This is a genomic window from Spiroplasma endosymbiont of Dactylopius coccus, assembly GCF_977110965.1.
In genome coordinates, this window is record NZ_OZ373019.1 from 1,730,145 (window position 1) to 1,787,815 (window position 57,671).

General features: G+C 22.7%; 67 protein-coding genes and 1 pseudogene (2 of these 68 cut by a window edge). 30 read left to right on the top strand and 38 right to left on the bottom strand.

Annotated elements, in window-relative coordinates; genetic code table 4:
* The 7 genes from ACXUB0_RS10915 to ACXUB0_RS10945 form a co-directional block, all read right to left on the bottom strand.
* A protein-coding gene (locus ACXUB0_RS10915; protein WP_252319026.1) for a phosphoglycerate kinase crosses the window boundary here: on the bottom strand, positions 1–611 show its 5' portion. It extends 580 nt beyond the left edge of the window; 611 of the gene's 1,191 nt are visible here — the first part of the coding sequence; the start codon lies at positions 609–611; its stop codon lies off the left edge, out of view.
* 125 nt (positions 612–736) lie between these two features.
* Complete coding sequence (gap, locus tag ACXUB0_RS10920; protein WP_458258659.1) at positions 737–1,744, bottom strand: type I glyceraldehyde-3-phosphate dehydrogenase; 1,008 nt, start codon at positions 1,742–1,744, stop codon at positions 737–739.
* Between the two features lie 180 nt (positions 1,745–1,924).
* Entirely contained in the window at positions 1,925–2,854 is a 930-nt protein-coding gene (locus ACXUB0_RS10925) for an ATP-binding protein (RefSeq protein ID WP_458258660.1), read from the bottom strand.
* 45 nt (positions 2,855–2,899) lie between these two features.
* Positions 2,900–4,027, bottom strand: a complete 1,128-nt coding sequence (locus ACXUB0_RS10930; RefSeq protein WP_458258661.1) for a DnaD domain protein — start codon at positions 4,025–4,027, stop codon at positions 2,900–2,902.
* A 167-nt stretch (positions 4,028–4,194) separates the two neighbouring features.
* Entirely contained in the window at positions 4,195–5,025 is an 831-nt protein-coding gene (gene mutM, locus ACXUB0_RS10935; RefSeq protein WP_458258662.1) for a DNA-formamidopyrimidine glycosylase, read from the bottom strand.
* A gap of 67 nt (positions 5,026–5,092) precedes the next feature.
* Positions 5,093–7,717: a DNA polymerase I gene (polA, locus tag ACXUB0_RS10940; RefSeq protein ID WP_458258663.1), complete on the bottom strand. Its 2,625-nt coding sequence runs from the start codon at positions 7,715–7,717 to the stop codon at positions 5,093–5,095.
* Positions 7,718–8,709: 992 nt separating this feature from the next.
* Complete coding sequence (locus ACXUB0_RS10945) at positions 8,710–9,582, bottom strand: Mbov_0401 family ICE element transposase-like protein (RefSeq protein WP_458258821.1); 873 nt, start codon at positions 9,580–9,582, stop codon at positions 8,710–8,712.
* A gap of 894 nt (positions 9,583–10,476) precedes the next feature.
* Here ACXUB0_RS10945 and ACXUB0_RS10950 point away from each other — a divergent pair.
* The 20 genes from ACXUB0_RS10950 to ACXUB0_RS11045 all read left to right on the top strand — a co-directional run bounded on the left by ACXUB0_RS10950 (position 10,477) and on the right by ACXUB0_RS11045 (position 23,034).
* On the top strand, positions 10,477–10,638 hold the full coding sequence (locus ACXUB0_RS10950; RefSeq protein WP_458257487.1) for a hypothetical protein: 162 nt from the start codon (positions 10,477–10,479) through the stop codon (positions 10,636–10,638).
* A 2-nt stretch (positions 10,639–10,640) separates the two neighbouring features.
* The gene (locus ACXUB0_RS10955) at positions 10,641–11,105 is read left to right on the top strand and encodes a hypothetical protein (RefSeq protein WP_458257488.1); all 465 of its coding nucleotides are present in this window, start codon (positions 10,641–10,643) and stop codon (positions 11,103–11,105) included.
* Between the two features lie 2 nt (positions 11,106–11,107).
* A complete protein-coding gene (locus ACXUB0_RS10960; protein WP_458257489.1) occupies positions 11,108–11,401 on the top strand; it encodes a hypothetical protein in 294 nt (97 codons plus the stop codon).
* A 3-nt stretch (positions 11,402–11,404) separates the two neighbouring features.
* The gene (locus ACXUB0_RS10965) at positions 11,405–11,566 is read left to right on the top strand and encodes a hypothetical protein (RefSeq protein WP_342266587.1); all 162 of its coding nucleotides are present in this window, start codon (positions 11,405–11,407) and stop codon (positions 11,564–11,566) included.
* On the top strand, positions 11,566–11,850 hold the full coding sequence (locus tag ACXUB0_RS10970) for a hypothetical protein (RefSeq protein ID WP_458257490.1): 285 nt from the start codon (positions 11,566–11,568) through the stop codon (positions 11,848–11,850). Before ACXUB0_RS10965 ends, ACXUB0_RS10970 begins: the two co-directional genes overlap by 1 nt.
* A gap of 121 nt (positions 11,851–11,971) precedes the next feature.
* On the top strand, positions 11,972–12,127 hold the full coding sequence (locus ACXUB0_RS10975) for a hypothetical protein (protein WP_458257491.1): 156 nt from the start codon (positions 11,972–11,974) through the stop codon (positions 12,125–12,127).
* A complete protein-coding gene (locus tag ACXUB0_RS10980; RefSeq protein ID WP_458257492.1) occupies positions 12,127–12,300 on the top strand; it encodes a hypothetical protein in 174 nt (57 codons plus the stop codon). Before ACXUB0_RS10975 ends, ACXUB0_RS10980 begins: the two co-directional genes overlap by 1 nt.
* The gene (locus ACXUB0_RS10985; protein ID WP_174480108.1) at positions 12,300–12,536 is read left to right on the top strand and encodes a hypothetical protein; all 237 of its coding nucleotides are present in this window, start codon (positions 12,300–12,302) and stop codon (positions 12,534–12,536) included. The genes ACXUB0_RS10980 and ACXUB0_RS10985 overlap by 1 nt, the downstream gene beginning before the upstream one ends.
* Before the next feature lie 131 nt (positions 12,537–12,667).
* The gene (locus ACXUB0_RS10990) at positions 12,668–12,853 is read left to right on the top strand and encodes a hypothetical protein (RefSeq protein ID WP_458257493.1); all 186 of its coding nucleotides are present in this window, start codon (positions 12,668–12,670) and stop codon (positions 12,851–12,853) included.
* The gene (locus ACXUB0_RS10995) at positions 12,853–13,677 is read left to right on the top strand and encodes a hypothetical protein (protein WP_458257494.1); all 825 of its coding nucleotides are present in this window, start codon (positions 12,853–12,855) and stop codon (positions 13,675–13,677) included. Before ACXUB0_RS10990 ends, ACXUB0_RS10995 begins: the two co-directional genes overlap by 1 nt.
* 15 nt (positions 13,678–13,692) lie before the next feature.
* Positions 13,693–13,851 carry a hypothetical protein gene (locus ACXUB0_RS11000; protein ID WP_458257360.1) on the top strand — a complete coding sequence of 53 codons (159 nt, stop codon included), beginning with the start codon at positions 13,693–13,695 and terminating at the stop codon, positions 13,849–13,851.
* Between the two features lie 34 nt (positions 13,852–13,885).
* A complete protein-coding gene (locus ACXUB0_RS11005; protein WP_174481134.1) occupies positions 13,886–14,074 on the top strand; it encodes a hypothetical protein in 189 nt (62 codons plus the stop codon).
* 1 nt (position 14,075) lies between these two features.
* A complete protein-coding gene (locus ACXUB0_RS11010) occupies positions 14,076–14,261 on the top strand; it encodes a hypothetical protein (RefSeq protein ID WP_458257413.1) in 186 nt (61 codons plus the stop codon).
* Positions 14,262–14,278: 17 nt separating this feature from the next.
* Positions 14,279–14,656 (top strand): hypothetical protein, encoded by a 378-nt coding sequence (locus ACXUB0_RS11015; protein ID WP_458257496.1) that lies wholly within the window; start codon positions 14,279–14,281, stop codon positions 14,654–14,656.
* A 16-nt stretch (positions 14,657–14,672) separates the two neighbouring features.
* Positions 14,673–15,872, top strand: coding sequence for a hypothetical protein (locus ACXUB0_RS11020; protein WP_458257497.1), 1,200 nt, complete (start codon positions 14,673–14,675; stop codon positions 15,870–15,872).
* A 14-nt stretch (positions 15,873–15,886) separates the two neighbouring features.
* The gene (locus ACXUB0_RS11025; protein WP_458257527.1) at positions 15,887–17,584 is read left to right on the top strand and encodes a hypothetical protein; all 1,698 of its coding nucleotides are present in this window, start codon (positions 15,887–15,889) and stop codon (positions 17,582–17,584) included.
* A gap of 3 nt (positions 17,585–17,587) precedes the next feature.
* Positions 17,588–19,660 carry a hypothetical protein gene (locus tag ACXUB0_RS11030; RefSeq protein WP_458258623.1) on the top strand — a complete coding sequence of 691 codons (2,073 nt, stop codon included), beginning with the start codon at positions 17,588–17,590 and terminating at the stop codon, positions 19,658–19,660.
* Between the two features lie 4 nt (positions 19,661–19,664).
* On the top strand, positions 19,665–19,787 hold the full coding sequence (locus ACXUB0_RS11035; RefSeq protein WP_255495889.1) for a hypothetical protein: 123 nt from the start codon (positions 19,665–19,667) through the stop codon (positions 19,785–19,787).
* An 18-nt stretch (positions 19,788–19,805) separates the two neighbouring features.
* Positions 19,806–21,038, top strand: coding sequence for a hypothetical protein (locus ACXUB0_RS11040; protein ID WP_458257693.1), 1,233 nt, complete (start codon positions 19,806–19,808; stop codon positions 21,036–21,038).
* Complete coding sequence (locus ACXUB0_RS11045; RefSeq protein ID WP_458258431.1) at positions 20,989–23,034, top strand: hypothetical protein; 2,046 nt, start codon at positions 20,989–20,991, stop codon at positions 23,032–23,034. The genes ACXUB0_RS11040 and ACXUB0_RS11045 overlap by 50 nt, the downstream gene beginning before the upstream one ends.
* Here the strand turns inward: ACXUB0_RS11045 and ACXUB0_RS11050 are convergent, their stop codons facing one another.
* Positions 23,035–23,229, bottom strand: coding sequence for a hypothetical protein (locus tag ACXUB0_RS11050; RefSeq protein ID WP_458257696.1), 195 nt, complete (start codon positions 23,227–23,229; stop codon positions 23,035–23,037).
* Positions 23,230–23,473: 244 nt separating this feature from the next.
* Positions 23,474–25,180, bottom strand: coding sequence for a hypothetical protein (locus ACXUB0_RS11055; RefSeq protein WP_458258664.1), 1,707 nt, complete (start codon positions 25,178–25,180; stop codon positions 23,474–23,476).
* Positions 25,181–25,253: 73 nt separating this feature from the next.
* Here ACXUB0_RS11055 and ACXUB0_RS11060 point away from each other — a divergent pair, with 73 nt between their 5' ends.
* Complete coding sequence (locus tag ACXUB0_RS11060; protein WP_458257521.1) at positions 25,254–26,414, top strand: Mbov_0401 family ICE element transposase-like protein; 1,161 nt, start codon at positions 25,254–25,256, stop codon at positions 26,412–26,414.
* Between the two features lie 169 nt (positions 26,415–26,583).
* Here ACXUB0_RS11060 and ACXUB0_RS11065 read toward each other — a convergent pair whose 3' ends face one another.
* On the bottom strand, positions 26,584–26,955 hold the full coding sequence (locus ACXUB0_RS11065; protein WP_458258665.1) for a hypothetical protein: 372 nt from the start codon (positions 26,953–26,955) through the stop codon (positions 26,584–26,586).
* A 73-nt stretch (positions 26,956–27,028) separates the two neighbouring features.
* On the opposite strand from ACXUB0_RS11065, the gene ACXUB0_RS11070 reads away from it, so the two are divergent.
* Together ACXUB0_RS11070 and ACXUB0_RS11075 are read left to right on the top strand one after the other, a co-directional pair.
* Complete coding sequence (locus tag ACXUB0_RS11070) at positions 27,029–28,735, top strand: hypothetical protein (RefSeq protein WP_458258666.1); 1,707 nt, start codon at positions 27,029–27,031, stop codon at positions 28,733–28,735.
* A gap of 148 nt (positions 28,736–28,883) precedes the next feature.
* Positions 28,884–29,192 (top strand): hypothetical protein, encoded by a 309-nt coding sequence (locus ACXUB0_RS11075; protein ID WP_458258667.1) that lies wholly within the window; start codon positions 28,884–28,886, stop codon positions 29,190–29,192.
* A 37-nt stretch (positions 29,193–29,229) separates the two neighbouring features.
* On the opposite strand, the gene ACXUB0_RS11080 is transcribed toward ACXUB0_RS11075, so the two are convergent.
* From ACXUB0_RS11080 to ACXUB0_RS11170, 19 genes are all read right to left on the bottom strand, one after another.
* Positions 29,230–31,254 (bottom strand): hypothetical protein, encoded by a 2,025-nt coding sequence (locus tag ACXUB0_RS11080; protein ID WP_458258668.1) that lies wholly within the window; start codon positions 31,252–31,254, stop codon positions 29,230–29,232.
* Entirely contained in the window at positions 31,205–32,437 is a 1,233-nt protein-coding gene (locus tag ACXUB0_RS11085; RefSeq protein WP_458258669.1) for a hypothetical protein, read from the bottom strand. The genes ACXUB0_RS11080 and ACXUB0_RS11085 overlap by 50 nt, the downstream gene beginning before the upstream one ends.
* Before the next feature lie 598 nt (positions 32,438–33,035).
* Positions 33,036–34,838, bottom strand: coding sequence for a hypothetical protein (locus ACXUB0_RS11090; RefSeq protein ID WP_458258670.1), 1,803 nt, complete (start codon positions 34,836–34,838; stop codon positions 33,036–33,038).
* A 3-nt stretch (positions 34,839–34,841) separates the two neighbouring features.
* Positions 34,842–36,539, bottom strand: a complete 1,698-nt coding sequence (locus tag ACXUB0_RS11095) for a hypothetical protein (RefSeq protein WP_458258671.1) — start codon at positions 36,537–36,539, stop codon at positions 34,842–34,844.
* Positions 36,540–36,553: 14 nt separating this feature from the next.
* The gene (locus ACXUB0_RS11100; protein ID WP_458257497.1) at positions 36,554–37,753 is read right to left on the bottom strand and encodes a hypothetical protein; all 1,200 of its coding nucleotides are present in this window, start codon (positions 37,751–37,753) and stop codon (positions 36,554–36,556) included.
* Between the two features lie 16 nt (positions 37,754–37,769).
* Positions 37,770–38,147, bottom strand: coding sequence for a hypothetical protein (locus ACXUB0_RS11105; RefSeq protein ID WP_458257496.1), 378 nt, complete (start codon positions 38,145–38,147; stop codon positions 37,770–37,772).
* A 17-nt stretch (positions 38,148–38,164) separates the two neighbouring features.
* Positions 38,165–38,350: a hypothetical protein gene (locus ACXUB0_RS11110; protein WP_458257413.1), complete on the bottom strand. Its 186-nt coding sequence runs from the start codon at positions 38,348–38,350 to the stop codon at positions 38,165–38,167.
* Position 38,351: 1 nt separating this feature from the next.
* The gene (locus ACXUB0_RS11115) at positions 38,352–38,540 is read right to left on the bottom strand and encodes a hypothetical protein (protein WP_174481134.1); all 189 of its coding nucleotides are present in this window, start codon (positions 38,538–38,540) and stop codon (positions 38,352–38,354) included.
* A gap of 34 nt (positions 38,541–38,574) precedes the next feature.
* Complete coding sequence (locus ACXUB0_RS11120) at positions 38,575–38,733, bottom strand: hypothetical protein (protein WP_458257360.1); 159 nt, start codon at positions 38,731–38,733, stop codon at positions 38,575–38,577.
* Between the two features lie 15 nt (positions 38,734–38,748).
* The gene (locus tag ACXUB0_RS11125; protein ID WP_458257494.1) at positions 38,749–39,573 is read right to left on the bottom strand and encodes a hypothetical protein; all 825 of its coding nucleotides are present in this window, start codon (positions 39,571–39,573) and stop codon (positions 38,749–38,751) included.
* Positions 39,573–39,758 carry a hypothetical protein gene (locus tag ACXUB0_RS11130; protein WP_458257529.1) on the bottom strand — a complete coding sequence of 62 codons (186 nt, stop codon included), beginning with the start codon at positions 39,756–39,758 and terminating at the stop codon, positions 39,573–39,575. Before ACXUB0_RS11130 ends, ACXUB0_RS11125 begins: the two co-directional genes overlap by 1 nt.
* Positions 39,759–39,889: 131 nt before the next feature.
* Positions 39,890–40,126 carry a hypothetical protein gene (locus tag ACXUB0_RS11135; protein ID WP_174480108.1) on the bottom strand — a complete coding sequence of 79 codons (237 nt, stop codon included), beginning with the start codon at positions 40,124–40,126 and terminating at the stop codon, positions 39,890–39,892.
* Positions 40,126–40,299 carry a hypothetical protein gene (locus tag ACXUB0_RS11140; RefSeq protein WP_458257492.1) on the bottom strand — a complete coding sequence of 58 codons (174 nt, stop codon included), beginning with the start codon at positions 40,297–40,299 and terminating at the stop codon, positions 40,126–40,128. Before ACXUB0_RS11140 ends, ACXUB0_RS11135 begins: the two co-directional genes overlap by 1 nt.
* Positions 40,299–40,454 carry a hypothetical protein gene (locus ACXUB0_RS11145; protein WP_458257491.1) on the bottom strand — a complete coding sequence of 52 codons (156 nt, stop codon included), beginning with the start codon at positions 40,452–40,454 and terminating at the stop codon, positions 40,299–40,301. Before ACXUB0_RS11145 ends, ACXUB0_RS11140 begins: the two co-directional genes overlap by 1 nt.
* Positions 40,455–40,575: 121 nt before the next feature.
* A complete protein-coding gene (locus ACXUB0_RS11150; RefSeq protein ID WP_458257490.1) occupies positions 40,576–40,860 on the bottom strand; it encodes a hypothetical protein in 285 nt (94 codons plus the stop codon).
* Positions 40,860–41,021, bottom strand: a complete 162-nt coding sequence (locus tag ACXUB0_RS11155; RefSeq protein ID WP_342266587.1) for a hypothetical protein — start codon at positions 41,019–41,021, stop codon at positions 40,860–40,862. The genes ACXUB0_RS11150 and ACXUB0_RS11155 overlap by 1 nt, the downstream gene beginning before the upstream one ends.
* Positions 40,997–41,302: a hypothetical protein gene (locus ACXUB0_RS11160; protein WP_458258672.1), complete on the bottom strand. Its 306-nt coding sequence runs from the start codon at positions 41,300–41,302 to the stop codon at positions 40,997–40,999. The genes ACXUB0_RS11155 and ACXUB0_RS11160 overlap by 25 nt, the downstream gene beginning before the upstream one ends.
* Before the next feature lie 2 nt (positions 41,303–41,304).
* The gene (locus tag ACXUB0_RS11165; protein ID WP_458257488.1) at positions 41,305–41,769 is read right to left on the bottom strand and encodes a hypothetical protein; all 465 of its coding nucleotides are present in this window, start codon (positions 41,767–41,769) and stop codon (positions 41,305–41,307) included.
* A 2-nt stretch (positions 41,770–41,771) separates the two neighbouring features.
* Positions 41,772–41,933 carry a hypothetical protein gene (locus ACXUB0_RS11170; RefSeq protein WP_458257487.1) on the bottom strand — a complete coding sequence of 54 codons (162 nt, stop codon included), beginning with the start codon at positions 41,931–41,933 and terminating at the stop codon, positions 41,772–41,774.
* A 1,137-nt stretch (positions 41,934–43,070) separates the two neighbouring features.
* Here ACXUB0_RS11170 and ACXUB0_RS11175 point away from each other — a divergent pair.
* The 5 genes from ACXUB0_RS11175 (at position 43,071) to ACXUB0_RS11195 (ending at position 49,522) form a co-directional block, all read left to right on the top strand.
* Positions 43,071–44,213, top strand: coding sequence for a hypothetical protein (locus ACXUB0_RS11175; protein WP_458258673.1), 1,143 nt, complete (start codon positions 43,071–43,073; stop codon positions 44,211–44,213).
* 712 nt (positions 44,214–44,925) lie between these two features.
* Positions 44,926–45,951, top strand: a complete 1,026-nt coding sequence (locus ACXUB0_RS11180) for a hypothetical protein (protein WP_458258161.1) — start codon at positions 44,926–44,928, stop codon at positions 45,949–45,951.
* A gap of 367 nt (positions 45,952–46,318) precedes the next feature.
* Entirely contained in the window at positions 46,319–47,554 is a 1,236-nt protein-coding gene (locus tag ACXUB0_RS11185) for a hypothetical protein (protein WP_458258674.1), read from the top strand.
* Positions 47,502–48,548 carry a hypothetical protein gene (locus tag ACXUB0_RS11190; protein ID WP_458258675.1) on the top strand — a complete coding sequence of 349 codons (1,047 nt, stop codon included), beginning with the start codon at positions 47,502–47,504 and terminating at the stop codon, positions 48,546–48,548. The genes ACXUB0_RS11185 and ACXUB0_RS11190 overlap by 53 nt, the downstream gene beginning before the upstream one ends.
* A complete protein-coding gene (locus ACXUB0_RS11195) occupies positions 48,539–49,522 on the top strand; it encodes a hypothetical protein (protein ID WP_458258676.1) in 984 nt (327 codons plus the stop codon). The genes ACXUB0_RS11190 and ACXUB0_RS11195 overlap by 10 nt, the downstream gene beginning before the upstream one ends.
* On the opposite strand, the gene ACXUB0_RS11200 is transcribed toward ACXUB0_RS11195, so the two are convergent.
* Both ACXUB0_RS11200 and ACXUB0_RS11205 read right to left on the bottom strand, forming a co-directional pair.
* A complete protein-coding gene (locus tag ACXUB0_RS11200; RefSeq protein WP_458258677.1) occupies positions 49,519–49,710 on the bottom strand; it encodes a hypothetical protein in 192 nt (63 codons plus the stop codon). The genes ACXUB0_RS11195 and ACXUB0_RS11200 overlap by 4 nt on opposite strands.
* A gap of 136 nt (positions 49,711–49,846) precedes the next feature.
* Positions 49,847–50,728: an NUDIX domain-containing protein gene (locus tag ACXUB0_RS11205; protein WP_458258678.1), complete on the bottom strand. Its 882-nt coding sequence runs from the start codon at positions 50,726–50,728 to the stop codon at positions 49,847–49,849.
* Positions 50,729–51,125: 397 nt separating this feature from the next.
* Here ACXUB0_RS11205 and ACXUB0_RS11210 point away from each other — a divergent pair, with 397 nt between their 5' ends.
* On the top strand, positions 51,126–52,097 hold the full coding sequence (locus tag ACXUB0_RS11210) for an Mbov_0401 family ICE element transposase-like protein (RefSeq protein ID WP_458258822.1): 972 nt from the start codon (positions 51,126–51,128) through the stop codon (positions 52,095–52,097).
* Positions 52,098–52,169: 72 nt separating this feature from the next.
* Positions 52,170–53,409: pseudogene (locus ACXUB0_RS11215) on the top strand (IS256 family transposase).
* Between the two features lie 137 nt (positions 53,410–53,546).
* Here ACXUB0_RS11215 and ACXUB0_RS11220 read toward each other — a convergent pair.
* From ACXUB0_RS11220 to ACXUB0_RS11250, 7 genes are all read right to left on the bottom strand, one after another.
* Complete coding sequence (locus ACXUB0_RS11220; protein ID WP_458258679.1) at positions 53,547–53,981, bottom strand: hypothetical protein; 435 nt, start codon at positions 53,979–53,981, stop codon at positions 53,547–53,549.
* A 161-nt stretch (positions 53,982–54,142) separates the two neighbouring features.
* Positions 54,143–54,304 carry a hypothetical protein gene (locus tag ACXUB0_RS11225; RefSeq protein ID WP_458258680.1) on the bottom strand — a complete coding sequence of 54 codons (162 nt, stop codon included), beginning with the start codon at positions 54,302–54,304 and terminating at the stop codon, positions 54,143–54,145.
* Between the two features lie 4 nt (positions 54,305–54,308).
* The gene (locus ACXUB0_RS11230) at positions 54,309–54,602 is read right to left on the bottom strand and encodes a hypothetical protein (RefSeq protein WP_458257366.1); all 294 of its coding nucleotides are present in this window, start codon (positions 54,600–54,602) and stop codon (positions 54,309–54,311) included.
* Positions 54,603–54,604: 2 nt separating this feature from the next.
* A complete protein-coding gene (locus ACXUB0_RS11235) occupies positions 54,605–55,069 on the bottom strand; it encodes a hypothetical protein (protein ID WP_458258681.1) in 465 nt (154 codons plus the stop codon).
* 8 nt (positions 55,070–55,077) lie between these two features.
* Entirely contained in the window at positions 55,078–55,281 is a 204-nt protein-coding gene (locus tag ACXUB0_RS11240) for a hypothetical protein (RefSeq protein WP_281748672.1), read from the bottom strand.
* Positions 55,282–55,445: 164 nt separating this feature from the next.
* Entirely contained in the window at positions 55,446–55,640 is a 195-nt protein-coding gene (locus tag ACXUB0_RS11245; RefSeq protein WP_458257368.1) for a hypothetical protein, read from the bottom strand.
* A gap of 1,291 nt (positions 55,641–56,931) precedes the next feature.
* Positions 56,932–57,671, bottom strand: partial view of an MATE family efflux transporter gene (locus ACXUB0_RS11250; RefSeq protein WP_458258682.1) — the 3' portion only. It continues 682 nt past the right edge of the window; only the last 740 of its 1,422 coding nucleotides appear in the window; its start codon lies off the right edge, out of view; its stop codon occupies positions 56,932–56,934.

A 57,671-nucleotide genomic window follows, 5' to 3' on the forward strand; every position in this document is an offset into this window, starting at 1 on the left:
ACTTTAGCACCACCAAGTACTGCTATGAAAGGATGTTCTGGATTAACAGTGATTTTATTAAGCATTGTTAATTCTTTTTCGATTAATAAACCAACACAACTATTTTTGATATTAGTAGCAATACCAACGTTAGATGCATGAGCACGGTGTGCAGTACCAAAAGCATCATTAACAAATACATCACCTAAATGTGCTCAATATTTACCTAATTCGGGATTATTAGTAGATTCTTTATTACCATTTAAATCTTCAAAACGAGTATTTTCTATTAAAAGTAATTCTTTGTTTTTAAGATTATTAATAGCTGTTTCAAGATTTGTACCACGAGTTTCATTAATGAATATTACATTTTCTTTTAAGATTTCACTTAGTCTTTTTGCAACAGGTGCTAAAGTATTCTTCGCTTTATCAGCCTCAGATTTAATTCTTCCAAGATGTGATAACATGATTATTTTTGCATCTTGATTTTGTAAATACTTAATAGTTTCGATGCTTGCTTTTATTCTTGTATCATCGGTAATTTTACCATTTTCTAATGGTACATTGAAGTCAAAACGAACAATAACTTTTTTATTTTTAAAATCAAGATCCTTTAATGTTTTTTTATTCATATAATTTTCATCTCCTTTTTTCATATTATAATTTTAATATATTTTAAAGCTATTAATAAAAATGCATCTTGTAATTGGTAAGATGCATTTTTGTAGTTTAATATTTTAATTAAACTATTTAAAAATTATTTTAGCTTTGCTAAGTGTATTACTGTTCTTACTAATTGCGATACATATGACATTTCATTATCATATCAAGCAAAAACTTTAACAATTTGTTTGCCTTCAACTTCAATAACTTTTGTTAATGTTGCATCAAAACTTGAACCAAAACTTGAACCAATAATATCAGTTGAAACAATTGGATCTTCATTATAAGCAAATGATTCGCTACTATGTTTTTTCATTGCTGCATTAACTTGTTCAACAGTAACATTTTTCTTTAATTCAATTGTTAAATCAACAATTGAACCAGTAATAATTGGAACACGCATTGCTGAACCATCTAGTTTTCCTTTAACAGAAGGGATAACTAAACCAATAGCTGCAGCAGCACCTGTAGCTGCAGGAACAATATTAGACATAGCACTACGTCCTCTTCTAAAATCTGAATGTTCTAAGTCTAGTAAACGTTGGTCATTAGTTGCAGCATGAACTGTTGTCATTCATCCCTTAATAATTCCAAATTCTGATTCTAGAGCATGAACAACAGGAGCAAGACAATTAGTAGTACATGAAGCACCAGAAATAATATTATCAGTATTTTTTAAAATATCATGGTTAACATTATAAACAATAGTTTTTAAGTCTCCTTTAGCGGGTGCTGAAATCACGACTTTTTTAGCTCCAGCATCAATATGTGCTTGTGCTAATTCTTTTGTTGTAAAACGTCCAGTTGCTTCAATTACGATATCAACATCATTGGCTTTTCATGGTAATGCTTTTGGGTCTTTTTCTTGACAAACTTTAATTATTTTACCATCAACATTAATAGTATTTTTTGATTTGTCTGCTTTGATTTTTCCATGTTTTCAAGTTCTATGTGCTGAATCATATTGTAATAGATATGCTAGAGCTTCTACATTTCCTAAATCATTGATAGCAACAATATCAATTTCTTTTTTGTCAAATAATTGACGAAAGGCAAGGCGGCCAATGCGCCCAAATCCATTAATTGCAATTTTAATTGCCATTATTAAGTCACTCCTTTTATGTGTTTGTTTTTTATATTGATTAATGACTAGGTATATTATAAACAAATATTGTTAATATTTGTCATAAAATATGGATTTATTTATAAAACATTTATTTTATTAGTAAATTATTTCCTTTATTTTAATTATAGTTTTCATTATTTTATTTTTTTATGAAATTTATATTGGTATATATTCTATTTCATTATTAATATTGTCAATATTATTATTTTCAATGGTAGTTTGTGATTCTTCAATAGTTAATTCAATTGGTATAGTTAAAGTTTGAATACGCTCTAATAAACGTTTAACTTTAATTTCTTCTGATTTACTATTTTTTAAATAATAATGTTGATATAGTTCACTAATACTATAGTTAGAATTAATAAATGTAGTTTTTAATGGTAAAATTCGTGCATTAAGAATACTAAATAATAATTCATCACGCTCTCAAGCGCTAACAGTTTCACCGCCTAAATCATCAATAAATAATAAGTCACATGATTTTAATTGTTCAATTTGCTGATTAGTATCAGTATCATTTTTAAAACTTTTTTTAATGTCCATAACAAATTCAGGTCATACAATAAAACAAACAGTTTGATTTTTTTGAATTAATTTATTTGCAAATAAGATAAAAATAAAAGTTTTGCCACTACCTGTGTCACCATATAAGTATAAACCTTGATAACTTTTGTGTTTTAAAGATTGATGTAAATACTGGATGATTTCTTTTCTTGCATTAGTTGAGGCATTAAAATTTTTACTTCATGAAAGTGATAAAAGTTTATCATCATAGTATTTAATTAAAAAATTATTATGTACTTGTTGTTGGACAGATCTATTAATAGAATGAAGACAATCCGTTAGTACTAAACTTATTTTTTGATTAGGTAACATTACTAGTTTATAACGATATCCTTTAACATTTTGTAGACATTTGCTAAGATTCTCTCGTTTTTTACATAAATTGTAGCTATCAATATAAGTTTTTAATAAATCAACATATTGTTCTAGTTTGCTGTTAGTTAAGTTGCTTTTTTTAATAAAGTCATGAAGTTCAGCATTGTTAATGTTTTCTTTTAAGATAGTTGTCGCTTTAAGTTTCATGATAATCATTTCCTTACTTAATAATATTGTTTTTTAATAATTAAATTAATGAGCATCAAATTCCTTTAAAATATTATTTATTTCTTCTTGAGTTAATGTTATATCTTTTTTATTAATATTATCAACCTTATATTTTTTAATTAATTTTTTATTGAAATTATTTGTTGTTGATTGTTCTGTAGTAGATCATAATGATTCTTGTTGAAATTGTTGCTGTGGATTTTTTTTGCTACGAGCATAAGCAAGTTTTAAATGAGATAAAGCATCATCAATACTATTAATTTGATTTTCTTGAAATGTTTCAGCAATTTTAATAATATAGTTTGGTTCTAAACGTTTATTATTTTTAAATCAAACGTATTCAATTAAGCAGTTAATTACAGCATTATTTAATTGAAAGTTATTAGTTAATATTTCTAGTGTTGTTTTTAATTTATCAGTTGGTATTTTACCAGTTAAATTTTTTAAATATTCTTCAGGTAATTTTTGTTGCATTAAATTTAATGTGGTATTAATAACATCAGAATTATCTTTAGATATAATTGTATTACCATTAGAATTTAAATTAACTTTCATAGTGTTAATTTGGTTTTTATTTTGAAATGAATAAATTGCTCTAGAAATTGATGTTTGTTCTTGTTTAGCATAAATATTATTAAGTGCTGTTTTTAATTTTAAAGATTGAGGGATAGTATTTTCCTGTTGAGTAATATTAACATAATTTTCTGTAATTTCAATATCATTTTTCAAAAAATAAAATTTTTGTCTTTCGTAATTTAAAGTTCCTAATTGCTTAAGTAGTTCTGAGTTTAAATGGGTATTAGCAAAAAAATCATCAGCAGATAAGGGAGAACACAATTGATAAATGTAAGTAGATTTTAAAGAATAGTAGTAAGTATTAATAAGGTTAACAGATTCAAGTTGTTGGAAAGCAACAAGTAATTGAGTGGAAGTTATTTTTAATAAAGATTTAATTCGTCCATGATTGAAATCAAGATTAATACGTTTTGTTAATAACTTTTCTTGAACTAAAGTTAAATATAAATTTATTGCTTCAATACCAATTATTGGTTGATATAACATAAATAAAATTTGGTAATCTTCGTTACTAATATATTCTGATTGGTTCAACTTAAAAATATCAATATCATTTATTGTTCTGTTCATATTCATTCCCTAACTTTCTTTTTACTATCCATTTCTTTCATGGTATGATAATTATATGCACATAAAGAATATAAATAAAGTGAAATGATTAAAACACATACTTATCAACATTTATTCCACTTTTTTTTATTAAAAATATTCTTTATTAATATATACTTTTGAGTTTTCCACAGTTAATATTTAATTTGACAGTGATTACAAAAGTAAGTTCCGCGAAGGTTTATTTTTATTTTTTTGATAATAGTATGGCATTTAAAACAAGGCATTTTTGCTCTAGTATGAACTTGTAATTCTTGTTGATAGTAACCTGTTACACCAAGGCTTGAAGTATAACTACTAATTGTTGATCCACCAAGTTTTATTGATTTATCAAGCACAAATCTTGCTTTATTAATGATTTCTTGTAATTGTTTAAGTGTTAAATTTTTAGTAATACTTTGTGGATGAATACTAGCATAAAATAATACTTCATCTGCATAAATATTTCCTAAACCACTCATAACATTTTGTTCTAATAATGTTGCTTTAATACTTTGACTTTTATTTTTTCATTTATTTTTTAAATATTCAGCAGTAACATTTTTATTAAAAGGTTCTGGACCAATATTAATATAAGGTTTTATGTTTTGATATTCATTTTTAGTTTGCAAATGAAAGGTTCCAAACTGTCTTGTGTCATGATATCTTAATTCGTATTTATTGTCTAATTCTAATATTAATAAGACATGTTTTCAATTTATTGATTGATTATTTTGTTGAAAATAATATTTTCCTTCCATTCGTAAATGACTTAATAATACATAATCATCTAATATAAATATTAATAATTTACCAACTCTTTGAACATCATTTATTGTTTGTCCAATAATTTGTTTTTTGAATTGTTCAATACTTGGTGTTTTGATAATTTTATTTAAAAGAATTCTAACACCAATAATTTTATGATTAGTTAAAAGTGGTTGTAAAGTTTTGCGAACAGTTTCAACTTCGGGTAATTCTGGCATTTTTATTTTCCTTCCAATAAAATATAATAAACTAATTTATTTTAAATATTAATAAATTTTTAAAAATTTATTTTAATTCAAATCAGTTATCACCAATACTAGTATTAATTAATAAGGGAACTTTTAATTTAGTAAAATTAGACATAATTTTAGTAATTTTAGTAATAACATCATTAACTTTATTATCTTCAACTTCAAAAATTAATTCATCATGAATTTGTGCAATTAATATTGCATCAATATTTTGTTTTTTTATTTCTTCATAAATTTTATTCATTGCTAATTTTAAAATATCAGCAGCACTACCTTGAATTGGCATGTTCATTGCTATTCGTTTACCAAAATTTTGAATCACCTTATTTTTATTTGTAATTTCCATTACTTCTCTTCTACGATTAAAAATTGTTTGAACGTATCCATTTTTTTCACAAAAATCAATTATATTATTAATATAACTTTTAATTTTTGGAAAAACCGAAAAATATTTATTAATAAATATTTTAGCATCTTCAACTTTAATTCCTATTTGTTGTGATAAACCAAAACTAGAAATGCCATAAACAATGCCAAAATTAATAGCTTTTGCATTTTGTCTTTGTTCGTTAGTAACTTCTGCTAAAGGTATATTTAATATTTTACTTGCAGTTTCGCGATGAATATCATGCTTTTGTTGAAAAGCTTTAATTAAATTTTCATCTTCACTAATATGAGCTAATATTCTTAATTCAATTTGCGAATAATCACAGGATAGTATTTTAGTATGTGGTTTGCTTGGAATAAAGATTTTGCGAACTTCTCTTTGTTCTTTATCGCGAATACTAATATTTTGCATATTAGGATCTAATGAAGATAACCTGCCAGTACTGGTTTGTACTTGATTATAAATGCTATGAATTTTACCATCATCAAAAATATATTTTTGTAAACCAAGTAAGTAAGTGGAATATAATTTTTGTAATTTACGATATTCTAAAAGAATATCGATGATTGGATGTTGATTTTTTAAACTAATTAAAACTTCAAAAGCAGTACTACCTTTTTTATAATTAGGTAATTTTAATTCTTTAAATAAGTATTCACTAATTTGTTTTGGTGAATTTGGATTTAAATTACTATTACTTTCTTTTTTAATTTGTAATTCTAAATCTTGGATTTTTAGTAAAGTTTTATTAGTTAGTAGTTTTAATTTTTTTTGATCAATGTTAACACCATTACACTCCATATTTACTAATACAAAAGCAGCAGGTAGTTCAATCTCTTTATATAAATTTCAGTTATTAGTATCTTTTAATTTTTTTATAAGAATGAGATGAGAATCTGTTAAAAAATTTAATTTTTTTTCTAAAAAAATAGCTATTTCTTTTTCATCATTGGGAATATTTTTTTTAATACCTTTGCCATAGAAATCATCAGCGCTTAAATTATCTTTAACATTGACATTGAGCATAACAGCAATGTTTTCTGGTAATATTTTTTCATTAGCATAAAGAAGGTAAGCAGCTAACATATGGTCAAAAATAATATTATTTATTATTAATTTTAAACGTAGTCCTGCGATAATAACCTTTTTTAAATCTCAAGTTATTTTTTGTAGTTTTTTATTTTGTAAGAAATGTTGAAAATTAGAACAATTAATTGCATTAATTTTATTAATATAAAATGTTCCTTTTTCATTTTTAATACCAAAACCAATAATATTATCGCGATTATAATTATCACCAAAAATTTCTAATCATAAGTAATTTGAATCACAATTTCATTCTTGACTTCACTTATTTATAATTTGAACGTGAGATGTACTATTTTTATTAGTTTTAGGATTAGTGTCTTGTGTTAATAAAGAGTTCATATTATATTGTTTGTAAAAGTCTTGTAACTTTTCATTATTTAAATTTTCAACATTATAATTAAACGTTTCTAAATTACCAGTAATTGGTGTATTTAAATTAAGTTGTGCTAGTTGTTTACAAATAATACCATTATTAAAGTTAAGTTTAATTAGTTTACTAACATTTGGTTTTAATTGTTCTACATTTTCAATAATGTTTTCTAATGTGTCATATTCTTTTAATAAACTAATAGCAGTTTTTTGACCAATTCCTTTAATGCCAGGTAAATTATCAGAACTATCACCCATTAATCCCTTTAAATCGGTAACTTGATAAGGTAATAATTCATATTCTGATTGAAATGTAGAAATAGTAATAACCTTTAAATCACTCATCCCTTTTTGTGGATTAAGAATTTTAATATTGTTATCTAATAGTTGTAATAAATCTTTATCACTACTCATAATATCAATTTGATAATTACTAGCAATTTTATTTTTAACAATGCTGCCAATAATATCATCAGCTTCATAATTATTTATTTGTCCCCAAGGAATTTGTGCTAAGTCTAAAAAAATTTTAACTAAATTAAATTGTTCAATTAACTCAACCGGAGTTTCACTTCTTTTTCCTTTATATGTTGCTAAAGTTTCATGACGAAATGTTTTACGACCAGCATCAAATGCAACAAAAACACTAGCATAGTTGTTAGATTTTAAGTACTTAGTCAACATTCTAATAAAAGCATAGACGGCATTAGTTGGAATACCCTGTAGCGAATGTAGATTAACTCCTTGGTATGCAGTAGCATAATATGCTTTAAATAATAAATTGTTACCATCAATAATTAATGCTTTTTTCATTTATTCACCTAATTTCATAAAATTATTATAACAATAAGTAAGTATAACTTCATATAAAATTAAAAAATTAGCATATAAAAAAAACAAGATTTTTTTCTTGCTATCGAACAATAATTAAGTTACAGATTTAATTGTGTAGAAAACATTATAAATATAAGGTTTTAGGGTTAATTTTAAGAGAATTATTATATTTATAGTGATTAGAGTTCTGTAACTTAATTATTTAAATATTAAGGATATTTATAAATAAATCCTTAACTTTTATTATAACATTCAATTTTTAATTTTTAAATTCATTTTTTCTTTTTTATATATAAAAAACAAGAGCTTTTCAGCTCTTGTCTACACAAGAATTATTGCTAAGGTAATATGTCATTTATAAAAAAGGGGGGTTATTTATAAATAAAAATTAAGGTTATTGGGGTTATAGAGTTTAAATTAGGGGTTTTAGATTAATTTTAAATTTTTTATATTTAAAAATATTATAATTGAATAATGTTTTGACATATTACCTTAATTTTAAAGGACCTAGCCTATCTAAATCCTTATAAGAATAATAACAAATAATATTTAAATTGCAAGGAAATTTGTTATTATTTTTAGAAATAATTTATATTTTCATTTTTTTTGAAAAATATATTCATACTCTATATAAGTTTTTTATTTTTTTGATAAATATTTTTGGAAAAATTGCAATAATTTTACCCTACTTATCTTAGTTTTATAAAAAATATTGGTGCATTAATGGAGTGTTTATTGTTAGTAAAAATTTGGGAGCATACCGATGTTGTCAATAATATTCAAATTTGTCTTAAAATTATAAAGTTAGACGAGAATAATTTTGACTTCAATATGCAATTGTATGTTAATCTTAACACTTGTAAAATATTAGTCAATAATAATACTTACTTTTATAATTCAAAAATTCTTATTAATAGTTACTTTAATAAGTTTTATTTTATTTTTGGTTTTTTAAAATCTTTAATTTTAATTTATAATAACTGGATGGTAGTATTTATTTGATAGCATTTAAAATTAACCATTTTTGTATACATATCAATATTATAGGTTCTATCACCAATCATATGCTTTAAAATTTGTTTAATATTAGTTTCAGTAAAGCAACCAATATTTTCAACTAGTGCTTGGTTTAATACACCATCTTTTGCATTAATAAAATAACCAACTTTTAATTTTTTATATTGTAAAGCTAATGATTGTAAAAAATCAATTAATTCATAATATTGGCCTTTTTCAAATAAAGTTATTGCATTTTGATAGTGTAATTTAGCAATTTTATTTTTTCTTCTTCCAGCCATTATACCAAGAAATAAAACATGAAAAGCATGGAATTTATCTAAAATAAATTTAGCATTTAAAATTGTAGCAGTTTTTCTAATTCATTTTGCACTATCTCCACAAACTACTAAATTTGCTTGTTCAAAATTTTCAAAAAATAAATTACCATGTTTTTTAATTAATTGTGCTGTTTTTTCAGCACCAATTTCTGTTTTTGATACTCTTATTTTACAAACTGCTCTTTTATTAATTAATTTTCCATTTTTCTTTTTACCAGTACAAAATACTAATAATCTCATAGAACATTTTTTACAATTTTTAGTATTGTGTTTTTCATTAAACTTAAATTTTCTATGTCCATCATCAATATTTATATATAAAGTTTGATTTTTTTCTAATACTATTTTAGGAATATTAGCTTTTGGTAATTGAAATTTTTGATAGGTTCTACAAACTGTACTAGTACTTATTAAATCATCAATAAAAGTATCACAAACATCACGATACTTTTTTCCATCAGCAAAATACTTTAAAATTTGTTGGGAGCGTACCGAAGATGTCGGTAACTAAAAAGTTTTAAAAATAGCTCCTTTCTTTTTTTACCCTTGAATTAAAAATAAATGACAAAAGACGAGAATAAAAATCTTGTCTTTTTTTTGTAATTGTAAAATTTTAAAATTTTTATTATTAACACTCTTTAAATATCTACTACACGCAGTGACCAAGTAGGAGAAAGTTAATAATTAATAACCCTCTTTAACGCTATTATCAACACGTGTTAGGGAACTAAAAAAGTGAACTACAACACAGTTGTTAAAAATAGTAGCTAGAGCATGTGGACTTGCATGAATAAATAAAAAGTGGAGTGATACCTAATAAAATATATTAACCAGTAATGGTAATTCTTGGGGTGGGAGCGAATTGGAAACTAGTATATATAGACCTGTTGTAGGGACCTATTGTATTAATTCTATTCTTTATTTAACCAACCTTGCCACTCCCCAGTGAGCAAGTGTTGGTTTTATTTTTTATTTTTTTTGAAAAAATTTTTGGGCGAGAAAATAAATTTCAAACTTGTAAAAAAAATTGAGCGGTGCCGGTTCAATTAAAATATTAATTTGTTTAACACAAATTAAATAAATATTGAATCGAATGCCTCAATGTTTTTTAAAATTTCACAATTTATTTTTGAGCCCAGAATTTCTGGAATGAATAAAACTAATAGTATTAATAATATAAAAATCAAAATATATATTCTTTATGCTAGAAGCAACAGAATATATTAGAAAGAATTATTATGAAAAAGTATTTTTGTTGAACATGTAAACAACATAAATTAGATTATTTATTCTTTAATACTAATGATATAAAAACAAGAAAATATTTTTTAAGAGATAAAAATAGTAAAGCAATTTGTTATGACTGTATTTTAAATATTAGGTTAAGTAGGAGGTATAAATATGGATAAACAAAAATTAATTAGTTGATTAAATTTAATTTTAGATAGTGATATAGAACAATATAATAAAGAAAAAGACATATATTATTTAAATAAATTAAAAGGTTCAATTGATATTATTAAAATTTTAATTAATAAAATACAATGCAGAGAATTTGATTAATAATGAAATATGAATTAATTATTGGAATTGACCCTGCTGGTATTGGTAATAATGGAATTGTTATATATTCAAATGAAACTAATAATATTGTTTTTAATGAAACATTCAATACATTAACTGTTTTATGAACTAAAAATATTTATAAAGAAAAATTTCAATTAATTAAAGAAAAATTTATTGATAAAAAAATATTAGTTATTGTAGAAAATTTCTTTTTAAATTCAAAACAATTATTAACTAATCCATTAGCAACTCCTAAAATTATTGGTTCATTAATGGTATTAGTACAAGATGTTATGAATTGAGATTATCTAGAAAACCAACCAAAAAATAAAAATAAAATAACAAATTATAAAGGAAATATAAAATTAACAAAACATGAACAAGATGCATATAAGCATATTCAATATTATTTAAAAAATCATAAAAAAATATTAATTTTTGACAATTATTTAAGGAAATTATAAAAATGAAAGATAAAACAAATTATGTCAAATTAACAGTAAAACTTAGTAACACTATTGAAGCAAAATATTACGAAAAAGGTAATAAAGAATTATATTATAGTGTTCGTGGTCAATGAAATGGATTAAACTATGTTACTTTAATTTTTAATAAACCAAAACTTTATAGACGCTGTATTTTATTAAACAAAAACGATGAAATTATAGTAACTGGTGAAATCTTTAATACTTTAAATATTCCTAAAAATCGTGCATTTTGTTCAATTAATGTTAAATGATTTAAAAAATGAAAAGAGTAAAAAATGATATTATGAAAAATTTTATTAATAGTACCGATATTAATAACAAGTATAACACTAATAATATTTTTAATATTTATTATTAAAGAATTAAAAAATGAATATAAAGTATTGAAAATATTAAATGAAATTGCTAATCAAATTGAAAATAAGGAGAAAAAATAATGAATAGATGTACATTTAGTCAAACTACTAAATTTACTAGTTTAATACCACCACATGATGAAAATTTTGAACAAATACAATGTGAAAATATAACAGAAGAGCAATTTGATGAATATGGTAGAGCATACTGTAAAGAACATAGAATTAAAGTTGATGAAATTAATAAATCAAGACATAAAAATTGTATTAATAAAGAAAAATTACTTGAACATATTAAAAATATAAATTTTAAAGGAATTTTTGGTTTATTAATTAAAAAAATAGAAAACGGAGAAATTAACTAATGACTAATTGTAAACATGAAGATGTAAGCATTGAATTAATATTTCGTTGTAATGATTGTTTAGCTGTTCAATTTCAACATCCAAAAAATAATAAGGAGAAATAACTAAATGAAAATGTGTAATGATTGTAAAGAAAATTATAATTGACCAAATTGTCAAAATTGTTTTAAAAATAATGATAATAAAAACTAATAATTGAAATATAACAATATCAAATCATGATGAAGCAGATAGTTTATTAATTGGTTGATATTATTTAAATAAGGAGAATAAATAATGAATAAAGAACAATTAATTAAATATTTAAATCAATATTATAAAAATATGGAAACTGATAATGAATATCACTTTATGGAATTTAAAAATGAACAAGATAAATATACACATTACGGGATATTATTAGCAATTAATACTATAAAAGAAAAAATAGAAAATGGAGAATTTGACTAATGATAATATTACCTACTTTGTTTGAAAATAAAGATGAAATTGAAATATTATCACCATTTCCAAAAGCAATTCATACAAGTAATGATATTAGAGCAATTATTTTAAGACAATACCCAAATGTTAAATCAAAACACATAATTGTTTCTGACCCCGAAAGTAATGTTGCATTAATAGTTGGTGATAATGATGTATATCAAGGTTGAATTAAAGTAACAATTAAAAAATTAGAAAATTAAAGGAGAACAAATAAATGCAAAAAGAAAAAATTAAAATTAGAAATTATGAATTTGAATTAAATTCTTATGTAGTAGATTCCTTATTAGATGTTATAAGAGAACTGATAAAAACAAATAAAGGAGATTAAATTATGTTAGATGAAATTTTACAAGTCATTTTTGATAAAGCAGATAAAAAAGAGTTAATCGATACGATAGAAAAGTTAATTAATGTTACTAACAATCATTCAGAAACAAAAAAATGACTTATTATAAATTTTGATAAAACTAATTATGTTTTAGAAAAATTATTGAATATGAACGGAGAAATTAAATAATGCCAAATATAGAAAATCAATCAAATTATACATTAACTAAATTAATTAGAACTGGTATAAGTCCTATTTGTGCAATGATTGGTACAAGTGCTTATTATGGTCAAGTAATTGCAAATCCAGTATTAGGTTCAATTAATAGTTTATTATTTGGTAAAAAATTAGGTTTAGATATTTGAAATTTAAATCAAAGACCAAATACTAAAACAAAATTAATTAATAGTTCTAAAAAAATATTACTAGGTTTAGGAACAATCGGTTTAGCAAATTATAGTAAATGAACAGAAAATAATATTAATCCTATTATTCCAACAACACCAACTCCAATAACTACTACAACTACAACTGAGGGTCCACCATGATTATTGTTAGATAAACAAGATAATCAGTCATTAATGGATTGAGATACATATATTAGTTTAAATGCTTATGGTATTTCAAATCTTATTAGTGGATTAACTGAGTTAATACCTAATAAATTTGAAACAATAAGAAAAATTTGTAATATGGCAACTGGTGGATGTTTGATTAGTACTGGTGTTGCTATGGGTATAAATAATAATTTTAATAATGCTTATGCAGTACCTACCATTATTGCTGGGGCATCTGAAATTATTCATAATTTATTACCTATGGAAACAAATCATCATGTTGAAGAAATGCAAGAAACAACATTTAATAATGAAACTACAAGATTAATTAATGATAATAGATTTTCAATTAATAGTGAAACAACCAGTCAATACGGTAGTGATAATATGAGCGAAGTACCATTAAATACTGATAATGCTTCATTAAATTGAGATTACAATCACATGAGTTTATAAAGGGGGTGAAAAGCAATGAATAAAGAAAAAATAATTGAATATTATAATCAAGAAATACAATCATATAAAGAAAGAATGGAACAATTAAATAAAGAAATATCTGTATTAGTAAAAATTATAAGTAATTCACAATCAATGATTGAAAGAATTAATGGTGGTCAATTTGATGAATAATTAAAAAATAAATAATTGAAAGGAAAATATTGAGATGAAAGAATTTTTACATGAATTAATAATTATTGGAACAAGTGTTGGAACATTAATTTGCAGAGAAATTATTGTTTTATTAAAAAGATTTATTACAACTCCAAAACATGTTAGAGCAAATAACAAAATTATAAAACATCAAAAAAAATTAGCAAAATTAAATGAAAAAATTAATAAAGGAGAAAAATAATATGACAAAAATTGAATTTAATGAAAAATATAGAAAAAATAATATCAAAATTGATAGAGATTTTGATTTAGATATAGGAAATTGTTTTAAATTTTCTGATATTGATATATTAGAAAATGCTGTTAATGATTATAAAAAACTAATAAGTGAAATGCCACAATTAGTTAAAGATTGATTATTGGGATAAGATTAGGAGAATGTTAAATGTTAGAAAATGAAAATAATGTTCAACAAACAACTGAACCTTTAACTGAAAATAATGCTTCTTCACAAGAAATAGAAAATAAAGTTAATGAAGCAGAAAATAAGTTAAATAAACTTAATCAAGAAATTAAAGAAAAAGAAATTATTAATATATTTAAAAAATATCAAGTTAAAACTGAATTTTATGATTATTTAAAATTTAAAACAAGTAATATAGAAAATTCAAAAATTGAAGAAACTATTAAAAAAATGATTAAAGAACAACCAGTATTTAAAGAAACAATTAATACAGGTGGCAAACCACAAACAATAATAACAAATCAACCAAATTCAATAAAAAGTACATTATTGGATTATAAAAATAAAAATAAATTATAAGGAAGGAAAATAAAAAATGGCAGTACCATTCAAACAAAATTTAGATAATACCGAAAAATTAGTAGAAGCACCAGAATTTATAGAATTTTTTAAACAATCAAATAGTCCGTGGGCAAGTTTTTTTCCTATCGAAATGGTTAATTCAACAAGAATTGAATTTATAGTTAAAAAACCAAAAGACCCAAAAGTTAAAGTTCTTCAATGAAATGATAAAAGTAAAAGAATAGATGTTGGATATGCTGATACAGATAAAATTATTAAAGAAATTACAGAAGAAGCCGTTGCTGGCGAAACAATTGCAGCAAAAGATTTATTAGCAGAAAATGGTCAAAATTTATTACAAAGTATGCAATATGAAGTTGCTAATGATTTAGCAGATTATTTAGCTAATAACAATACTAATGTAATTGCAAAATATGCAATTAAATTTATGATTGAAAAATCAACAGAACCAAAAGCACAAGCAATTAAATATGTAGAAGCAATGTTGGGGGCATGAAATACATTATTTCAATATAGAAATATTGCAAATTGTAGATTCTTTATTACTAATTCTCTTTATGATAGTATAGTTTATTTGGCAGATAATAAAGGTTTAATTACTGATAATGAAATTGCACAACAATTAAGATTAAATGGTAATGATTTATATATTAAAGGTGTTTTATGTCAAATTGTAATGGATGACTATATGACTTTTAAAAATGATAAAAATGATGATGAAATTATGTCATTTGTTTTAGCAACACCAAGAGCAATGAAAAGATATATGTTGCAAGATACAATTATTTATGTTCAAGAAGTGGCAGATGGTAAAGTTGGAAGAATGTATTTAGTTGGTGGAGAAGTTACAGGTCAAGCCATACCTTATATTTCTAATAATGAAACAACATCACGTTGAATGGCATGTGGAATTATTAATACTGATAAAACTGATTTAAAAACTAAAATTACAAATTTAACAACTGATATTACTGCAAATGTTAATAACAATAATAGTGAATTAAATACACAAATAAAAAGTACTAATGAACTTAAATCATTAAATCCAAATTTAACAAATCCAACTATTAAATATTTTAGTGACGCACAAGGAAAAACTAATGTAAGTAATCAAAAACAAAAAGCAGGTGACTTATATATAACTATTACTGCAAATGTTAATGACTTAAATTATAAAGGAACAACAAATCCAATTAAAATAACTCTTAAATAAAGGAAATTAATACCATGCCAATCGGTACAACTAGTACAGCAATACTTTTAAACATAAATAAACCAAAACATACTAGAACAAGTAACCAACAAGAAAATAAAAGTTTTTGATGAGAAATTTTAGAAATGATTGGTGTACAAGTTATAGCAGTAGCACTTGCTCCTTTTACTGGTGGATTAAGTGAAAGCGTAGCACTTGGATTAGGTGCAAGTGATTTAATTGCTAGTATTAGTGCTGTTGGTGTAGAGTTTTTAACTGATTTTACTATTAATCAAGTTTATGATTATTTAAAAGGAAATGTAACAAAATTAAATACTTTCTTTAATATACTTCCTGCATTTGCTGGACTTAATAAAATTAGTCGTGGTTATCGTACTACTAAATTTATTAAATTAGCAGAAAAAACTAAAACATTAGAACAAGTTGGAATTAAAGAAGCAAAAAACTTACAAGAAATTATAAGTCAAGTAAGTGGAAAAGAAATTTTAACAGATAAAATTATTGGTAATAAACGTTATTTAATGAATTATAGTTTTACTCCTAATCGTGAAACAGTATTACGAGATTTAGGTTATGTTGCTGAAAGACAATATAAAAATAATTTTCAAAAATTAGAAGCACAAGAGTTAAAAGATTACTTATTATTACAAAATACATTAACAAAATTAAGTCCTCAATTAACTCCAAAGTTTAAAATTAAAGATATTGAAAAAGCAAATAATTTTTTAAAAAAATATAATACTGATTTAAAAAAAGTACTATCTATGAATCAACATGATTGATTAAATTTAGTTCATACAATACATACAGAAAATAGATATGGAAAAACTTTAATTTTAGATTTACAAAAAATTCGTGCTAATGCTATTAAATTTAATTTTAAAAAAAGTTCAATTCATAAGATTGTTTTAAATGCAAATAAAATTTTTAAATATTTGGATATTAGATTTTATTTAAAAAAAGGTTTAAATAAATTTTGAAAAAATACATCATATTTTGAAAAATTACGAGAAAGTATATATAAATTACAAGAAAAATTTGAAAAGTTAGAAAAGCAAGCATTTGAGAAAATTAAAAAATTAAAAGAAAAAGCAACTGATTTATTTACTAGTGCAGAAAAAAGAGCAATTAAACATGCACAATTAATTCCATTAAATTCACCAGTATTTATGGGTTGTAAAATTCAACCTTTATCATTAGATAAATGTGCAATTACTATTTATTATCGTAATCCTAAATATAAACCAATTACAGTTGTTGATAGTATTCTTAAAGCAGAAACTTTTGTTGCTCAAATACATCCATTCCATTGATATCGTTGATATAGTGGTTGATACATTGGTTATGGAGTTAATCAAAATAAATGATTAAAAGCAATAGCATTTGCTCCGCCGGTTGTTCAACAAATAATTAGAGATAGTTTTAAAGTATATAGAGAAATATTTAGAATCGTAAGAACTTATCATAAAGTAGCAAATGTTATTAATAATCCTATTGAAAATATTAATAAATCATTTAAAAGTGTTGGTTTAAAATTTTCAGTAAATACTGTATTTGGTACTGGATTATTACATCATTTAGAAAAATTTGCATATAGTCAAGTTGTAAAAAAAGGTAAAAAGAAATTACAAAAAGAAATTATACATATATCACATAGAAAAACTAAAACAAAAACTAAACATTATAAAAAAGCATTTTTTAAGGAATGATAAAATATGATTAATAAACTTTGAACTGGTGTCAGTCTAGAAAATTATAATAACTGATATCCATTAACTGGAAAAATTACAGAAACACCACAGCAATATATACAAACATGACCAAATGTTAATGATTGATTTAAAACTTTTGCTATTCGTGCTCAAAATGATATTAATGCTTATCTTGGTTTTATTTTATCTAAATTTCCTTTTGATAGTTTTAAAGATGAATTAATTAAAGAAACATTAAGAGATATGGTTTTTGTAACCGCTGAACATTGAGTATTTAATCGTACACCAATTGAATTTAATGTTGATGCTACTATTCAGTTTAATAATGGTAGTCAATTTAGTGCAAATAGTATTCCTACAATTAATGTTTGAGATTTAGCACCAAGTAGAATGAAAATATTGGCAAGACTAACAGAATTAAAACAAATATTATCAAATTATAATGATGATGAAATAGATGTTGAAAAAATTGATTTAAAATCATTTTATACTAGAAATCAAGTTGATGAATTAATTGAACAGCAAAAAGAATTTACATTATCAAAACAAATTAAATTATATGATGATTTAGTTGATGATAATGAAAATGAAATATATAGAGGTCCTGTTAGTAAATTTGTTAATAAAGGTTATGTTGCAACTGATTATGATAAAGAAACTGAAACAATGATTTTAGATTGACCTGATGAAATTGGTACATTACCACCCGAAGCATTACAAAATAATCCACAAATTGGTGATTTTACTCATGCACCAACTTGTGATTTTTCGGCTAAACAACAAAAACGAATTACTACTAATGAAAATGAAATTACCAAATTAAATACTGAATTAATTAAAGCAAATGAAAATATTAATGATGTTAAAAATAATTGATTTAATATTGAAACTAGTCCTTTATGAAAAAAAGTTGAAAATAATAATATAGAAATATTTAAATGATATTTTATTAAAATCAGTTATCAATATTCAACAGAAAATAACTTTATGAAATTTTATAAAGTAATTAAAATTTATTTAAATAATGTTTTTAATAAATTTGAATTGCTAAATGTTGATTCCATGACGTATAGTGAACAAATCCAAAATAAAACAATTTTAAATACCGGAACGATTTACTATAACAATAAAAAGAAAGAATTTAGTGGTGGCGGTAATTCTTATCCTGAACGTGGAAAAATTAATTTAATTGGTGATATAGAAGAAATATATCAATATCAAGGAATAGATACACCAACTGAATTTATAGCAGAAGAAAATACTGAACGTGATTATTATACAAAACTAGAAACTAATAATTTATTAGATAAAAAACAAGATAAATTAATTGCTGGTGAAAATATTAAAATTGATGAAAAAACTAATACTATTAGTGCTACTGGTGGAAGTGGTGAATCATTATGATTAATAGACCCTAATTCGCCTAATATTATTCAACCTAAAGAAAAAAGAATTATTACTTCAAATAATACTAGAATTGTTTATATAGCAGACCCTACACAACCACAAGATGCTGTTAATTTAAGAACATTAAATAAAAATATCCCAGATTTAACTGATTATTATAAAAAAGAAGAAGTAGATAAAGAATTAGAAGATAAAATAGATAAAACACAATTTCAATATGCTTTTGTTCTCAATACTTTTGGTACTGAAATTGCTAATTTAGAAACTAGTGATAAAACTATTGCTGGTGCTATTAATGAATTAATTAAAAAAATAAAAGATTTAAAAATTGGTAAATGAAAAGATGTAGCCTTTAATATTAGTACTACTGGTATAAAAAATCAAGAAATTAGATATGATTGTAAAGAAAATAAATTATATCGTATATGATTTAATTTAAATCCAAGACAACAAAAAATAATATTACCAGATATTTATACATTTACTGATTTTGTTTATTCGTTAGGTTCTGGTATTCCACAAACTGTAACAGTATATAGTACTTATATAAAAGAGGGTGGAAGATTACAATTATTATGTTCAAGAAATGAAAATATTGATGTTTTTAAATGAGAAGACATGAATATTAGTGGTGGTAATTTATGAAAATTACAAGAATTGCAGGAATAATATTATGTTTTTTAAAATAATAAAAATTATTTTAGGTTTAATAGGAGTTTTATTATCTTCTGCTGTTGCTGGTTTAATTATATTTATTATAGTAAAAATTGTATTAAAAATTAATCAAATATTTTAAAAAAAGGTGGTGAATATTATGTTAGGTAGATTTTTAAGAAGAGATAAAAGCACTAATAATGAAGAAAAAACTAAATTAACTTTTTTAAAAGGTAAAAGTACACATGCTTCTATTTTAAGTTATTTTGGTTTTAATGATTTTAATCATGAAACATATTTTACTGATTTTGTAGCAGAAAATAATGCTAATTTATATAATGCTCCACTAGATATTAACAACGAAACTATTAAGCAGTATTTAATTCAACAAGAATTTTATAGAAAAAATTGAAATTCTATTTTTAAATTAAGTAAATTAGGAATTAGTGGTTATTTAATTTTTATTGCTAATGATGATTTATATTTTCAAGTAGTTGATATACAACAAAGAGTTTATGATATTACTGGTAAATTAATTCAATGTACTATTTTTTATGATAGTTATGAACAAAATGCACAAATTGTAAGATTATTTGAAATTTATACATTAAATAATGAACAAGTAACTATTAATCGTGCAATTTATAGTATTAGTGATAATAAAAAACAATTTCCACTAGATTTTAAATCATTCATTAATAATCCAAATTTAGAACAAGAACAAACACTAAATATTAACTATATACCAATAGCAATTATGCGAAATAAAGCAAATGAACTAGCAGATTGTAATAAAGTAATGGATAAAATTAAAGCATTAGATGTTATTTATGAACAAATTGTTTTAGATACAATTTTAAACTCACCAAAGTTTATTTTTAATTCAACTTATGGTAATGTAAAAGATTTATTAGAAGATGCTGTAAGAATATTAGTTACTAAAAATTATATTTTTAAAAGTGGTGGAGATAATAATGAACAAAATGAAAATATCAATATGACAAGTAGTAATTTTAAAGGTAAAAATTTAACTGATATATATGACTGAAATGTTAATGAAATATTTAAACGTTGTGGTATTCATATTCCAAGTCAAAAAAAATCTGCACAACAATCAGTTCCCGAAAGTACAGCTGTAAATATTTCAACTATTAATTATATTGAACAAAAATTATGACAATTTAATATTGATATTCTTAAATTTATTCAAATATTAGTACATTTAGATAAAGATTTATTAAATAGTAAAACATTTAATATTAATGATGAACAAGAAATTAATAATTTAACAGTTAAATTAAAATTATTTAATCCCGAAAATAACCAATTAATAGGAGAGAACAATGGAAAACAACAACAAACCACAAACGAAGTTTCCACAGAAACAAACTAAACTTAATCAAGCAGAAGTAGAAAATGATTATTTAATTGATAATATTCCTTATGACTTTACTAATATGATGAGAGCAACTAGTGACCCAGATATTAATAGAGCATACGATGAATTTAAAAAAAGAACAATTTATATTTATGAAATTGAACGTTTATTTAAAAATAATGAAAATAATAGTTTAAGATTTTCAGCAAATACTATTAAAATTGGTTTTATTGATATTGAAAAAGTATTAAAAACTACTGCTGCTGAAACATCAGACTTTACTATGCAATTAAATCAAAGAGCAAGTACAAATATTAATGATAATACTATTGAATATAGTATGACTGATATTAAAAATTTAATATTTCAAGAAATAAATTTATTAAATCAATTTAAGTTATATGCAGTTAGTATAAATGAACCATTAACTGAAAATAATATTGATAATTTATATATCATTAATAATTATTCACAACCTTATCAAAATCCAAAAACTAGAAGTACTAAAAGTATTACTATTATTAAAATTAAAGATTTTAAAACAAGAGATGGTTATCCAATTATTATTAAATTACAAAAACCATTAGATAAAGATACCAAAGTAACTGGTTTAAAAATTAAAGCCCCTAGAAGCATGATTTTTGGCAATATAAAGGTACTTGGTGAAGTTGACAATATGGAAGTATACCCAAAATTATTTGTCAAGGATAAGATAGCATTTCCATTATTATCAATGCCTATTGAAACTCAACCAAAAGTTAGAATTTTACAACAATGATTTAGCGAACAAATATTACCTTGAAATTTAGCAAAGCAATTTATAGGACAAGAAAAATCAGTTTTAGATTTAATTGCTATTGGTGGCGGAACTGAAACAAGAAAAGAAATTATTAATAATGCAAAAATAACATATGCTAAAATTGGTAAATATGATGGACCAGCACCAGTACCTAAAAAATTAGCTGATTTTGAAATGAAAAAGAATGAACAATATATATTATATAGTCATAGAGAACCAACCCCACCATATCCTAGTAAATATATTGCTATTGAATTATCACAGAACTTTAATTCAATTGAAATTGAAATAAATGATAAACCACCAATTGATAGTTTACAACAACTATTATTAGATATGCTAAGTTACACATATAACTATAATAGAAATTTTGAAGGTGCTACATATGATGATAAAACTGGTAAACCCAATAATGATATTGCAAAACTAAGAGCAAAATTTGAAGGACAAAAACCAGAAGATGTAATTACTAATTTATTTAAACAATGAGAATTAGATTATCCAAATTATATAAATTTAGAACAAGTAAAAATATTTAAACAAATATTTGTGATGTTATCAAAATATATTTATTCAAGTATGTCTATTAATAAAGGTTTAAATGATGATAATAAAATTTTATTGCCTTATTATTTTGAATTAAAATCAAAGCCAATACATCCAAATGAAAATAAAATTTGAGAATATAAAGATATAAAAGTTATATTAAAGTCTTCATATTTTGATTTTACAGATATAAATAATATTAAATTAAAAAACAATGATATTAGTCAAAATGAATTATTTAAGTTAGATGATAATCAATTCAACTGATTATCTATTACAAACGAATTAGAAAGTAATAACATACCATCATTAATTCCAGCAGATTGAACATTAGGTAATGGTGAATATGGTAAGTATTTTACAAGAGCAATTATTAGTAATAATAAAATTGAAAATATTTTAAATTTATATGGTTCTAATAAATCACAACTATTTTCTAAATTAGAATTTTATAAACAAATTTCACAAATTGATAATAATGGTAATTTGGAATTACAAATTGAAAACCCGATTAATAACTTAAATCGGATAGAAATTAGTGGCATATTTGGTTCTGGAAATTATGATTTAACTTTAATAACAGATAAACAAGAAATAAATTTAACTAATATTAATTTATTTGATAAATATAATGAAAATATTTCTTATATAAATATTGAAATTTAATTATTGAAAATAATTATCTGTATAAGTACCATCTCATTTTATATCTTCATCATGATGTTTAATTTTAGAAAAATATAATTCAGTTTTATTTGGACTATCTCATTTATTTCATCAAATAGTTGTTGTTCCTAATACTACTTCTCCATTGGGTTCTAAATAATGTTTAACATTAGTACCTATATTATGGGTAAGCACCCCCCATGATTAATCCTATTGTTCCAGTTGTTGCACCAGTTAGTGCTAATGCTAATGTTATTTTACTTAAATTTGTTTTTATTCATGTTTTCATAATAAATTTCTCCTTTTTTCCTTGATTTTACTTATAAATTGTACTGTTTTTGATTATTTTTACAAGTATGCTTTTAAATGCAAAATAACGCCTAAATTAAAGGCGTTTATTTTGTGATACCTATACTATTAATTATATGTAAATTGTTTACTATATAGCAAATGTGAAGATACTTTTTTTCACACTAGCATTATTTTTACCCCTAATTACATTTTTATATGGATACAAGGCATAAAATAATGCATCGTAAGGGTCTTGGTACATATTTTTATCAGGAATGTTAGTTTTGGTTTGGTCATAACGTAATTCTTCTAAACATTGAGTAGTTTTTGGTAAATCATTTTTATTAGCATAAAAGTTTCCATAACTCATAATATTTCTCATTCATACTACTCTATTAGTTAATCCGGCTTCTTGATTTAAATTTGAAGTATGTTTAATAGCAGTTTGTGTTATTAAAATAGTATTATGTTCATCTATTAATTTTTGATTTAATCAATCTATTGCTGTTCTTGCTTTATCATCATAAAAATAAATTGCTTGTTCAAAATTTTCAAAATTATCCATTAATCCTAAAATTTCATTAACATAACCATTAATTTTTTCATTTTCATTAACAAAATCATTTGGAGTAACTACTAATTCACAAATAATATAAGCATCATAATACCCAGTATTATTATATTCTTTAAATCCGACCACCATAAATACAGTATGGTCTTTGTGACCAGTTGCTCAATCAACACCAACTGAATAAAAATCAAATTTATACATATCTTTTTCTTGATTATAAAACTGTTTTAAATCATATGATTGTCAATATTTTACTGTTTTTTGAAAAGGAAAAATTGTTGCATCACTATCTAAAAATTCAAAACCATAATAAACAGTATTGAATTCATCAGGATTACTTTTTTTCATTTCTAATAATGTTCTTTTTTGAATGTCAGGTAATTTATTTCAAAAAGGTTGAATAGTAAATCTTAAAACAAATAAACCTAAACCACTAAATATGTCTTTATTTTCATAGTAAACTTTACCAACTTTTTTAAGATTTTCAATTATTTCATCATTTAATGGTAAAAATGGCGTACAGTATTTTAAATAAAATGGGTGATATTTATCATAAGGATTACATGTAAAAGTAATAAAGAAACTTTTATAAAAATAACGAGTAATTAATTTTCCAAAAGTAGGACTATATATATTTTTATCAATAAAAGTTCAACTTCATTCTTTAATTGGTTCATTTGAAACTTTAATACGATTACTTCTAAACATAGAATTTTGTAAACGCTCATATCTATATGTTAATTGCTTTTCTGTTAGTGTTTCTTTTTCTTCTGCCATTATTATTTCATCAGTACGTGAACCCAAAAAACTTGACCCACCCGCTTCTTTTCCAAAAATTTTATTACCATTAGCATAACCAATAAAATCAATTTGTTGATTATTAGGAAAAATAATACATCCACCATCTTTGGTTATTTTTCATTTAATACCATGTGGATTATTAGGTAATAAATTAATATTATATGTATCTAATAAAACTTGACAAACATTCATTAATGCACCAATTGTCGTTTCACTATGAGTATTTTCATATCTTCTTACTTCTTGAACACTACTATCACTAAAATTACAACATATAAATAAATCAAATGCTAAACAGTTTCAAGTTTTTCTTGTTCCACGTGCAGTTGGTACAAAACGATAAAAACAATTAGTTGTAAAAAATTCTGCTCATTCATCACTAACAAATTGTTTAAAAATATCTCAACTAAAACCATAATTATTATCACTAAAATTAAGATTATATTTTTTATTCAGTTGTGCATAACTACTAATAAAAGGCATATTTTACTCCCTAATTTTTATAAGCAATACAATTAAATTATAACAAACAAAATTTAGAAAGGAACATTAAAAAATGTTTATATTACCATTCTCTAATCATTTTGATTGAGATAAACATGATTTTAATCAAGATGAATTAAGTTTAAAACAAACAGAAGAATTATTTACAAAAATAGATGATTATTTATGAAGTACCTGTGATAAATCTGAATATAAATCATATAGATTTAGAAAACGAAAATTAAAAGCAAAAAAAGGTTTATTAAATTATAAACGACGTATTTGTACAAAATATAACCAAAAAACACAAAAAAATGAATTTGTTTCATTGCTAGATAATTATCTTGGTGTTAAAAAATATAGTAAACTTGCACCTAATGTTATTAAACAAATTTTAAAGTATTTTGCTGATGGAAAAAAGTATCGTGATGTTTGTGATACTTTTATTGATGATTTAATAAGTACTAGTACAGTTTGTAGAACCTATCAAAAATTTCAATTACCAAAAGCTAATATTCCTAAAATAGTATTAGAAAAAAATCAAACTTTATATATAAATATTGATGATGGACATAGAAAATTTAAGTTTAATGAAAAACACAATACTAAAAATTGTAAAAAATGTTCTATGAGATTATTAGTATTTTGTACTGGTAAAAAGAAAAATGGAAAATTAATTAATAAAAAAGCAGTTTGTAAAATAAGAGTATCAAAAACAGAAATTGGTGCTGAAAAAACAGCACAATTAATTAAAAAACATGGTAATTTATTTTTTGAAAATTTTGAACAAGCAAATTTAGTAGTTTGTGGAGATAGTGCAAAATGAATTAGAAAAACTGCTACAATTTTAAATGCTAAATTTATTTTAGATAAATTCCATGCTTTTCATGTTTTATTTCTTGGTATAATGGCTGGAAGAAGAAAAAATAAAATTGCTAAATTACACTATCAAAATGCAATAACTTTATTTGAAAAAGGCCAATATTATGAATTAATTGATTTTTTACAATCATTAGCTTTACAATATAAAAAATTAAAAGTTGGTTATTTTATTAATGCAAAAGATGGTGTATTAAACCAAGCACTAGTTGAAAATATTGGTTGCTTTACTGAAACTAATATTAAACAAATTTTAAAGCATATGATTGGTGATAGAACCTATAATATTGATATGTATACAAAAATGGTTAATTTTAAATGCTATCAAATAAATACTACCATCCAGTTATTATAAATTAAAATTAAAGATTTTAAAAAACCAAAAATAAAATAAAACTTATTAAAGTAACTATTAATAAGAATTTTTGAATTATAAAAGTAAGTATTATTATTGACTAATATTTTACAAGTGTTAAGATTAACATACAATTGCATATTGAAGTCAAAATTATTCTCGTCTAACTTTATAATTTTAAGACAAATTTGAATATTATTGACAACATCGGTATGCTCCCAATTTGTTTAATAACATTAGGTGCAAGTTTACTATATTTTTTAACACCAAGATAATTATCTAGCAATGAAACAAATTCATTTTTTTGTGTTTTTTGGTTATATTTTGTACAAATACGTCGTTTATAATTTAATAAACCTTTTTTTGCTTTTAATTTTCGTTTTCTAAATCTATATGATTTATATTCAGATTTATCACAGGTACTTCATAAATAATCATCTATTTTTGTAAATAATTCTTCTGTTTGTTTTAAACTTAATTCATCTTGATTAAAATCATGTTTATCTCAATCAAAATGATTAGAGAATGGTAATATAAACATTTTTTAATGTTCCTTTCTAAATTTTGTTTGTTATAATTTAATTGTATTGCTTATAAAAATTAGGGAGTAAAATATGCCTTTTATTAGTAGTTATGCACAACTGAATAAAAAATATAATCTTAATTTTAGTGATAATAATTATGGTTTTAGTTGAGATATTTTTAAACAATTTGTTAGTGATGAATGAGCAGAATTTTTTACAACTAATTGTTTTTATCGTTTTGTACCAACTGCACGTGGAACAAGAAAAACTTGAAACTGTTTAGCATTTGATTTATTTATATGTTGTAATTTTAGTGATAGTAGTGTTCAAGAAGTAAGAAGATATGAAAATACTCATAGTGAAACGACAATTGGTGCATTAATGAATGTTTGTCAAGTTTTATTAGATACATATAATATTAATTTATTACCTAATAATCCACATGGTATTAAATGAAAAATAACCAAAGATGGTGGATGTATTATTTTTCCTAATAATCAACAAATTGATTTTATTGGTTATGCTAATGGTAATAAAATTTTTGGAAAAGAAGCGGGTGGGTCAAGTTTTTTGGGTTCACGTACTGATGAAATAATAATGGCAGAAGAAAAAGAAACACTAACAGAAAAGCAATTAACATATAGATATGAGCGTTTACAAAATTCTATGTTTAGAAGTAATCGTATTAAAGTTTCAAATGAACCAATTAAAGAATGAAGTTGAACTTTTATTGATAAAAATATATATAGTCCTACTTTTGGAAAATTAATTACTCGTTATTTTTATAAAAGTTTCTTTATTACTTTTACATGTAATCCTTATGATAAATATCACCCATTTTATTTAAAATACTGTACGCCATTTTTACCATTAAATGATGAAATAATTGAAAATCTTAAAAAAGTTGGTAAAGTTTACTATGAAAATAAAGACATATTTAGTGGTTTAGGTTTATTTGTTTTAAGATTTACTATTCAACCTTTTTGAAATAAATTACCTGACATTCAAAAAAGAACATTATTAGAAATGAAAAAAAGTAATCCTGATGAATTCAATACTGTTTATTATGGTTTTGAATTTTTAGATAGTGATGCAACAATTTTTCCTTTTCAAAAAACAGTAAAATATTGACAATCATATGATTTAAAACAGTTTTATAATCAAGAAAAAGATATGTATAAATTTGATTTTTATTCAGTTGGTGTTGATTGAGCAACTGGTCACAAAGACCATACTGTATTTATGGTGGTCGGATTTAAAGAATATAATAATACTGGGTATTATGATGCTTATATTATTTGTGAATTAGTAGTTACTCCAAATGATTTTGTTAATGAAAATGAAAAAATTAATGGTTATGTTAATGAAATTTTAGGATTAATGGATAATTTTGATAATTTTGAACAAGCAATTTATTTTTATGATGATAAAGCAAAAACAGCAATTGATTGATTAAATCAAAAATTAATTGATGAACATAATACTATTTTAATAACACAAACTGCAATTAAACATGCTTCAAATCTAAATCAAGAAGCAGGATTAACTAATAGAGTAGTTTGAATGAGAAATATTATGAGTTATGGAAACTTTTATGCTAATAAATATGATTTACCAAAAACTACTCAATGTTTAGAAGAATTACGTTATGATGAAACAAAAACTAACATTCCTGACAGAAATATGTATCAAGACCCTTATGATGCATTATTTTATGCCTTGTATCCATATAAAAATGTAATTAGGGGTAAAAATAATGCTAGTGTGAAAAAAAGTATCTTCACATTTGCTATATAATAAACAAGTTGAATATCATTAATAGTATAGGTATCACAAAATAAACTCCTTGCATTTAGGTGTTATTTTGCATTTAAAAGCATACTTGTAAAAATAATGAAAAATAGTACAATTTATAAGTAAAATTAAGGAAAAAAGGAGAATTAAAATGCAAGATAGCAAAGAAATAATAAAAAATGTAGAAAATAAAAAAGAAGAAAAAAGAAAAGAAATAAAAAATTTTAAAAAATGAATTAAAACAAATTATAAAAAAATAATATTATGAAGTGCTGTTATAACCGCATTATTATTAAGTATAATGTCATATTATAAAACTTATAATTATAAGTCATATTTAGGACATGACTATACAGTCTACTGGGGGGGGCTGGAACAACAATATGGTCACATGAAACAAATGATGAACATAAAATACGTTTATATTTTAGTGTTAAACAAATTCTTGATTATGACATAAAATGAGATGGCATTTATCCAGATGGATATTTTGATAATTAAATTTCTAAATTTATATAAGAAATATTTTCATTATATTTATCAAATAAATTAATATTATTTAAACTTATTTCTTGTTTATCAGTTATTAAAATTAATTCATAATTACCAGCACCAAATATTCCACTAATTTCAATCCGATTTAAATTATTAATCGGATTTTCTATTTGTAATTCAAAGTCACTATTATTATCAACTTTTAAAATTTCTTTATAAAATTCCAGTTTTGAAAATAATTGCGATTTATTAGAACCATATAAATTTAAAGCATTTTTAATTTTAATTTTATCTATAATTACTCTTGTAAAATATTTTCCATACTCACCATTACCTAATGTTCAATCAGCAGGAATTAATGATGGAATGTTATTACTTTCTAATTCATTTGTAATAGATAATCAGTTAAATTGATTATCATCTAACTTAAATAATTCATTTTGACTAATATCATTGTTTTTCAATTTAATGTTATTAATATCGGTAAAATCAAAATATTCAGATTTTAATATTACTTTTACATCTGTAAATCTTCAAATATCATCTTTAGTAGGTTTTATTGGGCTTGATTTTAATTCAAAATAATAAGGTAATAATATTTTATTATCATCATTTAAACCTTTATTAATTGATAATGATGAATAGATATATTTTGATAACATAATAAATACTTGTTTAAATATTTGTATTTGTGGTAAATTTATATAATTTGGATATTCAAACTCTCATTGTTTAAATAAGTTAGTAATTATTTCATCGGGTTTTTGTCCTGAAAATGTATCACGTAATTCTGCCATCTTATTTATTGCTTTTCCTTTGTCATTGTATAAAGCACCATTAAAATTTCTATTATAGTTATATGTATAACTTAGCATATCTAATAAAAGTTGTTGTAAACTATCAATAGTTGGTGCGTCTTGTATTTCAATTGCTATACTTTTAAATCTATTATTAGTTGCAAGATAAACATATCATCCTTCATTACTATAAGATAAAACTTTTTTATCTTCTAAATGTATTTCGTGTTTTAATGGTCAATTACCATCTCAAACAGCACCCATTTCTCAACCTAGTCAAGTATCAGTTACTCTTGCATTATTAATAACTTCTTTTCTTGTTACAGTACCAGTACTAATTTTAATCAAATCTAATACTGATTTTTCTTGTCCTATAAATTGTTTTGCTAAATTTCAAGGTAATATTTGTTCACTAAATCATTGTTGTAATATTCTAACTTTTGGTTGAGTTTCAATAGGCATTGATAATAGCGGAAATGCTATCTTATCTTTAACAAATAACTTTGGGTATACTTCCATATTGTCAACTTCACCAAGTACTTTTATATTGCCGAAAATCATGCTTCTAGGTGCTTTAATTTTTAAACCAATAACTTTTGTATCTTTATCTAATGGTTTTTGTAATTTAATAATGATTGGATAACCATCTCTTGTTTTAAAATCTTTAATTTTAATAATAGTAATACTTTTAGTGCTTCTTGTTTTTGGATTTTGATAAGGTTGTGAATAATTATTAATGATATATAAATTATCAATATTATTTTCACTTAAAGGTTCATTAATTGAAACTGCATATAATTTAAATTGATTTAATAAATTTATTTCTTGAAATATTAAATTTTTAATATCAGTCATACTATATTCAATAGTATTATCATTAATATTTGTACTTGCTCTTTGATTTAATTGCATAGTAAAGTCTGATGTTTCAACAGCAGTAGTTTTTAATACTTTTTTAATATCAATAAAACCAATTTTAATAGTATTTGCTGAAAATTTTAAACTATTATTTTCATTATTTTTAAATAAACGTTCAATTTCATAAATATAAATTGTTCTTTTTTTAAATTCATCGTATGCTCTATTAATATCGGGGTCACTAGTAGCACCCATCATATTTGTAAAATCATAAGGAATATTATCAATTAAATAATCATTTTCTATTTCTGCTTGATTAAGTTTAGTTTGTTTCTGTGGAAACTTCGTTTGTGGTTTGTTGTTGTTTTCCATTGTTTTCTCCTATTAATTGGTTATTTTCGGGATTAAATAATTTTAATTTAACTGTTAAATTATTAATTTCTTGTTCATCATTAATGTTAAATGTTTTACTATTTAATAAATCTTTATCTAAACGTACTAATATTTGAATAAATTTAAGAATATCAATATTAAATTGTCATAACTTTTGTTCAATATAATTAATAGTTGAAATATTTACAGCTGTACTTTCGGGAACTGATTGTTGTGCTGACTTCTTTTGACTTGGAATATGAATGCCACAACGTTTAAATATTTCATTAACATTTCAATCGTATATATCAGTCAAATTTTTACCTTTAAAATTACTACTTGTCATATTGATATTTTCGTTTTGTTCGTTATTATCTCCGCCACTTTTAAAAATATAATTTTTAGTAACTAATATTCTTACAGCATCTTCTAATAAATCTTTTACATTACCATAAGTTGAATTAAAAATAAACTTTGGTGAGTTTAAAATTGTATCTAAAACAATTTGTTCATAAATAACATCTAATGCTTTAATTTTATCCATTACTTTATTACAATCTGCTAATTCATTTGCTTTATTTCGCATAATTGCTATTGGTATATAGTTAATATTTAGTATTTGTTCTTGTGCTAAATTAGGGTTATTAATGAACGATTTAAAATCTAGTGGAAATTGTTTTTTGCTATCATTAACACTATAAATTGCACGATTAATAGTTACTTGTTCATTATTTAATGTATAAACTTCAAATAATCTTACAGTTTGTGCATTTTGTTGATAACTATCATAAAAAATAGTACATTGAATTAATTTACCAGTAATATCATAAACTCTTTGTTGTATATCAACTACTTGAAAATATAAGTCATCATTTGCAATAAAAATTAAATAACCACTAATTCCCAATTTACTTAATTTAAAAATAGAATTTCAATTTTTTCTATAAAATTCTTGTTGAATTAAATACTGCTTAATAGTTTCATTGTTAATATCTAGTGGAGCATTATATAAATTAGCATTATTTTCTGCTACAAAATCAGTAAAATATGTTTCATGATTAAAATCATTAAAACCAAAATAACTTAAAATAGAAGCATGTGTACTTTTACCTTTTAAAAAAGTTAATTTAGTTTTTTCTTCATTATTAGTGCTTTTATCTCTTCTTAAAAATCTACCTAACATAATATTCACCACCTTTTTTTAAAATATTTGATTAATTTTTAATACAATTTTTACTATAATAAATATAATTAAACCAGCAACAGCAGAAGATAATAAAACTCCTATTAAACCTAAGAACCTGTTTGGAATCTTTTAAACATAATTAAACTAAAAAAGGGAATAATTATTTCTAACCTGACAGTTAATTAACATTTTATTTTCTTTGTCATTTTTTTGTTAAAAAGATTTTATCATTTGACAACTTATCGATTAAAAATTTATTTTTCAACTATAAAATAACATTTATGATATTAATTTAATCAAAAATAAGTTAAAAAAGATCCTAAACAGGTTCTAAAATAATTTTTATTATTTTAAAAAACATAATATTATTCCTGCAATTCTTGTAATTTTCATAAATTACCACCACTAATATTCATGTCTTCTCATTTAAAAACATCAATATTTTCATTTCTTGAACATAATAATTGTAATCTTCCACCCTCTTTTATATAAGTACTATATACTGTTACAGTTTGTGGAATACCAGAACCTAACGAATAAACAAAATCAGTAAATGTATAAATATCTGGTAATATTATTTTTTGTTGTCTTGGATTTAAATTATACGATATAATTTATTTTCTTTACAATCATATCTAATTTCTTGATTTTTTATACCAGTAGTACTAATATTAAAGGCTACATCTTTTCATTTACCAATTTTTAAATCTTTTATTTTTTTAATTAATTCATTAATAGCACCAGCAATAGTTTTATCACTAGTTTCTAAATTAGCAATTTCAGTACCAAAAGTATTGAGAACAAAAGCATATTGAAATTGTGTTTTATCTATTTTATCTTCTAATTCTTTATCTACTTCTTCTTTTTTATAATAATCAGTTAAATCTGGGATATTTTTATTTAATGTTCTTAAATTAACAGCATCTTGTGGTTGTGTAGGGTCTGCTATATAAACAATTCTAGTATTATTTGAAGTAATAATTCTTTTTTCTTTAGGTTGAATAATATTAGATGAATTAGGGTTTACTTCTCATAATGATTCACCACTACCACCCGTAGCACTAATAGTATTAGTTTTTTCATCAATTTTAATATTTTCACCAGCAATTAATTTATTTTGTTTTTTATTTAATAAATTATTAGTTTCTAGTTTTGTATAATAATCACGTTCAGTACTTTCTTCTGCTATAAATTCAGTTGGTGTACCAGTTCCTTGATATTGATATATATTATGAATTATTGGTGTATACTTTTTTTTACTATTAGTAGCAATAAACTTTATTAAATCAACATCATATAATAATGTTACTTTGTCAATATTTACATCAATATTTTCAATTATTATTTGTTTTTGTTCTATTTGAATATTAGTAATTCTTATATTAGATTTAGTTAATTTATTATTACTTATAATAAGTTGATTACTATCGACAAAATAATATGTTCAATCAATAATATATCATGTATCTATTTTAATATTTTCATTTTTAACTTTTTTTCATAAAGGACTAGTTTCAATATTAAATCAATTATTTTTAACATCATTAATATTTTCATTTGCTTTAATTAATTCAGTATTTAATTTGGTAATTTCATTTTCATTAGTAGTAATTCGTTTTTGTTGTTTAGCAGAAAAATCACAAGTTGGTGCATGCGTATAATCACCAATTTGTGGATTATTTTGTAATGCTTCGGGTGGTAATGTACCAATTTCATCAGGTCAATCTAAAATCATTGTTTCAGTTTCTTTATCATAATCAGTTGCAACATAACCTTTATTAACAAATTTACTAACAGGACCTCTATATATTTCATTTTCATTATCATCAACTAAATCATCATATAATTTAATTTGTTTTGATAATGTAAATTCTTTTTGTTCATTAATTAATTCATCAACTTGATTTCTAGTATAAAATGCTTTTAAATCAATTTTTTCAACATCTATTTCATCATCATTATAATTTGATAATATTTGTTTTAATTCTGTTAGTCTTGCCAATATTTTCATTCTACTTGGTGCTAAATCTCAAACATTAATTGTAGGAATACTATTTGCACTAAATTGACTACCATTATTAAATTGAATAGTAGTATCAACATTAAATTCAATTGGTGTACGATTAAATACTCAATGTTCAGCGGTTACATAAACCATATCTCTTAATGTTTCTTTAATTAATTCATCTTTAAAACTATCAAAAGGAAATTTAGATAAAATAAAACCAAGATAAGCATTAATATCATTTTGAGCACGAATAGCAAATGTTTTAAATCAATCATTAACATTTGGTCATGTTTGTATATATTGCTGTGGTGTTTCTGTAATTTTTCCAGTTAATGGATATCAGTTATTATAATTTTCTAGACTGACACCAGTTCAAAGTTTATTAATCATATTTTATCATTCCTTAAAAAATGCTTTTTTATAATGTTTAGTTTTTGTTTTAGTTTTTCTATGTGATATATGTATAATTTCTTTTTGTAATTTCTTTTTACCTTTTTTTACAACTTGACTATATGCAAATTTTTCTAAATGATGTAATAATCCAGTACCAAATACAGTATTTACTGAAAATTTTAAACCAACACTTTTAAATGATTTATTAATATTTTCAATAGGATTATTAATAACATTTGCTACTTTATGATAAGTTCTTACGATTCTAAATATTTCTCTATATACTTTAAAACTATCTCTAATTATTTGTTGAACAACCGGTGGAGCAAATGCTATTGCTTTTAATCATTTATTTTGATTAACTCCATAACCAATGTATCAACCACTATATCAACGATATCAATGGAATGGATGTATTTGAGTAACAAAAGTTTCTGCTTTAAGAATACTATCAACAACTGTAATTGGTTTATATTTAGGATTACGATGATAAATAGTAATTGCACATTTATCTAATGATAAAGGTTGAATTTTACAACCCATAAATACTGGGGAATTTAATGGAATTAATTGTGCATGTTTAATTGCTTTTTTCTCTGCACTAGTAAATAAATCAGTTACTTTTTCTTTTAATTTATTAATTTTCTCAAATGCTTGTTTTTCTAATTTTTCAAATTTTTCTTGTAATTTATATATACTTTCTCGTAATTTTTCAAAATATGATGTATTTTTTCAAAATTTATTTAAACCTTTTTTTAAATAAAATCTAATATCCAAATATTTAAAAATTTTATTTGCATTTAAAACAATCTTATGAATTGAACTTTTTTTAAAATTAAATTTAATAGCATTAGCACGAATTTTTTGTAAATCTAAAATTAAAGTTTTTCCATATCTATTTTCTGAATGTATTGTATGAACTAAATTTAATCAATCATGTTGGTTCATAGATAGTACTTTTTTTAAATCAGTATTATATTTTTTTAAAAAATTATTTGCTTTTTCAATATCTTTAATTTTAAACTTTGGAGTTAATTGAGGACTTAATTTTGTTAATGTATTTTGTAATAATAAGTAATCTTTTAACTCTTGTGCTTCTAATTTTTGAAAATTATTTTTATATTGTCTTTCAGCAACATAACCTAAATCTCGTAATACTGTTTCACGATTAGGAGTAAAACTATAATTCATTAAATAACGTTTATTACCAATAATTTTATCTGTTAAAATTTCTTTTCCACTTACTTGACTTATAATTTCTTGTAAGTTTTTTGCTTCTTTAATTCCAACTTGTTCTAATGTTTTAGTTTTTTCTGCTAATTTAATAAATTTAGTAGTACGATAACCACGACTAATTTTATTAAGTCCAGCAAATGCAGGAAGTATATTAAAGAAAGTATTTAATTTTGTTACATTTCCTTTTAAATAATCATAAACTTGATTAATAGTAAAATCAGTTAAAAACTCTACACCAACAGCACTAATACTAGCAATTAAATCACTTGCACCTAATCCAAGTGCTACGCTTTCACTTAATCCACCAGTAAAAGGAGCAAGTGCTACTACTATAACTTGTACACCAATCATTTCTAAAATTTCTCATCAAAAACTTTTATTTTCTTGTTGGTTACTTGTTCTAGTATGTTTTGGTTTATTTATGTTTAAAAGTATTGCTGTACTAGTTGTACCGATTGGCATGGTATTAATTTCCTTTATTTAAGAGTTATTTTAATTGGATTTGTTGTTCCTTTATAATTTAAGTCATTAACATTTGCAGTAATAGTTATATATAAGTCACCTGCTTTTTGTTTTTGATTACTTACATTAGTTTTTCCTTGTGCGTCACTAAAATATTTAATAGTTGGATTTGTTAAATTTGGATTTAATGATTTAAGTTCATTAGTACTTTTTATTTGTGTATTTAATTCACTATTATTGTTATTAACATTTGCAGTAATATCAGTTGTTAAATTTGTAATTTTAGTTTTTAAATCAGTTTTATCAGTATTAATAATTCCACATGCCATTCAACGTGATGTTGTTTCATTATTAGAAATATAAGGTATGGCTTGACCTGTAACTTCTCCACCAACTAAATACATTCTTCCAACTTTACCATCTGCCACTTCTTGAACATAAATAATTGTATCTTGCAACATATATCTTTTCATTGCTCTTGGTGTTGCTAAAACAAATGACATAATTTCATCATCATTTTTATCATTTTTAAAAGTCATATAGTCATCCATTACAATTTGACATAAAACACCTTTAATATATAAATCATTACCATTTAATCTTAATTGTTGTGCAATTTCATTATCAGTAATTAAACCTTTATTATCTGCCAAATAAACTATACTATCATAAAGAGAATTAGTAATAAAGAATCTACAATTTGCAATATTTCTATATTGAAATAATGTATTTCATGCCCCCAACATTGCTTCTACATATTTAATTGCTTGTGCTTTTGGTTCTGTTGATTTTTCAATCATAAATTTAATTGCATATTTTGCAATTACATTAGTATTGTTATTAGCTAAATAATCTGCTAAATCATTAGCAACTTCATATTGCATACTTTGTAATAAATTTTGACCATTTTCTGCTAATAAATCTTTTGCTGCAATTGTTTCGCCAGCAACGGCTTCTTCTGTAATTTCTTTAATAATTTTATCTGTATCAGCATATCCAACATCTATTCTTTTACTTTTATCATTTCATTGAAGAACTTTAACTTTTGGGTCTTTTGGTTTTTTAACTATAAATTCAATTCTTGTTGAATTAACCATTTCGATAGGAAAAAAACTTGCCCACGGACTATTTGATTGTTTAAAAAATTCTATAAATTCTGGTGCTTCTACTAATTTTTCGGTATTATCTAAATTTTGTTTGAATGGTACTGCCATTTTTTATTTTCCTTCCTTATAATTTATTTTTATTTTTATAATCCAATAATGTACTTTTTATTGAATTTGGTTGATTTGTTATTATTGTTTGTGGTTTGCCACCTGTATTAATTGTTTCTTTAAATACTGGTTGTTCTTTAATCATTTTTTTAATAGTTTCTTCAATTTTTGAATTTTCTATATTACTTGTTTTAAATTTTAAATAATCATAAAATTCAGTTTTAACTTGATATTTTTTAAATATATTAATAATTTCTTTTTCTTTAATTTCTTGATTAAGTTTATTTAACTTATTTTCTGCTTCATTAACTTTATTTTCTATTTCTTGTGAAGAAGCATTATTTTCAGTTAAAGGTTCAGTTGTTTGTTGAACATTATTTTCATTTTCTAACATTTAACATTCTCCTAATCTTATCCCAATAATCAATCTTTAACTAATTGTGGCATTTCACTTATTAGTTTTTTATAATCATTAACAGCATTTTCTAATATATCAATATCAGAAAATTTAAAACAATTTCCTATATCTAAATCAAAATCTCTATCAATTTTGATATTATTTTTTCTATATTTTTCATTAAATTCAATTTTTGTCATATTATTTTTCTCCTTTATTAATTTTTTCATTTAATTTTGCTAATTTTTTTTGATGTTTTATAATTTTGTTATTTGCTCTAACATGTTTTGGAGTTGTAATAAATCTTTTTAATAAAACAATAATTTCTCTGCAAATTAATGTTCCAACACTTGTTCCAATAATTATTAATTCATGTAAAAATTCTTTCATCTCAATATTTTCCTTTCAATTATTTATTTTTTAATTATTCATCAAATTGACCACCATTAATTCTTTCAATCATTGATTGTGAATTACTTATAATTTTTACTAATACAGATATTTCTTTATTTAATTGTTCCATTCTTTCTTTATATGATTGTATTTCTTGATTATAATATTCAATTATTTTTTCTTTATTCATTGCTTTTCACCCCCTTTATAAACTCATGTGATTGTAATCTCAATTTAATGAAGCATTATCAGTATTTAATGGTACTTCGCTCATATTATCACTACCGTATTGACTGGTTGTTTCACTATTAATTGAAAATCTATTATCATTAATTAATCTTGTAGTTTCATTATTAAATGTTGTTTCTTGCATTTCTTCAACATGATGATTTGTTTCCATAGGTAATAAATTATGAATAATTTCAGATGCCCCAGCAATAATGGTAGGTACTGCATAAGCATTATTAAAATTATTATTTATACCCATAGCAACACCAGTACTAATCAAACATCCACCAGTTGCCATATTACAAATTTTTCTTATTGTTTCAAATTTATTAGGTATTAACTCAGTTAATCCACTAATAAGATTTGAAATACCATAAGCATTTAAACTAATATATGTATCTCAATCCATTAATGACTGATTATCTTGTTTATCTAACAATAATCATGGTGGACCCTCAGTTGTAGTTGTAGTAGTTATTGGAGTTGGTGTTGTTGGAATAATAGGATTAATATTATTTTCTGTTCATTTACTATAATTTGCTAAACCGATTGTTCCTAAACCTAGTAATATTTTTTTAGAACTATTAATTAATTTTGTTTTAGTATTTGGTCTTTGATTTAAATTTCAAATATCTAAACCTAATTTTTTACCAAATAATAAACTATTAATTGAACCTAATACTGGATTTGCAATTACTTGACCATAATAAGCACTTGTACCAATCATTGCACAAATAGGACTTATACCAGTTCTAATTAATTTAGTTAATGTATAATTTGATTGATTTTCTATATTTGGCATTATTTAATTTCTCCGTTCATATTCAATAATTTTTCTAAAACATAATTAGTTTTATCAAAATTTATAATAAGTCATTTTTTTGTTTCTGAACGATTGTTAGTAACATTAATTAACTTTTCTATCGTATCGATTAACTCTTTTTTATCTGCTTTATCAAAAATGACTTGTAAAATTTCATCTAACATAATTTAATCTCCTTTATTTGTTTTTATCAGTTCTCTTATAACATCTAATAAGGAATCTACTACATAAGAATTTAATTCAAATTCATAATTTCTAATTTTAATTTTTTCTTTTTGCATTTATTTGTTCTCCTTTAATTTTCTAATTTTTTAATTGTTACTTTAATTCAACCTTGATATACATCATTATCACCAACTATTAATGCAACATTACTTTCGGGGTCAGAAACAATTATGTGTTTTGATTTAACATTTGGGTATTGTCTTAAAATAATTGCTCTAATATCATTACTTGTATGAATTGCTTTTGGAAATGGTGATAATATTTCAATTTCATCTTTATTTTCAAACAAAGTAGGTAATATTATCATTAGTCAAATTCTCCATTTTCTATTTTTTCTTTTATAGTATTAATTGCTAATAATATCCCGTAATGTGTATATTTATCTTGTTCATTTTTAAATTCCATAAAGTGATATTCATTATCAGTTTCCATATTTTTATAATATTGATTTAAATATTTAATTAATTGTTCTTTATTCATTATTTATTCTCCTTATTTAAATAATATCAACCAATTAATAAACTATCTGCTTCATCATGATTTGATATTGTTATATTTCAATTATTAGTTTTTATTATCATTATTTTTAAAACAATTTTGACAATTTGGTCAATTATAATTTTCTTTACAATCATTACACATTTTCATTTAGTTATTTCTCCTTATTATTTTTTGGATGTTGAAATTGAACAGCTAAACAATCATTACAACGAAATATTAATTCAATGCTTACATCTTCATGTTTACAATTAGTCATTAGTTAATTTCTCCGTTTTCTATTTTTTTAATTAATAAACCAAAAATTCCTTTAAAATTTATATTTTTAATATGTTCAAGTAATTTTTCTTTATTAATACAATTTTTATGTCTTGATTTATTAATTTCATCAACTTTAATTCTATGTTCTTTACAGTATGCTCTACCATATTCATCAAATTGCTCTTCTGTTATATTTTCACATTGTATTTGTTCAAAATTTTCATCATGTGGTGGTATTAAACTAGTAAATTTAGTAGTTTGACTAAATGTACATCTATTCATTATTTTTTCTCCTTATTTTCAATTTGATTAGCAATTTCATTTAATATTTTCAATACTTTATATTCATTTTTTAATTCTTTAATAATAAATATTAAAAATATTATTAGTGTTATACTTGTTATTAATATCGGTACTATTAATAAAATTTTTCATAATATCATTTTTTAAATCATTTAACATTAATTGAACAAAATGCACGATTTTTAGGAATATTTAAAGTATTAAAGATTTCACCAGTTACTATAATTTCATCGTTTTTGTTTAATAAAATACAGCGTCTATAAAGTTTTGGTTTATTAAAAATTAAAGTAACATAGTTTAATCCATTTCATTGACCACGAACACTATAATATAATTCTTTATTACCTTTTTCGTAATATTTTGCTTCAATAGTGTTACTAAGTTTTACTGTTAATTTGACATAATTTGTTTTATCTTTCATTTTTATAATTTCCTTAAATAATTGTCAAAAATTAATATTTTTTTATGATTTTTTAAATAATATTGAATATGCTTATATGCATCTTGTTCATGTTTTGTTAATTTTATATTTCCTTTATAATTTGTTATTTTATTTTTATTTTTTGGTTGGTTTTCTAGATAATCTCAATTCATAACATCTTGTACTAATACCATTAATGAACCAATAATTTTAGGAGTTGCTAATGGATTAGTTAATAATTGTTTTGAATTTAAAAAGAAATTTTCTACAATAACTAATATTTTTTTATCAATAAATTTTTCTTTAATTAATTGAAATTTTTCTTTATAAATATTTTTAGTTCATAAAACAGTTAATGTATTGAATGTTTCATTAAAAACAATATTATTAGTTTCATTTGAATATATAACAATTCCATTATTACCAATACCAGCAGGGTCAATTCCAATAATTAATTCATATTTCATTATTAATCAAATTCTCTGCATTGTATTTTATTAATTAAAATTTTAATAATATCAATTGAACCTTTTAATTTATTTAAATAATATATGTCTTTTTCTTTATTATATTGTTCTATATCACTATCTAAAATTAAATTTAATCAACTAATTAATTTTTGTTTATCCATATTTATACCTCCTACTTAACCTAATATTTAAAATACAGTCATAACAAATTGCTTTACTATTTTTATCTCTTAAAAAATATTTTCTTGTTTTTATATCATTAGTATTAAAGAATAAATAATCTAATTTATGTTGTTTACATGTTCAACAAAAATACTTTTTCATAATAATTCTTTCTAATATATTCTGTTGCTTCTAGCATAAAGAATATATATTTTGATTTTTATATTATTAATACTATTAGTTTTATTCATTCCAGAAATTCTGGGCTCAAAAATAAATTGTGAAATTTTAAAAAACATTGAGGCATTCGATTCAATATTTATTTAATTTGTGTTAAACAAATTAATATTTTAATTGAACCGGCACCGCTCAATTTTTTTTACAAGTTTGAAATTTATTTTCTCGCCCAAAAATTTTTTCAAAAAAAATAAAAAATAAAACCAACACTTGCTCACTGGGGAGTGGCAAGGTTGGTTAAATAAAGAATAGAATTAATACAATAGGTCCCTACAACAGGTCTATATATACTAGTTTCCAATTCGCTCCCACCCCAAGAATTACCATTACTGGTTAATATATTTTATTAGGTATCACTCCACTTTTTATTTATTCATGCAAGTCCACATGCTCTAGCTACTATTTTTAACAACTGTGTTGTAGTTCACTTTTTTAGTTCCCTAACACGTGTTGATAATAGCGTTAAAGAGGGTTATTAATTATTAACTTTCTCCTACTTGGTCACTGCGTGTAGTAGATATTTAAAGAGTGTTAATAATAAAAATTTTAAAATTTTACAATTACAAAAAAAAGACAAGATTTTTATTCTCGTCTTTTGTCATTTATTTTTAATTCAAGGGTAAAAAAAGAAAGGAGCTATTTTTAAAACTTTTTAGTTACCGACATCTTCGGTACGCTCCCAAAATATTAATAAATCATTTAAAAGTGTTTGTTTAAAATTTTCAGTAAATACTGTATTTGGTACTGGATTATTACATCATTTAGAAAAATTTGCATATAGTCAAGTTGTAAAAAAAGGTAAAAAGAAATTACAAAAAGAAATTATACATATATCACATAGAAAAACTAAAACAAAAACTAAACATTATAAAAAAGCATTTTTTAAGGAATGATAAAATATGATTAATAAACTTTGAACTGGTGTCAGTCTAGAAAATTATAATAACTGATATCCATTAACTGGAAAAATTACAGAAACACCACAGCAATATATACAAACATGACCAAATGTTAATGATTGATTTAAAACTTTTGCTATTCGTGCTCAAAATGATATTAATGCTTATCTTGGTTTTATTTTATCTAAATTTCCTTTTGATAGTTTTAAAGATGAATTAATTAAAGAAACATTAAGAGATATGGTTTTTGTAACCGCTGAACATTGAGTATTTAATCGTACACCAATTGAATTTAATGTTGATGCTACTATTCAGTTTAATAATGGTAGTCAATTTAGTGCAAATAGTATTCCTACAATTAATGTTTGAGATTTAGCACCAAGTAGAATGAAAATATTGGCAAGACTAACAGAATTAAAACAAATATTATCAAATTATAATGATGATGAAATAGATGTTGAAAAAATTGATTTAAAAGCATTTTATACTAGAAATCAAGTTGATGAATTAATTGAACAGCAAAAAGAATTTACATTATCAAAACAAATTAAATTATATGATGATTTAGTTGATGATAATGAAAATGAAATATATAGAGGTCCTGTTAGTAAATTTGTTAATAAAGGTTATGTTGCAACTGATTATGATAAAGAAACTGAAACAATGATTTTAGATTGACCTGATGAAATTGGTACATTACCACCCGAAGCATTACAAAATAATCCACAAATTGGTGATTATACGCATGCACCAACTTGTGATTTTTCTGCTAAACAACAAAAACGAATTACTACTAATGAAAATGAAATTACCAAATTAAATACTGAATTAATTAAAGCAAATGAAAATATTAATGATGTTAAAAATAATTGATTTAATATTGAAACTAGTCCTTTATGAAAAAAAGTTGAAAATAATAATATAGAAATATTTAAATGATATTTTATTAAAATCAGTTATCAATATTCAACAGAAAATAACTTTATGAAATTTTATAAAGTAATTAAAATTTATTTAAATAATGTTTTTAATGAATTTGAATTGCTAAATGTTGATTCCATGACGTATAGTGAACAAATCCAAAATAAAAAAATTTTAAATACCGGAACGATTTACTATAAGAACCTGTTTGGAATCTTTTAAACATAATTAAACTAAAAAAGGGAATAATTATTTCTAACCTGACAGTTAATTAACATTTTATTTTCTTTGTCATTTTTTTGTTAAAAAGATTTTATCATTTGACAACTTATCGATTAAAAATTTATTTTTCAACTATAAAATAACATTTATGATATTAATTTAATCAAAAATAAGTTAAAAAAGATCCTAAACAGGTTCTAACAATAAAAAGAAAGAATTTAGTGGTGGCGGTAATTCTTATCCTGAACCTGGAAAAATTAATTTAATTGGTGATATAGAAGAAATATATCAATATCAAGGAATAGATACACCAACTGAATTTATAGCAGAAGAAAGTACTGAGCATGATTATTATACAAAACAAGAAACTAATGAATTATTAGATAAAAAACAAAATATAGATGACAATAATTTACAAACAATAGAAAAACAAATAGTTCCGGCAATTAATGAAAATAAATTAAATATTGACAAAAAACAAGATAAATTAATTGCTGGTGAAAATATTAAGATTGATGAAAAAACTAATACTATTAGTGCTACTGGTGGTAGTTCAGTTGATGAAAATAGAATATTTAATAATAAAGATGATAAAGATAGTACTACAAGATTAGTTAATGAAATTATTAAAACTAATGTTGGTGGTAAAACTTTAATTTATAGAAATGAACCAGTTATAACTGATGATTTAGATATTCCAAATAAGAAATATATGGATGACGCTATTAAATATGCTTTTCAATTAAATGCTATTGGTACTGAAATTTCTGGTTTAGAAACTAAAAATAAAACTATTGTTGGTGGTATTAATGAAAATAAAGAAAAGATTGATAAAAAACAAGATAAATTAATTTATGTTCAAGAAAATAAATGGGGTGCATTTGAATATATTAATTTAGGTAGTATACCTTTTACAGCAGATAATGATATTCCACCTGTTAAATTTGTTAAAAAATTAATTGATGATAAAATAAAAGATTTAAAGATTGGTAAATGAAAAGAAGTAGGAACAGTTAGTAGTGATAAAACAAATATTACTTATAATTTTATAAGAGATAAAAGATATAAAGTTTATTATAATTGGGGTCAATCTAGTAGCCCAAACGTTATTAAAGAATTTATATTTGACGCTTCAAATAATAATTATTTAGAAAGTTTTATTGAAGAAAATAATATAATAAGTATTCTTTGATTGCAAGATAATAAAATTTTTATTAAACAAAAAAGTCGTATTAATTACGGTTTTGTTAGTAAATTAGAAGAATATCAAGAAGAAAATACTTATCAAATTAATAGTAAAACATTAGATATTATTGCTCCTGAAAAAATTGATATAGAAAAACCTTTAAAAATTAATTCATATAGTTTAGAAACTAATGAAATTAGAGAAAATGAATGAGATATTGAATTAAAAAATAATCCAACACCAAGTATTCCACAATGAAAAGAAGTAGGAACAAGAGAAAAAAATAAATGAGATAATTGACAAATTACTTATGATTTTCAAGAAAATAAACATTATAGAGTTTATTATTCTTGAAGTATATATAATCCAGTTTATACTATTCAAGAATTTATTATAACTGATAAAAAAATTGCTGGTGTACAAATACAAACCTTTAATGATAGTGCTAATATAGTAATTTTATCAGTTCAACATGCAAAATTGATTACTATTTATACTGGAAAAGGTAATTTAAAAGGTAATGTATGAAAATTAGAAGAATTACAGGAATAATATTATGTTTTTTAAAATAATAAAAATTATTTTAGAACCTGTTTAGGATCTTTTTTAACTTATTTTTGATTAAATTAATATCATAAATGTTATTTTATAGTTGAAAAATAAATTTTTAATCGATAAGTTGTCAAATGATAAAATCTTTTTAACAAAAAAATGACAAAGAAAATAAAATGTTAATTAACTGTCAGGTTAGAAATAATTATTCCCTTTTTTAGTTTAATTATGTTTAAAAGATTCCAAACAGGTTCTTAGGTTTAATAGGAGTAATTCTATCATCAGCAACAGCGGGTTTAATTATATTTATCATTGTAAAAATAATATTAAAAATTAATCAAATATTTTAAAAAAGGTGGTGAATATTATGTTAGGTAAATTTTTAAGAAGAGATAAAAGTACTAATAATGAAGAAAAAACTAAATTAACTTTTTTAAAAGGTAAAAGTACACATGCTTCTATTTTAAGTTATTTTGGTTTTAATGATTTTAATCATGAAACATATTTTACTGATTTTGTAGCAGAAAATAATGCTAATTTATATAATGCTCCACTAGATATTAACAATGAAACTATTAAGCAGTATTTAATTCAACAAGAATTTTATAGAAAAAATTGAAATTCTATTTTTAAATTAAGTAAATTGGGAATTAGTGGTTATTTAATTTTTATTGCAAATGATGACTTATATTTTCAAGTAGTTGATATACAACAAAGAGTTTATGATATTACTGGTAAATTAATTCAATGTACTATTTTTTATGATAGTTATGAACAAAATGCACAAATTGTAAGATTATTTGAAGTTTATACATTAAATAATGAACAAGTAACTATTAATCGTGCAATTTATAGTGTTAATGATAGCAAAAAACAATTTCCACTAGATTTTAAATCGTTCATTAATAACCCTAATTTAGCACAAGAACAAATACTAAATATTAACTATATACCAATAGCAATTATGCGAAATAAAGCAAATGAATTAGCAGATTGTAATAAAGTAATGGATAAAATTAAAGCATTAGATGTTATTTATGAACAAATTGTTTTAGATACAATTTTAAACTCACCAAAGTTTATTTTTAATTCAACTTATGGTAATGTAAAAGATTTATTAGAAGATGCTGTAAGAATATTAGTTACTAAAAATTATATTTTTAAAAGTGGCGGAGATAATAATGAACAAAATGAAAATATCAATATGACAAGTAGTAATTTTAAAGGTAAGAATTTAACAGATATATATGATTGAAATGTTAATGAAATATTTAAACGTTGTGGCATTCATATTCCAAGTCAAAAGAAATCTGCACAACAATCAGTACCAGAAAGTACAGCTGTAAATATTTCAACTATTAATTATATTGAACAAAAGTTATGACAATTTAATATTGATATTCTTAAATTTATTCAAATATTAGTACGTTTAGATAAAGATTTATTAAATAGTAAAACATTTAACATTAATGATGAACAAGAAATTAATAATTTAACAGTGAGATTAAAATTATTTAATCCCGAAAATAACCAATTAATAGGAGAAAACAATGGACAATCAAAACAACAAACCACAAACGAAGTTTCCACAGAAACAAACTAAACTTAATCAAGCAGAAGTAGAAAATGATTATTTAATTGACAATATTCCTTATGACTTTACTAATCTTATGAGTAGCAAAGGTGACCCTGAGCTTAAAAGAGCATATGATGAATTTAAACTAAGAACTTTATATATTTATGAAATTGAACGTTTATTTAAAAATAATGAAAATAATAATTTAAGATTTTCAGCAAATACTATTAAAATTGGTTTTATTGATATTGATAAAGTATTAAAAACTACTGCTGCTGAAACATCAGACTTTACTATGCAATTAAATCAAAGAGCAAGTACTAATATTAATGATAATACTATTGAATATAGTATGACTGATATTAAAAATTTAATATTTCAAGAAATAAATTTATTAAATCAATTTAAATTATATGCAGTATCTATTAATGAACCATTAACTGAAAATAATATTGATAATTTATATATCATTAATAACTATTCTCAACCTTATCAAAATCCAAAAACAAGAAGTACTAAAAGTATAACTATTATCAAAATTAAAGATTTTAAAACAAGAGATGGTTATCCAATCATTATTAAATTACAAAAACCATTAAATAAAGATACCAAAGTAATTGGTTTAAAAATTAAAGCCCCTAGAAGCATGATTTTCGGCAATATAAAAGTACTTGGTGAAGTTGACAATATGGAAGTATACCCAAAATTATTTGTCAAGGATAAGATAGCATTTCCATTATTATCAATGCCTATTGAAACCCAACCAAAAGTTAGAATATTACAACAATGATTTAGTGAACAAATATTACCATGAAATCTTGCAAAACAATTTATTGGACAAGAAAAATCAGTTTTAGATTTAATTGCTATTGGTGGTGGAACTGAAACAAGAAAAGAAATTATTAATAATGCAAGAGTAACAAATGCTAAAATTGGTTATGATGTTACTAAAAATTCAAAAGTATGACCATTATCTGATGAACTAGAATTAAAAGATAAAAAATTAGAGTCATGATTTTAGTAGGTAACAATAATTTATTTATTTCTACAACGGATAAATTTCATGATGTTGAACTAGAAATAAAAGATAGACCACCAATTGATAGTTTGCAAAAAGTATTATTAGATATGTTAACCTATACATATAGTTATAATAGAAATTTTGATGGTGCAAGTTTAAACCCAAATCAATTAAATGATTTAGATAGATTACGCAGTAAATTTGAAGGACAAAAACCGAGTGAAGTTATTACTAATTTATTTAAACAATGAGAATTAGATTATCCTAATTATACAAATTTATCACAAGTTAAAATATTAAAACAAATAGTTACAATGCTATCAAAAAATATTTACTCAACAATGTCTATTAATAATGGTTTAAACGATGACTATAAATTATTATTACCCTATTATTTTGAATTAAAATCAAATCCTATACATTCTACGCCCGATAAAGTTTGAGAATTTAAAGATACAAAAGTATTATTAAAATCTGTATATTTTGATTTTACAGATATAAATAATATTAAACTAAAAAACAATGACATTAGTCAAAATGAATTATTCAAATTAGATGATAACCAATTTAACTGACTATCTATAACTAATGAACTAGAAAGTAATAATATTCCGTCATTAATTACTGCTGATTGAACACTGGGAAATGGTGAATATGGAAAATACTTTACAAGAGCAATTATTAGTGCTAATAAAATTGAAAATATTTTAAATTTATATGGTTCTAATAAATCACAATTATTTTCCAAATTAGAATTTTATAAAGAAATATCAAAAATCGATAATAATAGTGAGTTTGAATTACAAATTGAAAATCCGATTAATAACTTAAATCGGATTGAAATTAGTGGAATATTTGGTGCTGGTAATTATGATTTAATTTTAATAACTGATAAACAAGAGATAAATTTTGGTAATATTAATTTATTTGATAAATACAATGAAAATATTTCTTATATAAATTTAGAAATCTAATTTTTAAAATATCCATCGGGATAAGTACCACCTCATTTGAAATCACTACTTCCAATATCTGGTTTATTAGCAAAATATAAATATATATCATAACTATTTTTATGTTCTCAAATTGTAGTATCTCCAAAAACCACTTCATGATTGGGTTTTAAATAATAATTAAATTTTTTACTTTCATGGGTAAGCACCCCCCATGATTAATCCTATTGTTCCAGTTGTTGCACCAGTTAGTGCTAATGCTAATGTTATTTTATTTAAATTTGTTTTTATTCATGTTTTCATATTAAATTACTCCTTTTTAATAATCATTTTATTAAATTTTAATTATAAATGATATTTTTTTGTACTTGTTGATGGTTGATTTATTAAGTTTGTATTTATTGATTGATTATTAATTTGCTCTATGTTATCTTGAACTGATAGTTTATTTTGATTTTCAATATGTTTAAATATTTTTTGACAAATAGCTAAACAAAATAAATCACGAGACTCAGAGTTCATTTCTTCATGATTAAAAAATTTAGCAAAAGTATTTTTTTCTGCTTCTGTACCATCACCAGTACCTTTATAAGTTTTATTTAAATCTAAATTTAATTCTGTTAAATCTATATAAAAAAGATGTCATAATTTGGTACTTGATTTATTGGCATAATATGTAGAATTATAATTAATTTTGTGTATTCAGTTTGTAATATCAATACTAGTTTCTTCTCACATTTCATTAATAACAGTTTGGATAAGTTCATATTTTTCTAAACCACCTGTAATAGTAGCCCAAGTAGGCTCTTCACTATATAATGTATTTAATTCTTTAACCAATAAAAAATAATATTCATTGTCTTTAATAACATAAGGTAAAATAGCAACACCTTGGTTATTACATCAAGGCTCTTCAACACCGTGCATAAATTCAACTTTAATAAATTTTAAGAATACTCGTTCTATATTACTTTCAGACATTTCAAGAATCTTTTTTTCATGTTGTTCAGCAATAAAATTTGCAATTTTGTTATATTCTTTTCTTGATGAAAATATAAGCTCTTCATATTTATTAAATAAATCATTGATTTTTGTGTCTATTTTTTTTTCATGATTAAAAATATTTTTACCATATTCTTTGATATCTAATTTGACTTTATTTTTTATTAGATTTTTCAAATCACAAAAATATTCTTCTAAAATTTTATTTATTTCATCTTCTAACATTTAACATTTTCCTTTTTATTTAATTTTACTTCTAAATTGTACTATTTTTCATTATTTTTACAAGTATGCTTTTAAATTTAAAATAACGCCTAAATACAAGGCGTTTATTTTGTGATACCTATACTATTAACTACATGTTACTTGTTGATTATTTACTAAATATGAAAGTTGTTTTTTAAATATTTTTGATTTAATTTTAAATTACACTTATAAATGTATATAATAAACAAGTAAATTAATATTTTAAAAATATTTACAATAAATTTAAAATTTAAAAAAAGTTAGGAGAAGTAAATGTGAATTTTAATTATAAATTAAATTTTAGAGAACAAAATGCAAAAATTGATAAATTAGTTTTAGAACATATAACAAAAAATGAGAAAAATGAGATTGAAGAATAAAAAATACAAGAGATAAAAAGAAATATAAAATTGTTGATTATCAATATCGAACAAGAAAAACATTATATGGAATGGTAACTTATAAAAGAAGAATTTATGAATATTTTGATGAAAAATTACAAAAATGAGTTCGTGTTTGTTTAGTTGATGAATGACTAAAATTACCTAAATATAAAAGAATTGGTGAAGATGTTGAACAAACTATTATTGAATATTTTGCTGATGGAAAAAGATATCATGATATTTGTGCTATTTGTAAAAAATCAGGTATTAGTGTTAATACTGTTCATAGAGTTTTTAAAAATTTAGAAATAATTGAAGCAAATCCAGTAAAAGTAAAATTAGAAAAAAATCAACCTATTTTTGTAGCGATTGATGATGGACATCGAAAATTTTGAAATTTTAAACGTAAAGGTATAAAACACTCTATGCGATTAATAGTAACATATACAGATAATATTAATCACAAAGTACAAAATAAAAGAGTAAAGGCAATTATAAGACCAACAAGAACAGTAATTGGAGTTAAAAAGACTGCTGAATTTGTTAAAGAGCATTGTCAAAAATTTTATGAAAATATTGAACAAGCAAAAATTATTATTTGTGGTGATAGTGCAGGATGAATTAAAGAAGTTGCTGATTATTTAGGTGCACAGTTTGTTTTAGATAAATTTCATTTAATTAGAACATTATATCTTGGAATAATGGTGGGAAATAAAGGAAAATATTTAAAAGAATATAATCATTGTAAAAATTTAATTAATAATGGTAATTATAAACAATTAATTGATTATTTATATAAAGAATTAGATAATCATAAAAAATTAAAGAAAAAATATTTTAAAAATAATAAACAAGGTATTGAAAATCAAAGTGCAAAGTGAAATATTGGTTGTTTTACTGAAACTAATATTTGACACGTTTTAAAAGAAATGCTTGGTAATAGAACATATAATGGTAATGTTTAGTAATCTGTGTAACTTACAAAAATAACTATGTTTAATTAATTCTATAATAAACCTAGAAAGAGTGAATTACAGATGGCTAAAAAGCAAAATATTAATAATAATGATCCAATATCAAAAGCAGTAGATTTATTATTAGAAAATACTGAAGATTTAACAACAGTTTTTAAAGAGGGAGGTTTGTATAAAGAATTAACAAAAAGATTAGTAGAAAAAATGTTGAATTCTGAGATGCAAAATTATTTAGGATATGATAAGAATCAACATAGTAATAGTGACAATGCTCGTAATGGTATAAGTTCAAAAAAAATTAATAACTCAACAAGGTAAAATTGAGATTGATGTACCACGAGATCGCAATAGTAATTTTAATCCTGTAATAATTGCAAAAAGACAAAGAAGATTTGATGGTTTTGATCAACAAGTTCTTTCTTTATATGCAAAAGGTATGACATTATCAGATATTAGAATGCAATTACAAGAGTTATATCATGGTGCTGATATTAGTGAAAGTGTTATTAGTCAAATTACTGATGATGTTATTGATGATGTAAAAGCATGGCAAAATCGACCATTAGATAGTATTTATCCGATTGTTTATTTTGATTGCATAGTAGTTAAAATACGACAAGATAAACGCATTATTAACAAATCTGTGTATATAGCTTTAGGAGTTGATTTAGAAGGTAAAAAAGATGTTTTAGGCTTATGAATTAGTGAAAATGAAGGTTCTAAATTTTGATTAGCCAATTTCACAGAAATGAAAAATCGAGGCTTAAATGATATTATTATTGCTTGTAGTGATAATTTAACAGGAATGTCAGAAACAATACAATCAGTTTATCCTAAAACAGAACATCAATTATGCATCGTTCATCAAATTAGAAATAGTTTGAAATATGTCTCATATAAGCATAGAAAATCTCTAGTTGCAGATTTAAAACCAATTTATACTGCATGTAGTGAAGAACAAGCAATGCAGGCTTTAGAAACATTTGAAAATAAGTGAAATAAACAATATCCTCAAATTGCTAAATCTTGATATAAAAATTGAGAAAATTTGATAGTTTTTATTAGTTATCCAACAGAAATTAAAAGAGTAATTTATACCACAAATGCTATTGAATCTGTTAATAGTCAATTACGAAAAGTTATCAGAAATAAAAAAGTTTTTCCTAATGATATGGAAGAATTGAAAATATTTTATTTAGCAATTGAAAATATAACAAAAAAATGAACAATGCCCATTCAAAATTGAAATACAGCAATTGCTCATTTTATGATAAAATTTGAAGATAGAATTAATCTTAACTAGTACTTTGTAAAACAAAGATACACAGATTTCTAAAAAGCCTCCATATAATATTAGTATTTACATTAAAATGGTTATTTTTAAATGTAATAAAATAAATTTAGAAACATAATTTAATGAATGTAATAATTACTTATTATTTAACAATTTGCAATAGCATCTCAAAAATTATTATTTTTTATTTTTCTTTTTAAACCAATAATTAAGAATGTTAATGACAAAATTATAGAGACAAAAATCGGAACTACAATTGTAGAAAAAATAACTGCAATTTTTAACCATAATAAAGGATAACTATAATAATTATCAATAATATATTCATTTCCAAAATCTTTAAAAGAAATATTATTATTGGTTAATATGTAATATCAACTATATTTACTTCACAAAGTAAAACCATTATATTCATATATTAAACGTTTTGTATTTTTAAATAAATAATTATTTTTAACAGTTACTACTTCTTTTCCGTGAAATAAACCAAGTAATAATAGTCCATTAATTATAATTAAAATAGTTAAAATAAATAGTGATACAGTTATTAACTGTAATTTTTTCAGTGTTTTAATTTTCATCTTTAAATTCTCCTTAAATATTACTTCATAAGTTTAACACTTACTAAACTTAATTATAAGTATTTTAGTTGTATTATCTTTTAAAAAATAGTAAGATAAATGTACAATTTCATAAAAATCCAAATTATTTCTTGTCTAAAATATAATAAGACTACAACGATTTAATTTATTCCGGATTTTTGACAATCTCCCGCAATTTCATTTAATATTTTCAATACTTTATATTCATTTTTTAATTCTTTAATAATAAATATTAAAATTATTATTAGTGTTATACTTGTTATTAATATTGGTACTATTAATAAAATTTTTCATAATATCATTTTTTTACTCTTTTCATTTTTTAAATCATTTAACATTAATTGAACAAAATGCACGATTTTTAGGAATATTTAAAGTATTAAAAATTTGACCAGTTACTAAAATTTCATCATTTTTGTTTAATAAAATACATCGTTTATAAAATTTTGGGTTATTAAAAATTAAAGTAACATAGTTTAATCCATTTCATTGACCTCTAACACTATAATATAATTCTTTATTACCTTTTTCGTAATATTTTGCTTCAATAGTATTACTTAGTTTTACTGTTAATTTGACATAATTTGCTTTTTCTTTCATGTTTATAATTTCCTTAAATAATTATCAAAAATTAATATTTTTTTATGATTTTTTAAATAATATTGAATATGCTTATAAGCATCTTGTTCATGTTTTGTTAATTTTATATTTCCTTTATAATTTGTTATTTTATTTTTATTTTTTGGTTGGTTTTCTAGATAATCTCAATTCATAACATCTTGTACTAATACCATTAATGCACCAATAATTTTAGGGGTTGCTAATGGATTAGTTAATAATTGTTTTGAATTTAAAAAGAAATTTTCTACAATAACTAATATTTTTTTATCAATAAATTTTTCTTTAATTAATTGAAATTTTTCTTTATACATATTTTTAGTTCATAAAACAGTTAATGTATTAAATGTTTCATTAAAAACAATATTATTAGTTTCATGTGAATATATAACAAGTCCATTATTACCAATTCCAGCGGGGTCAATTCCGATAATTAAGTCATATTGCATTAATTAAGTTAACCTCTAATAACTGTTTTAATAATTTCTAAATCACAATTACATCAACAATATTTACATTCTTCAATAAATTCTTTATGACCACAAACTAAATTATCTTTTTTTAAATCATCAATCAGTTTAATTAGTCCTATTTTAAATTCAATATCATCACTGTCTGGTATGCAAATCGTTCCTCTTTTAGTTAAATATTCTTTATCCATATTTATACCTCCTACTTAACCTAATATTTAAAATACAGTCATAACAAATCGCTTTACTATTTTTATCTATTAAAAAATATTTTCTTGTTTTTATATCATTAGTATTAAAGAATAAATAATCAAATTTATGTTGTTTACATGTTCAACAAAAATACTTTTTCATTTTATTTATCTACATTTTCTTGTTTTTTATCAATAACATAATCAATTGTTATATTTTTATAATTATTTAAGTGAGTTTTACATAATCCTAATTTTGTATCTTTTTTAATTGAACAAACATATATTTCTTGTTTACTATTATTATTTTTACAACCATAAATATCACAAAATCATATTCAATCATGTTCATTAATCATTATTGAATTACCTTACTTTCATTATTAATATGTTCTGTTGCTTCTAGCATAAAGAACATAACTACTATTCGTTTTATTCATTCCAGAAATTCTGGGCTCAAAAATAAATTGTGAAATTTTAAAAAACATTGAGGCATTCGATTCAATATTTATTTAATTTGTGTTTAGCAAATTAATATTTTAATTGAACCGGCACCGCTCAATTTTTTTTACAAGTTTGAAATTTATTTTCTCGCCCAAAAATTTTTTCAAAAAAAATAAAAAATAAAACCAACACTTGCTCACTGGGGAGTGGCAAGGTTGGTTAAATAAAGAATAGAATTAATACAATAGGTCCCTACAACAGGTCTATATATACTAGTTTCCAATTCGCTCCCACCCCAAGAATTACCATTACTGGTTAGTATATTTTATTAGAACCTGTTTAGGATCTTTTTTAACTTATTTTTGATTAAATTAATATCATAAATGTTATTTTATAGTTGAAAAATAAATTTTTAATCGATAAGTTGTCAAATGATAAAATCTTTTTAACAAAAAAATGACAAAGAAAATAAAATGTTAATTAACTGTCAGGTTAGAAATAATTATTCCCTTTTTTAGTTTAATTATGTTTAAAAGATTCCAAACAGGTTCTTAGGTATCACTCCACTTTTTATTTATTCATGCAAGTCCACATGCTCTAGCTACTATTTTTAACAACTGTGTTGTAGTTCACTTTTTTAGTTCCCTAACACGTGTTGATAATAGCGTTAAAGACGATTATTAAAAATTTTAAAATTTTACAATTACAAAAAAAAGACAAGATTTTTATTCTCGTCTTTTATCATTTATTTTTAATTCAAGGGTTTAAAAAAGAAAGGAGCTATTTTTAAAACTTTTTAGTTATCGACATCTTCGACACGCTCCCTATTTTTTAATTCCAAAATGATTTTATTAGTTCTGGTGTTATTACTATTTTTATATATTTACTTAAACTTATTTTTAAAATTCTTTCAAAAAATAAAAATTTCTTATAATAAAGGTATGTCAAAATTTTTAATGTCCGTATTTATTTAGTTATAATTAAAATTTAATTATTATAAAAGTTTAATTATAACTAAAAATAAAAAAAGCATTACTTCTACCATCCTCTAAAATCACACCAGTAACTATAATAATTGTATATTAAATACAATAAAAATAAAACGATAAATATGAATTTATTTGCTAAAATATAATAGAATTTTTTTAACATTTTTTAAACAAAATTTATTAAAATAAAATCTATTATTAAAAAGGGATTTTTATATTATCCATGTGGTTCAAATGTCGGATGAGGTACATTTTCTACTTTAGAATTAATAATATTTTTATTTCAAGGAATTACTTTATAAAATACATAAGCACAAATAAAATCAGCTGATTTACTTAAACACGAAATCATAATTACCATTTTAATACTTAAGTCAGTTCACTGCAATAAAGCAAAAGTAATAAAAATATCAATAAATCAAATTAAAAATAGATCAGCAATACTAATAATTAAAGTATAGCCACCAGCATAAAGAAAACTAAATAATGGTTGCATCATATTAATGAAAAAATAAGTTACTGCTGAAAAAGCCATATATCAAACTGCAAGTTTCATAGCATTATTAGATAAATTTGGAAATAATACTTTTGGAACTCAAAAAGCACTACCCAAAATAATTAAAGCAATAACAGTTGAAATAGCAAAACTCAATTTTAATATCTTGTTAGCATTTTCTTTAGCCAGTACTAGTTCTCCTGAACCTAACTTGCTACCAACAGCATATCCAACTAAAGCATTATATCCCCTAAAAGTAGAATAAAAAATAGCAACAACACTACCAACAATTTGCACAGCGGCAACAACTTCAGTATCACCAAAATGAGAATATAAAGCCGTTAACATTACTACTGAAACACCAAATAATACTTGACTAGCAAATAAAGGAATAAAAGTAATAATATATTTTTTATGTAAATCTTTTGTAAATTTAAAAATATTTCAATTAGGAGCATAAA